At 46.2% G+C, this 57,671-nt stretch carries 51 protein-coding genes and 4 pseudogenes (2 of these 55 running past the window's edge); 48 read left to right on the top strand and 7 right to left on the bottom strand.

What is annotated here, in order from left to right; translation table 11 throughout:
* The 4 genes and pseudogenes from KZ483_RS14645 to KZ483_RS14630 form a co-directional block, all read left to right on the top strand.
* On the top strand, positions 1-153 hold the 3' end of the coding sequence (locus KZ483_RS14645) for a carbohydrate ABC transporter permease (protein ID WP_220348088.1). 669 nt of this gene lie to the left of the window's left edge; the window shows 153 of its 822 coding nt (coding positions 670-822); the start codon falls outside the window, past its left edge; its stop codon occupies positions 151-153.
* A 39-nt stretch (positions 154-192) separates the two neighbouring features.
* On the top strand, positions 193-1,074 hold the full coding sequence (locus tag KZ483_RS14640; RefSeq protein WP_220348086.1) for a MurR/RpiR family transcriptional regulator: 882 nt from the start codon (positions 193-195) through the stop codon (positions 1,072-1,074).
* A gap of 243 nt (positions 1,075-1,317) precedes the next feature.
* Entirely contained in the window at positions 1,318-3,609 is a 2,292-nt protein-coding gene (locus KZ483_RS14635; protein ID WP_258881740.1) for a glycoside hydrolase family 127 protein, read from the top strand.
* 87 nt (positions 3,610-3,696) lie between these two features.
* Positions 3,697-3,794: pseudogene (locus KZ483_RS14630) on the top strand (ABC transporter permease); the annotation flags it as partial.
* A 464-nt stretch (positions 3,795-4,258) separates the two neighbouring features.
* Here KZ483_RS14630 and KZ483_RS14625 read toward each other — a convergent pair.
* Positions 4,259-4,846, bottom strand: a complete 588-nt coding sequence (locus tag KZ483_RS14625) for a kinase (protein WP_220353457.1) — start codon at positions 4,844-4,846, stop codon at positions 4,259-4,261.
* A gap of 401 nt (positions 4,847-5,247) precedes the next feature.
* Here KZ483_RS14625 and KZ483_RS14620 point away from each other — a divergent pair, with 401 nt between their 5' ends.
* From KZ483_RS14620 to KZ483_RS14575, 9 genes and pseudogenes are all read left to right on the top strand, one after another.
* Entirely contained in the window at positions 5,248-5,430 is a 183-nt protein-coding gene (locus KZ483_RS14620; protein ID WP_220348082.1) for a helix-turn-helix domain-containing protein, read from the top strand.
* A 19-nt stretch (positions 5,431-5,449) separates the two neighbouring features.
* Positions 5,450-6,031, top strand: a complete 582-nt coding sequence (locus KZ483_RS14615) for a DUF5317 domain-containing protein (RefSeq protein ID WP_220348080.1) — start codon at positions 5,450-5,452, stop codon at positions 6,029-6,031.
* A gap of 265 nt (positions 6,032-6,296) precedes the next feature.
* Positions 6,297-8,117: a bifunctional diguanylate cyclase/phosphohydrolase gene (locus tag KZ483_RS14610; RefSeq protein WP_220348078.1), complete on the top strand. Its 1,821-nt coding sequence runs from the start codon at positions 6,297-6,299 to the stop codon at positions 8,115-8,117.
* Positions 8,118-8,262: 145 nt separating this feature from the next.
* A complete protein-coding gene (locus KZ483_RS14605; RefSeq protein ID WP_220348077.1) occupies positions 8,263-9,006 on the top strand; it encodes a coiled-coil domain-containing protein in 744 nt (247 codons plus the stop codon).
* Between the two features lie 395 nt (positions 9,007-9,401).
* A complete protein-coding gene (locus KZ483_RS14600; protein ID WP_220353456.1) occupies positions 9,402-9,920 on the top strand; it encodes a GNAT family N-acetyltransferase in 519 nt (172 codons plus the stop codon).
* 276 nt (positions 9,921-10,196) lie between these two features.
* Positions 10,197-10,547, top strand: coding sequence for a DUF4269 domain-containing protein (locus tag KZ483_RS14595; RefSeq protein ID WP_258881256.1), 351 nt, complete (start codon positions 10,197-10,199; stop codon positions 10,545-10,547).
* 183 nt (positions 10,548-10,730) lie between these two features.
* Positions 10,731-11,333 (top strand): annotated as a pseudogene (locus KZ483_RS14590) (SDR family oxidoreductase).
* A gap of 5 nt (positions 11,334-11,338) precedes the next feature.
* Complete coding sequence (locus KZ483_RS14580) at positions 11,339-11,512, top strand: hypothetical protein (protein WP_220348070.1); 174 nt, start codon at positions 11,339-11,341, stop codon at positions 11,510-11,512.
* A 269-nt stretch (positions 11,513-11,781) separates the two neighbouring features.
* Positions 11,782-12,939 carry a sulfite reductase subunit alpha gene (locus KZ483_RS14575; protein ID WP_258881255.1) on the top strand — a complete coding sequence of 386 codons (1,158 nt, stop codon included), beginning with the start codon at positions 11,782-11,784 and terminating at the stop codon, positions 12,937-12,939.
* 303 nt (positions 12,940-13,242) lie between these two features.
* Here KZ483_RS14575 and KZ483_RS14570 read toward each other — a convergent pair whose 3' ends face one another.
* Both KZ483_RS14570 and KZ483_RS14565 read right to left on the bottom strand, forming a co-directional pair.
* Positions 13,243-13,944 (bottom strand): nucleotidyltransferase domain-containing protein, encoded by a 702-nt coding sequence (locus KZ483_RS14570; protein ID WP_220348067.1) that lies wholly within the window; start codon positions 13,942-13,944, stop codon positions 13,243-13,245.
* A 340-nt stretch (positions 13,945-14,284) separates the two neighbouring features.
* Positions 14,285-15,958 carry a M20/M25/M40 family metallo-hydrolase gene (locus KZ483_RS14565; protein ID WP_220348066.1) on the bottom strand — a complete coding sequence of 558 codons (1,674 nt, stop codon included), beginning with the start codon at positions 15,956-15,958 and terminating at the stop codon, positions 14,285-14,287.
* A gap of 119 nt (positions 15,959-16,077) precedes the next feature.
* On the opposite strand from KZ483_RS14565, the gene KZ483_RS14560 reads away from it, so the two are divergent.
* From KZ483_RS14560 to KZ483_RS14505, 11 genes and pseudogenes are all read left to right on the top strand, one after another.
* Positions 16,078-16,614, top strand: coding sequence for a GNAT family N-acetyltransferase (locus tag KZ483_RS14560; protein WP_220348064.1), 537 nt, complete (start codon positions 16,078-16,080; stop codon positions 16,612-16,614).
* Positions 16,615-16,701: 87 nt separating this feature from the next.
* A complete protein-coding gene (locus KZ483_RS14555) occupies positions 16,702-17,112 on the top strand; it encodes a TerB family tellurite resistance protein (RefSeq protein ID WP_220348061.1) in 411 nt (136 codons plus the stop codon).
* Between the two features lie 439 nt (positions 17,113-17,551).
* Positions 17,552-23,257: a rhamnogalacturonan lyase family protein gene (locus KZ483_RS28920; protein WP_309568575.1), complete on the top strand. Its 5,706-nt coding sequence runs from the start codon at positions 17,552-17,554 to the stop codon at positions 23,255-23,257.
* Between the two features lie 300 nt (positions 23,258-23,557).
* Positions 23,558-24,814, top strand: a complete 1,257-nt coding sequence (locus tag KZ483_RS14545; protein WP_220348059.1) for a GDSL-type esterase/lipase family protein — start codon at positions 23,558-23,560, stop codon at positions 24,812-24,814.
* Between the two features lie 1,404 nt (positions 24,815-26,218).
* Entirely contained in the window at positions 26,219-26,773 is a 555-nt protein-coding gene (locus tag KZ483_RS14535) for an RNA polymerase sigma factor (protein WP_220348054.1), read from the top strand.
* The gene (locus KZ483_RS14530; protein ID WP_220348053.1) at positions 26,757-27,401 is read left to right on the top strand and encodes a hypothetical protein; all 645 of its coding nucleotides are present in this window, start codon (positions 26,757-26,759) and stop codon (positions 27,399-27,401) included. Before KZ483_RS14535 ends, KZ483_RS14530 begins: the two co-directional genes overlap by 17 nt.
* 232 nt (positions 27,402-27,633) lie before the next feature.
* Positions 27,634-28,242: pseudogene (locus tag KZ483_RS14525) on the top strand (RNA polymerase sigma factor); the annotation flags it as partial.
* Positions 28,243-28,474: 232 nt separating this feature from the next.
* On the top strand, positions 28,475-28,852 hold the full coding sequence (locus tag KZ483_RS14520) for a YciI family protein (RefSeq protein ID WP_220348048.1): 378 nt from the start codon (positions 28,475-28,477) through the stop codon (positions 28,850-28,852).
* Between the two features lie 186 nt (positions 28,853-29,038).
* Complete coding sequence (locus KZ483_RS14515) at positions 29,039-29,518, top strand: AAA family ATPase (protein ID WP_220348046.1); 480 nt, start codon at positions 29,039-29,041, stop codon at positions 29,516-29,518.
* Between the two features lie 340 nt (positions 29,519-29,858).
* Positions 29,859-30,164, top strand: coding sequence for an AraC family ligand binding domain-containing protein (locus KZ483_RS28575; RefSeq protein ID WP_258881254.1), 306 nt, complete (start codon positions 29,859-29,861; stop codon positions 30,162-30,164).
* A gap of 146 nt (positions 30,165-30,310) precedes the next feature.
* Positions 30,311-30,781, top strand: a complete 471-nt coding sequence (locus tag KZ483_RS14505; protein ID WP_220348043.1) for an NUDIX domain-containing protein — start codon at positions 30,311-30,313, stop codon at positions 30,779-30,781.
* A gap of 208 nt (positions 30,782-30,989) precedes the next feature.
* On the opposite strand, the gene KZ483_RS14500 is transcribed toward KZ483_RS14505, so the two are convergent.
* On the bottom strand, positions 30,990-32,123 hold the full coding sequence (locus KZ483_RS14500; protein ID WP_220348041.1) for a hypothetical protein: 1,134 nt from the start codon (positions 32,121-32,123) through the stop codon (positions 30,990-30,992).
* Positions 32,124-32,600: 477 nt separating this feature from the next.
* On the opposite strand from KZ483_RS14500, the gene KZ483_RS14495 reads away from it, so the two are divergent.
* From KZ483_RS14495 to KZ483_RS28555, 10 genes are all read left to right on the top strand, one after another.
* On the top strand, positions 32,601-34,217 hold the full coding sequence (locus KZ483_RS14495) for a hypothetical protein (protein ID WP_220348038.1): 1,617 nt from the start codon (positions 32,601-32,603) through the stop codon (positions 34,215-34,217).
* Between the two features lie 264 nt (positions 34,218-34,481).
* Complete coding sequence (locus KZ483_RS14490) at positions 34,482-35,354, top strand: LysR family transcriptional regulator (RefSeq protein ID WP_220353452.1); 873 nt, start codon at positions 34,482-34,484, stop codon at positions 35,352-35,354.
* A gap of 154 nt (positions 35,355-35,508) precedes the next feature.
* A complete protein-coding gene (locus tag KZ483_RS14485; protein WP_220348035.1) occupies positions 35,509-36,432 on the top strand; it encodes an AEC family transporter in 924 nt (307 codons plus the stop codon).
* A 46-nt stretch (positions 36,433-36,478) separates the two neighbouring features.
* On the top strand, positions 36,479-37,030 hold the full coding sequence (locus KZ483_RS14480) for a hypothetical protein (protein ID WP_220348033.1): 552 nt from the start codon (positions 36,479-36,481) through the stop codon (positions 37,028-37,030).
* Positions 37,031-37,092: 62 nt separating this feature from the next.
* On the top strand, positions 37,093-37,578 hold the full coding sequence (locus KZ483_RS14475; RefSeq protein WP_258881253.1) for an NUDIX hydrolase: 486 nt from the start codon (positions 37,093-37,095) through the stop codon (positions 37,576-37,578).
* 248 nt (positions 37,579-37,826) lie between these two features.
* Complete coding sequence (locus KZ483_RS14470) at positions 37,827-38,426, top strand: TetR/AcrR family transcriptional regulator (protein WP_258881252.1); 600 nt, start codon at positions 37,827-37,829, stop codon at positions 38,424-38,426.
* Between the two features lie 22 nt (positions 38,427-38,448).
* Positions 38,449-38,598, top strand: coding sequence for a hypothetical protein (locus KZ483_RS28570; protein WP_258881251.1), 150 nt, complete (start codon positions 38,449-38,451; stop codon positions 38,596-38,598).
* A gap of 125 nt (positions 38,599-38,723) precedes the next feature.
* Positions 38,724-39,308 carry a phosphotransferase gene (locus tag KZ483_RS28560; protein ID WP_397376201.1) on the top strand — a complete coding sequence of 195 codons (585 nt, stop codon included), beginning with the start codon at positions 38,724-38,726 and terminating at the stop codon, positions 39,306-39,308.
* Between the two features lie 285 nt (positions 39,309-39,593).
* Positions 39,594-39,833 (top strand): hypothetical protein, encoded by a 240-nt coding sequence (locus tag KZ483_RS14460; RefSeq protein ID WP_220348030.1) that lies wholly within the window; start codon positions 39,594-39,596, stop codon positions 39,831-39,833.
* Position 39,834: 1 nt separating this feature from the next.
* Positions 39,835-39,963, top strand: coding sequence for a hypothetical protein (locus KZ483_RS28555; RefSeq protein ID WP_258881248.1), 129 nt, complete (start codon positions 39,835-39,837; stop codon positions 39,961-39,963).
* A gap of 13 nt (positions 39,964-39,976) precedes the next feature.
* Here the strand turns inward: KZ483_RS28555 and KZ483_RS14455 are convergent, their stop codons facing one another.
* The 3 genes and pseudogenes from KZ483_RS14455 to KZ483_RS14450 form a co-directional block, all read right to left on the bottom strand.
* A complete protein-coding gene (locus KZ483_RS14455; protein ID WP_220348027.1) occupies positions 39,977-40,618 on the bottom strand; it encodes an HAD family hydrolase in 642 nt (213 codons plus the stop codon).
* A 235-nt stretch (positions 40,619-40,853) separates the two neighbouring features.
* Positions 40,854-40,919: pseudogene (locus tag KZ483_RS29130) on the bottom strand (hypothetical protein); the annotation flags it as partial.
* Positions 40,891-41,700 (bottom strand): AraC family transcriptional regulator, encoded by an 810-nt coding sequence (locus KZ483_RS14450; RefSeq protein WP_397376115.1) that lies wholly within the window; start codon positions 41,698-41,700, stop codon positions 40,891-40,893. The pseudogene KZ483_RS29130 and the gene KZ483_RS14450, both read right to left, overlap by 29 nt.
* 202 nt (positions 41,701-41,902) lie before the next feature.
* Here KZ483_RS14450 and KZ483_RS14445 point away from each other — a divergent pair, with 202 nt between their 5' ends.
* From KZ483_RS14445 to KZ483_RS14380, 14 genes are all read left to right on the top strand, one after another.
* Positions 41,903-43,261, top strand: a complete 1,359-nt coding sequence (locus KZ483_RS14445; protein WP_258881246.1) for a family 4 glycosyl hydrolase — start codon at positions 41,903-41,905, stop codon at positions 43,259-43,261.
* Positions 43,262-43,972: 711 nt separating this feature from the next.
* Complete coding sequence (locus KZ483_RS14440; protein WP_220348026.1) at positions 43,973-45,547, top strand: extracellular solute-binding protein; 1,575 nt, start codon at positions 43,973-43,975, stop codon at positions 45,545-45,547.
* A gap of 336 nt (positions 45,548-45,883) precedes the next feature.
* Positions 45,884-46,105: a hypothetical protein gene (locus KZ483_RS14435; protein WP_220348024.1), complete on the top strand. Its 222-nt coding sequence runs from the start codon at positions 45,884-45,886 to the stop codon at positions 46,103-46,105.
* A gap of 48 nt (positions 46,106-46,153) precedes the next feature.
* Positions 46,154-47,101: a hypothetical protein gene (locus KZ483_RS14430; protein WP_220348022.1), complete on the top strand. Its 948-nt coding sequence runs from the start codon at positions 46,154-46,156 to the stop codon at positions 47,099-47,101.
* 94 nt (positions 47,102-47,195) lie between these two features.
* Complete coding sequence (locus KZ483_RS14425; protein ID WP_220348020.1) at positions 47,196-47,831, top strand: stalk domain-containing protein; 636 nt, start codon at positions 47,196-47,198, stop codon at positions 47,829-47,831.
* A 551-nt stretch (positions 47,832-48,382) separates the two neighbouring features.
* Positions 48,383-49,387: an SRPBCC domain-containing protein gene (locus KZ483_RS14420; protein ID WP_220348018.1), complete on the top strand. Its 1,005-nt coding sequence runs from the start codon at positions 48,383-48,385 to the stop codon at positions 49,385-49,387.
* Positions 49,374-49,682: an ArsR/SmtB family transcription factor gene (locus KZ483_RS14415; protein ID WP_220348017.1), complete on the top strand. Its 309-nt coding sequence runs from the start codon at positions 49,374-49,376 to the stop codon at positions 49,680-49,682. The genes KZ483_RS14420 and KZ483_RS14415 overlap by 14 nt, the downstream gene beginning before the upstream one ends.
* 1,234 nt (positions 49,683-50,916) lie before the next feature.
* On the top strand, positions 50,917-51,459 hold the full coding sequence (gene amaP, locus KZ483_RS14410; RefSeq protein ID WP_220348015.1) for an alkaline shock response membrane anchor protein AmaP: 543 nt from the start codon (positions 50,917-50,919) through the stop codon (positions 51,457-51,459).
* Positions 51,460-51,465: 6 nt separating this feature from the next.
* The gene (locus KZ483_RS14405; protein ID WP_258881245.1) at positions 51,466-51,681 is read left to right on the top strand and encodes a DUF2273 domain-containing protein; all 216 of its coding nucleotides are present in this window, start codon (positions 51,466-51,468) and stop codon (positions 51,679-51,681) included.
* 38 nt (positions 51,682-51,719) lie between these two features.
* The gene (locus tag KZ483_RS14400; RefSeq protein WP_220348014.1) at positions 51,720-52,160 is read left to right on the top strand and encodes an Asp23/Gls24 family envelope stress response protein; all 441 of its coding nucleotides are present in this window, start codon (positions 51,720-51,722) and stop codon (positions 52,158-52,160) included.
* Positions 52,161-52,338: 178 nt separating this feature from the next.
* The gene (locus tag KZ483_RS14395) at positions 52,339-53,019 is read left to right on the top strand and encodes a protein kinase family protein (RefSeq protein WP_220348012.1); all 681 of its coding nucleotides are present in this window, start codon (positions 52,339-52,341) and stop codon (positions 53,017-53,019) included.
* A 670-nt stretch (positions 53,020-53,689) separates the two neighbouring features.
* Positions 53,690-53,962 carry a hypothetical protein gene (locus KZ483_RS14390; RefSeq protein WP_220348010.1) on the top strand — a complete coding sequence of 91 codons (273 nt, stop codon included), beginning with the start codon at positions 53,690-53,692 and terminating at the stop codon, positions 53,960-53,962.
* Between the two features lie 861 nt (positions 53,963-54,823).
* On the top strand, positions 54,824-56,860 hold the full coding sequence (locus KZ483_RS14385) for a molybdopterin oxidoreductase family protein (RefSeq protein ID WP_220348009.1): 2,037 nt from the start codon (positions 54,824-54,826) through the stop codon (positions 56,858-56,860).
* Between the two features lie 691 nt (positions 56,861-57,551).
* Positions 57,552-57,671, top strand: the 5' end (the start) of a protein-coding gene (locus KZ483_RS14380; RefSeq protein ID WP_397376114.1) for a GNAT family N-acetyltransferase. 1,419 nt of this gene lie beyond the right edge of the window; only the first 120 of its 1,539 coding nucleotides appear in the window; it begins with the start codon at positions 57,552-57,554; its stop codon lies off the right edge, out of view.

Genomic DNA, 57,671 nt, shown 5'->3' with positions numbered 1-57,671 from the left:
ACCGCTGCGTTACAATATTTGCAAGGTGAACTCAGCTATAACTTTCCTTACATTGCGGCCGGTACGGTTATTTCTGTAATCCCTATCATTATCGTGTTTTTACTGCTTCAAAAACAATTCATTAACGGCATGGTCGGCGCGGTAAAAGGATAAGTGGAGTAGTATAGCGATCGGAGGCAATCGATAAAGTGCATGGAGAAGGGAAGAAAGAAGTTGAAAAAATATACAATCACGGCAAGCCCGTTGGTGATGATTTCAAGCATATATAATTCTTTGACCAAGGCGGAACAGAAAGTAGCGGATGTCGTGCTGTCCAAGACTGAGGAGACCGTGTACGCTTCTGTCACCGATTTGGCCGAAATGGCCTATGTGGGGGAAACCTCCGTTATCCGCTTTTGCAGAAAACTGGGCTTTCGGGGATATCAGGAATTTAAGCTGACTTTGGCGCAAGATCTCGTGGGTCCTACGGATAATATTCACGGCCGGATAGAAGAAATGGATGATACTCACACCATTTCGAGAAAAATCACCTCTTACAACTGCAAGGCACTGGCAGATACCCGGGATCTTCTTGATGAATTCCAATTGCACCGGGCTGCAGAAGCCCTAATTGCAGGAAGAAAAATCCATTTCTTCGGAGTAGGGTCATCGGGAAACACCGCGGCCGATGCAAAATACCGTTTTATGCGTTTGGGCTTCAATGTCGATTATGCTTCGGATTCTCATATTATCGCAATGAATTGCGCTTTAGTCTCGCCGGAAGATGTTGTTGTTGGGATCTCGACCTCCGGGAGCACCAAGGATCTGGTCGATGCCATCCGAATTGCGAAAGAATACGGAGCCTTTGTCATCTGCATCACTAACCATGCGAGAGCGCCAATTACGCATTACGCAGACGCCATTCTGTTAGCATCCTCCAGAGAAACACCGCTACAGGGAGGGGCCTTCTCATCCAAGCTGGCTCAAATACACGTACTGGACATTCTCTCCACCCTTGTTGTTCTTAGAAAAAAGGAACAGACAGCTGTTTCCCTTGAAAAAACCGCCAAATCCGTTGTAAAAAAAATGTATTGAAATCATAGGGATTTAGCTGCAATGAAGGTTGCGACTTACCGCTGGATGAAAGTTTTGAGGGTACCGGCCTATAACAGGGTACCTCTCATCAAAGAATGGAAGAATAGGTCGCTGCAAAGTATCTATGCATGTGTGAAATATTATAAGAAATAGTTTGGTTCATTCATAGAAAGCCGCTATTTATAATGATAAAGTGGTAGTGTCAAATAATCAAATCGTATATATTGGAGCGATGACAACGTGATGAGAACGACACTACTCGATGGAATATTTCAACAATCGCAACAAACAGGAAAAGGCTATTTGCTAAACATTGACGTTGACCGTCTGGTTGCGCCCTGCTATGAGGCGGCATCCCTCCAGCCCAAGAGGGCGCGTTACGGCGGCTGGGAATCGACGCCAATCGCAGGGCATTCCGTCGGCCACTGGCTGTCGGCTGCCGCGGCGATGTATGCCGTTACAGGAGACGAAGCGCTACTGCAGAAGCTGAACTATGCGGTTGACGAGCTGGCATTCGTGCAATCACACGATCCGTACGGGTATGTCAGCGGATTTGCGCGCGACTGCTTCGACCGCGTTTTCTTCGGCGACGGCGAATTTGAAGTGCACAACTTCGGCCTCGGCGGATCATGGGTGCCTTGGTACAGCATTCATAAGATTTATGCGGGCCTTATCGATGTATACAAGCTGACCGGCAGCGAGAAGGCGCTGCAAGTCGTCGTGAAGCTTGCCGATTGGGCAAAGAAAGGCAGCGACCGTCTGACGGACGAGCAGTTCCAGCGCATGCTGATCTGCGAGCATGGCGGCATGAACGAGGCGATGGCCGATCTTTATTTGATTACGGGCAATCGGGATTACCTGGAGCTTGCTATCCGCTTCTGCCATCAAGTGATTCTGGAGCCGCTCTCCCGAGGCGTAGACGAGCTTGAAGGAAAGCATGCAAATACTCAAATTCCGAAAGTGATAGGCGCAGCCAAGATTTTTGAGATTACGGGCGAAGAGAAGTATCGGAAGATGGCCGAATTTTTCTGGCAGGAAGTAACGCGCAACCGTTCCTACATCATCGGCGGCAACAGCATTTTCGAGCATTTCAGGGGAAAACATTCCGAGAAGCTGGGCGTCGAGACGGCGGAAACGTGCAACACTTACAATATGCTGAAGCTGACTGCGCATCTGTTCCGTTGGTCGCCGGATGCCGAATATATGGACTTCTACGAACGCGCTTTGTACAACCATATTCTGGCTTCGCAGGACCCGGACTCCGGTGCCAAAATGTATTTCGTATCGACGGAACCGGGCCACTTCAAAGTGTACGGCACGCACGACCAGTCGTTCTGGTGCTGCACCGGCACGGGGATGGAGAATCCGGCGCTTTATCAGCGCGATATTTACCATACCGACAGCGATGGCGTCTACGTGAACTTGTTCATCGGTTCGAGAGCGGTCATTAAGGAACACAATGTCGTCATTCGGCAGGAAACGGAATTTCCGAAGACGGATAAGGCGAGAATCGTGCTGGAGGAAGCGCAGGACGCTCGGTTCAAGCTTCGCATTCGCATTCCGTATTGGGCTGCCGGTACGGTGACGGCTGTCGTGGGAACGGAAACTTACTCGAGCTCGGAACAAGGGTATTTGGAGATCGAACGGCTTTGGAATGCCGGCGATATGATTGAAGTGACGCTGCCGATGGATTTGCACGTCTACCGGGCGAAGGATGACGACATGAAAGTCGGCTTCATGTACGGTCCTGTCGTGCTCGCGGGCGCGCTCGGAAGAGGACAGTTCCCTGAATGCGATATCGTGGACAATCATCTCAAGCTGCACCATCATCCGCTCATTAACGTTCCGATCCTGGTGACGGATGAGCCGGATGTGAAGCAATGGATCAAGCCGGCAGAGGGCTCGGCTTTAACGTTCGTCACCGATGCTGTGGGCGAACCTGGCGGCCAGCGCGTAACGCTCATACCGTTCTACGAATTGCATCATCAGCGCTATACGATTTATTGGACGATGATGAACAAGGAACAGTACGAGAACTACGTCGACCATGAGAAAGCGGAGCGGGAACGGCTTCATGCCATTACGATCGACGTCGTCAGCCCGCATGAGCAGCAATCCGAGGTCGAGCATGGTATTCAGTCGCAGGAGTCGAGATCCGGCTATTCCGTCCGCGCTCAGCAAGGCTATCGGGTAGCGGAAAATGGCGGTTATTTCAGCTATCGGATGGCAGTCGCGCCTGACAGGGCGATGGTCCTGCAAGTCACCTACTTTGGCAGCGACGGCGCTTATCATAACGAGCGCGGACGGAACGAGCGCGAATTCGACATTCTCGTCAATGGCAGCGCCATTGCTCGCCAGAAGCTTGAAGCGGCGCACCCGGAACAGCTTTTCGACGTGCTCTACAATATTCCAAGCGAGCTGATCAGCGGCAGCGAACACACAGAAGTGAAGTTCGTTTCGGCTAATGGAGGCGTGGTTGGCGGCGTCTTCGGAATCCGCATGGTCGACCGGCTTAAAATGGAGCAGTGGGAGTAGAAAGATTAACTCAACGCTACGAATTTGTACATTTGCTAATTCATGAACGAACATCCAAATCGGGTGTTCGTTTTTTTTGTTGGCAGGCCGGTGGGCAATGATATTTGGATCGCTCTTGCGTGGTGTGTTGGGATTCTGCTTGCAGCGTATTTTTTGCGATGAGGGTGTATAAAAAGCGGGTGTGAAATAGGACACCGCCGTTCGCGACGCGTTCGTTCTGGATTACGTCGAGGAACATTAAGAGAAGCGGCTGCGGGAGGCATAGATCGGGAGTGACCCGAAGAACGAGCGTGAGCGCCGCGCCTGGGATCGTGCTCGTCAAGATTTTGAACGTCCGCCAGATGCTAGGCAGGAAAGTACATGAAACAAATGGAATAAATATACAACCTTACCGTATTAGGAGGTCGTGAAATGGCGTTTCCGACACATATTGTATCGGCAGGCGGAAATGTAGAAGGTGGGAATGGAAATATCCTAAGCGGTATGACTCTGTGACTGATGTTCCTACGAAGGTCATATTTGAATTCGTGTGCAAAGCTGTGGTGGAGAGTTAGCTACTTCTGATGAAACGACCGAGTGCAGGTGGGTTCCAAAGGAAATTGTTCTTGATTTGATTACTTTACCCGCAATCCGCATGCGTTATGACAGGTTAAAGCCCTGTACTAATAACTAAATTGGCTTTAGCTAAAGGATTTACCGTTTCCATGTAGTAATCTTCCGCTTTCCAGTACCTATTGTTGAATTTTTGGATGTCCTTACGAGTACTTTCTGCTTCACGAGAGAAGCGCATATTTTTAGGGCAATCGAGATAAATTATGTAATCAAAAAATTCTCGCCACTCTTGTCGTTGAAGGAAAACACCCTCTATCAAAACAATACACTCATCTGGTATTAAAGCGGTTCTCGTAACTTGCTCATCGAGTTCGCTGTTATAAAAAAGCAGTTGTAATTCATTTTGCTTGCGTATTTTAGCAAATAAATAATCCCGCAAATAGTGAATGTCCCATTGTAAAGTATAGTACTCGTACCATTCTTCATGACCAGTAGCATATCTTTTCTTACGATTTACGATATGATCATCTATGTGGATCGTAATAAAGTTTAGCTGTAGCTGTTTTAGCCTTTTTCGTAGATCATCAGTAAAAGTTGTCTTCCCAGAACGACTTAAACCATCTATTCCCAAAATGAGTCTCTCTTCTTTTTTTGAATTTATGATCTTATTCATGACCGTGTCCATTTGACTGTTTTCTTCTTCAAGAGAAGAGTCCAAAACCACCATCTCCTTACCCCAACATTTCCAATTATAGCAATTGGATTGAGCTGTGGCTATTAAACTATCCTGCCAGTTCGTATTATGAGGTCACCAGGGTATGTTATTTTTTACCAAAGGGAATTCGGAATCGAACAAGCACAACCAAATAGCTTTGAACTACAGCAATTCGAGGGGCGAACGAGTTGTTTGAAAACATGAAGCGGGAAGCAGGGGCGTTAAGGTGAAGCAAGATAGCGCTTACGACTACCAAAAAAGAAATTGTTGACGTCCGGTGTCGGACAAGCTATTATGGAGTCAAAGGATGAAATATTCTAAGAGATTTTGATGAAACCTACCGCCTCTCTTTTCTAAAAAGGGGGGGAAGCATGAATCCGCTCGATAAAATAATGTCGACCGAAGAGGCGTCCAAACTTTGGGGGGTGCATCAAGACCATGTAAAAAGGTTGTGCCGCGAAGGAAAGGTAATCTGCCGGAAATTCGGCAAGACTTACATCCTGGTGAGGAACCAGCCGAAGCCTGGCGCAAACAGGGCGGTTAATTCCGGCTAATGAGAAGGGAACTGCTTAGATGGTCTATGATGGAATCGTTATCGGTCTAATTGTCGGATTCATTCGTGCAGGATGGCGCAGCGGCTTGACGGCACTTTCGCAAATAAGCATAAAAGGAGGCATACTGTTTCCGATCTTGCTCGGGATACAATTGATTATCGTGCTGATCGGGGATCGTATTCCTTACATAAAGTCATTCAGCGGTTATATGTTCATGGCGGTTTACGCCGCCGGGCTCTATGTACTCTGGCTAAACCGCAAGGAGAAAGGGTTCTGGTGGATCTTCGCCGGTGTTGGACTCAACTTCCTCGTCATGCTTGTGAACGGCGGACGGATGCCGGTATCGATCGACGCCGCTTCCGTGCTCGGTCACCATTACGTCGAGATGCTTCAGAACGGAACGACCGACTCCAAGCATGCGGCATTAACTGCAGCGACAAGATTACCTTTTCTCGGGGACATTATTCCACTATCCGCTCCATATCCTAGGACCCAGGTAATCAGCGTAGGGGATGTCATCATGAACTTCGGAATTTTCGTCTATCTGCAGTCTGTGATGATGGCTTTCAGAACAAATTCATCCGTTGTTAATGCAAAATAATATAAATATTAAATTTTATAAAGGAGAATGATTAAAATGAAAAAAGTTGAAGGAATTAAAATTACCCGTATTTTGGTAAATGCTGTGATCGTCGCTTCCGTTATTGTTGCTCTCACTTCCGGTTTTAGATACATTTAGGATGCCATCACCTGAATCAGTAGGACTTTGTTCTTACATATGAATCTAAAATCGTGTATGATAAGGGGGAACAGGTTATCCTGTTCCCCGTTTTTTATTTGCACGTGTCGGAGGGTCTGAGGAAACAATGAGGCTCACTCAAAAACTTGCTGGCTTTCGTCAGCCCGGTAACTTGTATTTGTTATTGAAATCCTTTGCGGGGATGCTCCTCTTTGCGGCAACGGGCAACTTGTCCATAAATTCTTATTCAATGACACAATGGGTTATTATTTATTCGATGGTTGGAGCCGTACTCCTTTTAAGCCATTTTATTTTTGCTCTATCCCCGGAAGGGAACGGACAGTCAATGGATTCTTCCGTCTATTTGGCTGCACTGTTTCTATACGGAGGGGGTGTTGCCTTATTTGTTTTGTTACTCAGTTCAGTAGTTTTCATGATTTATGCCCGGAATACAAAGTGGTGGAAACACATCCTTAATTTTTCTATGTATACTTTTATGATAAACGGAGCAGGGTTAACATTTCACCTTTTAGGTGGAGAAACTGGTCCTTTCAATATTAATTACATGTATGCGTATTTAGTAGCTTTAGCTGCATATTTTACGTTGAATGTCATCTTGTTTGGTTGTTATTATCTAATTCTTTATAAAGGATCAGTATTTAAGTTCTTAAAGAATATCATGAGAGATATTCTCTTCGCTTATCTGAGTACGTTACTTTTATCTGTCGTTCTTGTCATCCTTATGGCTCAGAATGGTTCATTGGGTTTGTTTCTGTTCTTGGCTATCGGTATACTGCTGTCCCATGCCTTTCAACAATTATTTAAAATGTATAATTCAGTAAGTGAGAAAGCAAATACGGACCAGCGCACCGGTTTATACAGCCACAGCTGTTTTGAGGAAAAGCTGGATGAAGCTATAAAGGTTGCAAAAAAGCAGGAATCCCCTTTATCCCTTGCGATGATAGATTTAGACGACTTCAAAAAATATAACGACACGTTTGGGCATCTTCAGGGAGACCGGCTTCTCGGTTTTTTCGGAGAGCTTGTCAAGTCGGAGTGTGAGTCGAAAAATTTCATTGCCGCGCGCTTTGGCGGTGAAGAATTTGCGATCATTATGCCCGGATTTACGCAGGAGCAATCGAAGGCTTTTATTGACGGACTTCGAAAGAAAATCAACGACAGCCCTTTCGACGGCGTGGAAATATTTCCGCATGGCTGTTTGTCATATTCTGCAGGTATCATTGAACTTAGAAAGGAGATGCATGATAAGTCTCAGCTAATCGATTGGGCAGACCGTGCGGTATACGCGGCGAAATCGAAAGGCAAAAATATGGTCCTGATCTACGGGGAAGAGAGCCGATTGCCTCAACGCCTTGAAGACGACATTAAAGAACTGGAACAACAGCTTAAAATCTTTTTGTCCAAAGACGTGTACACCTTCAAACATTCGAAAAGAGTATATTCCTATGCGGTTGATATGGCTGATGTGTTGAAGCTTAATGATGCGAATCGACGCCTGCTGGTGCTGGGGGCATTGATACACGATATTGGAAAGCTCGAAATTCCAAGGGATATCTTGAACAAGAAAAGCAAGCTAACGAGCGAGGAATGGGAAATTGTCAAAAAGCACGTGTTGTGGGGTAAAGAGATTGTGCTTGTGAACGGTAAATACAAAGATCTCGTACCGCTTGTCGAGCTGCATCACGAACGTTACGACGGGAAAGGTTATCCGTACGGCTACAAAGGAGAAGAAATTCCGCTTCTGGCCCGCATGCTTTGTATAATTGACTCCTTCGATGCGATGACGACGGAACGCCCTTATCAGGCAACGAAATCGTTTGCCGATGCCTTGCAGGAAATCAGAAACTGTGCCGGCTCCCAATTCGATCCTGAGCTCGCCGCCCAGTTTATCCGTTATATGGAAAATAAGATGGCTCCAACCGGATGAGCTTCGCCTAATGCCGTGAAGTCCCGCCGATTTAATGCTACCGAACAGTAGCACTCCATTGCATCGAATCATGGATTTGCCTCGCCACTGTTCCGGCAATGTAGAATTTGAGGTGATTTGACCTCTGTATATTAAGGAGAAACACATGCGTCGACTGACTTTGTTCGTTCTGCCTGTCCTGATCGTTTTGGTGTCCACCCCGGTTCTTGTCTATGCCGGTTCGGAGCTGTCCGATGTGGAGCACGAGCTGCAGGAAGTTCAACAGGAAAAGAAAGCATCGCAGCATAAAATATCGGATTCCATGAATCAAATCAATGTGATTCAAAAGGATGTCCTAGCTGCGAACGCTAAATTAGATGATCTAAATAATCACATCAACGATGTGACCAATCAGACACAGTCGCTTCAATCCAACATTCAGAAAGAAGAAGCCGATTTGACACAGACCGCTCAGGACTTACAAGATGCGGATTCTCGTGTAAAACAGCGGGACCAAATGTTGATGAATAAATTGCAGGTTATCTATAAGGACGGTAATGTCAGTTTCTTGGATGTCTTGATGCATTCCACCAGTTTCTCAGATTTTCTCAACCGCTGGCAGTATTTGGACCAAATCATTGGCTTCGATAAAGAGATGTTGGAGCGCAATAAAGAAGATAAAAAGCTTATTGCGGGGAAGGAAACGTTGTTGCAGCAGGAGCTGGCGGAAGTCAAACAGAACTATGAAACCATCCAACAGCAGCAGAAGACGCTGCTTGCCAATAAAGCTAAAGAAACTGTAACAATCGCGAGCAATTCGCAGAAAGAGCAGGATCTGAATTTTGCACCCAGATATCTGACGGCCCGGCGAATTCTGACCGATGAGCAGTACAATGCTATTATACAATGATCTATTTTTCATTTATTTTTATAATACAGAGGAGACCGCTTTGGAGTATTTTGCAATCGTGAGCGCAACAAGCTAAGATTCTGTATTGGGAGCAATAGCGGCTTCTAGATTTGCTCAAAGGACAAGAACATATATGCATAGATACCGCGTAAATCGCGGTTTTTCTTATTTTATGGATATAAGTTCTTGTCCACAGTCGAGGACAAGAACCTATATCCATGGCCGGAATTGTGAGGACATCCGGCTCTCCAACAGTCCAATAGCTCGTCAGCATTAAGGAATTGTCATTTCGGGCAGAATAGTTCACCTTCTTAATGACACATCGAGGAATTGGTGCTAAAATTAATCGGAACATATGTTCTTTTTTGGATATGAACACAAGATGATTCGATTCCATAGGAAATCGAATTAACGTACGGATTGAGCCATGGGCAGATGCCGACCTTGCTCTACTTTACCGCCTGAATGCACCGGAGATGCTAGAACACCTGGGAGGTCCGGAGAGCGAGGAACAGATCATCGCACGCCACAATCGGTACCTTGAGATCGGCAGGAAGGGGACTGGTCGTATGTTCAGCATCGTCCTGCTCCCTGAACTCGAAGCGGTCGGTAACATTGGGTACTGGGAACGCATCTGGCAGGATGAGACAATATACGAGATCGGCTGGGGCGTCTTGCCACTCTTCCAGGGCAGAGGCATAGCGGCTGCAGCTACCGCAGCTGCCCTCGTAAGTGCCAGCACAGAGCAAAAACACAGGTACATTCATGCATTCCCGTCCGTCGACAATCCTGCGTCAAACGCAATTTGCAGGAAGCTCGACTTCTTGTTCATTGGCGAGTGCGCCTTCGAGTACCCACCGGGGTACATCATGCGATGCAATAGCTGGTGCATGGATCTCACCAAGACAACGTGAACGGGGAATTTATAGGATAGTCATAGCCGTCTGAAGGATAAGTGAGAATTCGCTGAATGGCTAAGCTAACAGGGCACGATAGTGGAATGAAGCAGATTGCATCGGCAGTCTGCTTTAATCATTGAATTAACTGGCAGAATTCTTTAATAAATACGACTGAAATGCTATCTTAAACGGATGATAGGAACTAACACGTCAGGAGGGAGTTTTATCTTAAATACCATATCATATTTGCAATCAGGGAACGAAATTCAGCGTCGTGCCTACAATATAATCATGGCATTAAACATCCTCAATGACCTGGCTGAATATAATCCTACCCTATGTGGGACAAACCCAATCTCGATTGACATTCAGGGTTCCGATCTAGACATTATTATGGAAGTTAATAACTTCGAACCTTTTAAGGATAAAGTTAAGTCTTTGTATGGAAATCTAGAAGGGTTTATTTTGACGGAGTTAACCGTCAGAAATACTCCAACAATCACATCAAACTTTCGGTTTGGAGGGTTCGAGTTCGAACTGTTTGCCCAGCCCAATGCAGTTGAAAAACAAAATGCATTTATGCACATGATTATTGGAGGGGGATTGAATCTGATGCATTATTGGAGAAGCTTTTATTATTAATGGATTGAAACGAATGAAGTAAGACATGCTCGATGAGATTCTTTAGTTTTGGCAATAAGCTTGCATAATACTTTGCATGGGATTTGGGTATTTGCAAGAACCTTACGATCTTTGGAAATCTTGTTGCACAATAAAGCATACAAAGCCACTATATAAATCACTTATAGAGAAAGGATTAATTTTATGAAAATGGATTCCAACACAATTCTTATAACGGGTGGAACATCAGGGATTGGATTCGAGCTTGCTGCTCAGCTCGTTCAGCTTGGGAACACCGTAATTATTACCGGGCGGGATCAGTCCAAGCTGGATCTAGCAAAAAAGAAACTTCCATACGTTTACACATTTCAGTGTGATGTAAGCGATCCAAAGGCCATTTCCGACCTTTTTGAAAATGTAACCAGTCAATTTCCAGAACTGAATTTTCTGATCAATAACGCTGGGATTATGCGTAAATTGAACTTTCATACCAAAGAGGTTGATTTAGACGATATCAGTAGCGAGATTGAAATTAACCTCAGCGGTTCGATCCGTATGGTGAACCAATTCTTATCGCATTTAAAGGCGAAGAAATCCTCTGCGATTATGAATGTCTCATCCGCACTAGCATTTGTTCCTTATCCGGTATTGCCGGTATAATGTGCGACGAAAGCCGGTATTCATTCTTTTACACAATCATTGCGAATTCAGCTAAAAAATACTAATATTAAAGTGTTTGAATTGGCGCCTCCAACTATTCAGACCCCTATAATTAAAGCTCTTGATGGTATGAGATCAAAGGCGTAAAGCCAATGAATGCCGGTAAGATGGTTAGGTACGCAATCAAGGGTTTGGAAAAGGATCGCTTTGAGATCCTGCCGGGCCAGAGCAGTGCGCTAAAGCTCATGAGTCGTGTTGCACCTCAGTTTATGTTAAATCAGATGAGCAAAACCGTTAATAAATTGCTCGCTCAAACCAAGAGTTAACTTTAGCGGGCGAAATGACAACAAGGGATTCCAGTTCCTGCTTTGGCTTCTGCTACAGCGCATTATGACAGCTATCGAACGGAAAGGCTGCCGGCCAATTAAGCTGCAGGCGCAAAGGGATTATTTTGGGGCACATACGTTCGGGCGGGACCAGAGATTATTTGATCAATCCGTTGGATAAGATGATGGGAGGCAAGGTTCCGGAGGTGCATAATACATCAAGAAACTTTTCTAGCCCTGTGTTATCCAAGTATTTTGGGAGGAAGAATATGCTAATTACAGAAAATCAGACGGCAACAACATTCTCAAGGAAAAATCCATTTCACGCGAAGGTTCTTAAAAATGTAAATTTAAATGGCGCTGACTCCAATAAAGAAACAAGACATCTCGAGTTATCGTTAAAAGAATCAAGCCTTTCCTACGTCCCAGGAGATGCTCTTGGTATTATCCCCAAGAATGATCCGGAACTGGTGGCTTCTCTGCTTGAGGAAATGAAATGGGACGAAGAAACGTTAGTAACAATTAATAAGGAAGGCGATACACTTCGGTTAAAAGAAGCGCTGACAACCTACTTTGAAATTACACTGCTATCGAAAAAGATTTTACAGCAAGCGGTAGAATTTACCGAGAATGAAGAGTTGAACAAGCTTTTATTAAATGAAAATGCAAACCAACTGAAAGAATATATCTACGGGCGTGACTTGATTGATATGCTGCGCGATTTCGGGCCATGGAACGCTTCTGCCCAAGAGATGGTGTCTCTATTAAGAAAATTGACGCCGCGTCTCTATTCAATTGCAAGCAGCATTGCCGCTAATCCCGAGGAAGTGCATCTAACCATCGGTGCTGTGCGCTTCACGGCTCACGGACGTGAACGTAAAGGCGTTTGTTCGGTTTTAGTTGCCGAACGTCTTCAAGAAGGAGACACGCTTCCCGTATTTATTCAACCTAATAAACACTTCCATTTGCCGGCGTCTCAAGATACAGATATTATTATGGTTGGTCCGGGGACAGGCATTGCACCATTCCGATCCTTTATCCAGGAACGTGCGGTAACTAAAGCAACGGGCAGAGCATGGCTATTTTTTGGAGACCAGCATGCGGCATCGGATTTTCTTTATCAGAACGAGTTGGAACAGTATAAAAAAGATGGGGTCTTGACAAGAATAGAATCTGCGTTCTCCCGTGATAGGGCACAAAAAGTTTATGTGCAGCATAAAATGCTTGAAAACAGCAAGGAATTGTTTGAATGGCTGGAAAACGGAGCTTGCTTCTATGTTTGCGGAGATAAGCAATATATGGCGAAAGATGTCCACAACGCGCTTATCGAAGTTATTGAAAAAGAAGGTGCGATGAGCCGCGAAGCAGCGGAAGCTTATCTCAATGATATACAAGCTCAAGGACGTTATCAACGAGATGTGTATTAAAATGAATAGGTGTTACCGGCAACACGCAAAAAGAGTGGCATTCTTTCCACATTAAACATGCCCTGTCAGAGGACAAGAACCTATATGCATTAGATACCGCGTAAATCGCGGTTTTCTTATTTTATGGATATAAGTTCTTGTCCAAAGTCGAGGACAAGAACTTATATCCTTAACCGAAATGGACAAGAACCTATCTCTTCTCCGTTGTATGAATCAGGACAGAAGAAATTTTTTAAGTGTGAGCTTCGCTGGTACTACCACATGCCCATGGCTAATATGAAACGATACCCAAACTGGAAAAAATTATTTGTTGAAAATTTGATTGTTAATATGCTGCCACGTCGTATTCCATGCGTTAATTAATTTGATAGGATCGATTTTCTCCTGTGGGTTGATAAAAGCATCAATAACAATTGGAATATGTGGTTGTATTTCTGGTGGGAAAGTATAGTTTTGAATTTGTAACAAGGGGACATATGCTGCAACCCCGTTGTAAACAAGCAACATTGCCATTGATTGTAGAATCCGTTTCGATACTAAGCGCGTGCCTTTTGCATCAAGGAATGTCAGAGCATCTGTGTCTTTTCCTTCCTCACTCAATATTGATAATATGGCTATTGCAATTTCTTGACATTTTGGGGGTGATGGAAGAAAACTTGTAGGGTGTTCACCGTACAAAACCTGCGAGTCAAACCAACTTGAATAGAGCCAATATGCTCTCGTGTTCGAATCCATATGTTCCAGTCGATCATCAGCAATCCGCTGTATAACCAATGCATCGCCACCTGGCATGTTCCTAATCGTGGCTTCTACTCGGTTTTTTATAAGAGTATCTTCTTGAGTTGGTGTGTCAAACGCAAGAACAAGATCCATATCTGATATACCCCAAATGGCATCCCCTCTTGCAATTGAACCCTTTACATAGATTGATTTCAGCCTAGAACCAAGATGCTCAGAAAACTGTTTAACAACGTATTCCATAATGGGCTCATACCGAATATCCATTGCTGCACCCCCATTGGATTGATTGCGTTGTTATGATAACGGTAATTTCAAAACAAAAACAGCCTTATTTAAACCGGAAAAAAGTGGTAAAATATTAAGTGGGAACAACCTATTGAGGAAGACAAATCTTGATACTTCTTTAACAGAAATCAGGCGCTCCATTTTATTGGCGCTGCACATTTACCGATTATTAGACCTGTCGAAACGGCAGGTTTTTTTTGTGTAGAAAAATAAAGAACTTAACAGATATTGGGGGAAATTTTTTTCTATATGTCAAAAGAACTTAACAGAAGCCCATTAAAGTTATTAAGGCGTATCCTCGGCCTCTGTTTTCTTAGCATCAGAGATCATCGCTCCCCAAAGGCGCCAGCAGCCGCCGAATCACCAGATTTGTCAAATTAGGGACGATGGACAGGGAATAGGTGATTTCCATCCGTTCGTACTTTTTGTGTGCGTCATGTCCGTAAGGACCGATGTTGATGACCGGCACATCGAGGTCGCGGATATCCTGATAATCCACATGAAGCTTGCTCTTCCAGGCAGGGTTGTTGGCCGTTTCAGTTTGGATCGCTTCCTCATCATCGCTGAGGCTGACAAAGCTCATGTCTGAGATGTAAGGGAAAAACGGCTTAACCTGAATCGGATGCTCATACTGATGCCGAATCTCGGCAACCGCTCCGTCTACGGCCTCGATCAGCCGTTGTTCCTTTCGATTCTTTCCGGTCAATTCCACGCGCGGGGAGTAAAGCGAAGCGAAAAACAGGATCATCGCCGGACTTTTATCCTTCATCCACTTCCACGCTTCTTCCACGACCCTTGCCGCGTACATCCGCAAATCCAGTGAACGATCGAGCAGCAGAAGCTGCTGTTTGAATTGTGCCATGTGCTGGGCAAAATGCTGCCCGTGTTCGCTAAGAAGAAGCTTGTTCATTTCTTCGTAGGTGAATACCCTGGTTCGCCAAGGAATGCCGCTTGGAGGCTCTCCACTCAGCCGGCAGTATTCGCGGTACCGCTGCCCGAAAGCCGACAATGCGTTGTCGAAGGCGATTTCCGCTTGGCGCTTTAATTTCTCCAGCACTTCTTTCGGCGTCCAGGTATAAACGAGCATGTTGTAGTAGACATAAGCGCTGAGAGCCGTCTGCACACTGTAGGCCGGCTTGAAATCCGTTTGCTTGAGCGATACCGGCGGCACGGTGATCTCACCTTGAGCCGAGTTGCAAAGCTCCGGGTTATAACTGAGCTGTCTGGTCAATTCGGCGGCAAGAAAGTTCGGATCCAGCCCTTCGAAGCAGGCGCCGACATGGGTTTCCGCTCCCGTAATGTAGAAGGCGGGCAGCAGTTTGCCGACCGTGCCTTTGTATATGTAACGGTTCGGATCCCCGGGGTACCGGGGCGCCACAAAATCCGCATTGATAGCCGCAATATAGTCGAACTGATGTTGATCTTTCCACGCCTTGAGCTGCTTGAGCGCAGACAAAATGCCGTGCGAACGGTCTTCTTCATCGCATTCCGCAAGGAATACCAAATTGCCTGTCAATTCTTCGGGATGCTCGGCGTAGTGCTTAAGCAGGTAGAAATGTCCGGCAATACCGCTTTTCATATCGAGCGCTCCGCGGCCGAAGAGCCAATCCTCCGATTCCACATGCTTTCGGATTTCTTCGGGGAGTTCTTCCTGCAGCATCGCTTCCCGCAGCTGGTCAGGCTCGCATGCCACAGACTCAAGCTGGTTGTAATCGTCAATTCCGACCGTATCGATATGGCCCATGAGGATAACGGTTCTGCCGCTTGCTTCTTTGGTTCCTTTCACAAAAGCCATTACATTGTATCGTTCGACCTCGTCATCGATCGTGGAAGCGTTCGTTAGAAACGACGGGTTTTGTTGAAAATACGGCAGCGACGCGATCAGGGAATAGAGCGTCTGGGCGATTTCTTTCTCGCCGCTTGTATTGACGATGCTTTTGATCCGGACCAGCATTTTCGTATAAAATAAAACGTCATCCCGGCACTGCAGCATGGCACATGCGCTCCTTTTCCATCGTTCACTGTGATTTCTGGGGGCTCCGACATAATTGTACACCATTTGGGGAAAAATTAACCAATACAGCGTTCGCGCAAGCAGGAGGGTACCGATAAATGGATTGGTATGAAAAGCTGAATGATTATTTTCCCGAGCACGAAATGAAAGACCCCAACCAGTTAAAGGACTTGATCGAAGAGAAAGACGTATACCATATCGAAGAGACCGACGATTACATCATCCTCTATGCCGATTTTCCAACCTTTCTGTTCATCGATTATTTGCTGGTCATCTCCAATTCACGGGGCAAAGGAATGGGAACGAAAGTGCTCGATCGGTTGAAGAAGCGGGGGAAAATGATCCTTCTCGAAGCCGAGCCCAGCGATCCGGATAACGAAGATACGCGGAGAAGACTGGCGTTTTACGAAAAGAACGGGTTCAGGAAAGCCGACCAAATCCGGTACGTGCGCGAAGACGATGAGGGCAGACCATTTTCGATGTACATCCTGTACTGGGCGCCGACGGAAATACCTCAGGAAACGATTATGGGGAAAATGGAGAAAGCTTGCGAAGAAATTCACAACTTCCGGGCGAAAAAATACTACGGGAGGCTTCTTGCGGATCCGGACAAAGTATTAAACTGGAAACAATAATAAAATTCATTCGTATATGTAGGAGAAACCTCTCTTGGCGTCGAACATAAGGGCGGTTATTATTTTGAAACAGGGGAGCTGGCGGCTTTGTTTTTGCATTTTCTGCAGTCGAAGGAACATAAACTTAAATTTTTGAAGCTGGCAAATTTCGTGGCAAGCACCGACGGATTCGTTAATTGGAAAGAACGCGGGTATATTCGCTCCTTTGTAAACGAAATGGATTTGCAGGAGACGGATATGTTGTACAGTCCGAAGAGCGACCTGTCGGAAATTATCGGAGATCTGAAGGACCAGCAGGTGAAGAATATCTTTTTCGCCGAAATCCTTCTACTGATATTTGTCGACGGCGATTACAACGACGATGAGAAACAGATCGTTAAGGACATCAAGCAGCTGTTCGGTTTCTCGGATGCGACCTATGAGACTTTCCGAAACTGGGTCATCCGAATGGATAAGCTTAAAATCGAGGGGATGAGTCTTATTCTGGACCCTTCATAATTGGGAAAGACGCTCATGCAGAGGCCGCGGTAACCGCGGCCTTCGCTGCGTTTCTGAAGCCGGGTCACGGCCTGCAACGCTTGGTCTTGTCAATCGATGTCGGGGGACAAGAACATATATGCTTAAGAATCCGCGTAAATGGTAGTATCCCTTCATAGTTGACAGTGTTATAAAGTGGAAGGGCAAACCGGATAAAATAAGAGAGTTCTGGTTGAATCATCCTAAACTTGCTGCATCAGAACTACTTTTGAATCAAAGAGAAGCAGTAATAATTGCATCAAGACTAAATATCTAGATGTTGGTCTGTTTTGTGAACAAAAAAAACGGTTTATTACATAGGTTTTTCCCTGACTCATTCTTATAATCTAAAATGTAAGCACTTTCATAGAAAGGAGACTACGTTTTTCATCACTCAAATAAGAGGAGGAGGTTATCGCTTATGTATTCGGTAATCGTTCGCAAATGGGTTGCCGCTCTGCTAATCTTCGCGATGATGTTTATCAGCATACCCCCGGTAGGCGCAATGGATGTCGCCATAGCCCCCGAAACCGGCGAACCGGTCATAAAACAATTCGACTTCGGCACACCGGCGAGTCCCGTTTCGGAAGGATTCAATCAAGTTCACGACCAGCTGCTGTACTCGCAAACACTCGGGTACGGTCTGGACAGGACGATAGCTTCCAGAGACCGCGGAGATGCGGCAACGTCTGAGGACGACATGGAGGCCGACTTTGTGCTGGGGATGGGCTTTACGTTCATGGCGGATATTCCAAACGGTGAATACGACGTTACGGTATATTCCGGCGACCGTTTGGTCGGAACGTCTACGACGAAGACGACGATTTCCCTAGAGGGCCGGGAGGCGGGAACGATCTCCGCCCGGCAGGCGACCGCCAGCGCTACGTACCGCACGGTTGTTCAAGACGGTCAGTTGACCGTATACGTGACCGGCGCCGGCGTAGGCGGATATTTGAACGGACTGATCGTCCGGGAGGCTGTGCCGACGCCTCCAGCCGCTCCGGCGACGCTCTCGGTTTTGTCGGCATCGCGGGAGGGCGTCGTTTTGCAATGGTCGAGTGTGACGGATGCGGTTTACTACAATCTGTATCGCTCGATCGGTGAAACCGGGACATATTTTAAGCTTGCGCAAACCCCAGATGTCAACTATACGGATACGGCTGTCCTGGCGGGGAGCAGCTACACGTATTATGTAACAGCATTGAATGCGGGCGGCATGGAGTCTGCTCCGAGTCCATCCGCAACGGCGACCGTAACGCTGGTGGCCATCCCGCCGAAAGCGCCGACGAATCTGGAGGTAACTTCCGTTACGTCGCGATCGGTGGAGCTGCGGTGGACGGCATCCGAGGACGCCGACGGGTATGCGGTATTTCGGTCGGCTTCGTTAGACGGGCCGTTCGCGGAGATTGGCGCCGCTCAGGCCACTTCATATTCGGACCAAACGGACACGTCTTCCGTCTGGTACTATCAGGTGAAGTCTACGAACGAGGCGGGATATTCCGAGGGATCGAATATTGCCCAAAGCGCTGTCTATAAGCCCCCTACACCGTTGCCCGACGCGATGCCGGTCCGGATGGATTTCGGGCCTGGGGCGCTGCAGGACGGATATATCCGGGTCAGTTCCGATACGGAATACGGGCCGGACTGGAAATACGGTTTTGTCGATCCGTCGAAGGTAGGATCGGTTGACAGGGGGACGGACGACGCGCTTCGCTCGGACTTCGTTACACCAGGGGGCACTTCACTTCTGATTGATTTGCCCGCAGGCGATTATTCGGTAACGGTCATTGCCGGGGACGCGCTGGAAGCGACAGATGTCGGCATTGTGGCGGAATCGATTCAAAAGGTGCAGACCACGGCCGTACCTGCAGGACAGTATATAGAGCGCTCGTTCGATATCGCGTTGGTGGACGGCCAATTGAACTTGTCCTTTACTGGGGCCGCTCCGAAGCTGAACGCGCTTGTCATCGCAAAGCTGCCGGCCAGGACGACGGGCGTAAAGCCGACGGCCTATATTGCCGGGGACTCCACCGTTCAGACGTATGACCCTTACTGGCGGCCGCAAGCCGGTTGGGGGCAAATGATTCAGCGCTTCTTCACAACCGACGTCATGTTCGATAATCGGGCGATCGGCGGCAGAAGCTCCAAGTCGTTCATTTTCGAAGGGCGATTGGACAATATTTTGCGGGTGATCCGGCCAGGCGACTACTTCCTGATTCAGTTCGGCCATAACGACGCAACGATCAGCATACCCGAACGGTACGCTTCGCCTGCCGATTATAAGGAATATTTGCGGACGTACGTCAACGGGACGCGTCAGCGCGGAGCGACGCCGATTCTGGTCACTCCGGTGGGACGCCGCAGCTACAATAGCGAAACCGGCAAATTCAACGTGAGCTTCCCCGAGTACGTGGCGAAGATGAAGGAGTTGGCCGCGGAACTTGACGTGGCGTTGGTCGATCTGAGCTCACTTAGCGTCGCATACTATGATTCGATCGGACCCGAAGGCACGCTCTCTGTATTCATGCATGTGCCGGCGGGCATGTATCAGGCGTTCCCGAACGGCGCCGCAGACAATACGCACTTCCAGGAGTACGGCGCGATTCAGCTCGCGCGTCTATTATCGGGCGGAATTAGGCAGCTTGATCTGCCGCTTGCCGCCTATGTGACCGACATCGAGCCGCCGGCGGAAGTACCGGCCAAACCGACAGGGCTTATCGCGAGCAACGTCAGCAATGCGGGAGCCACGCTGACTTGGGACGAGACAGCCGGAGCCGACATTTACAAAATATACCGAAAGCTAGCGACGGATAACGACTATGCAATTGTCGCCACCTCCACCGTACCTTTTGCCAACATCGGCGGCATGGAGGAAGGACGCACTTACCTGGCCCGTGTTGTTGCGGTCAACGGAAGGGGCGAATCGGAGCCGTCTGATGCAGTGACGATCGGGACGAAACGAGCATTGTATAAATACGATATCGGTCCCGCTGGATCCCCGGTCGCTGCAGGCTATACCGAAGTCAATCTGTCCACGGTGTATACGCCGCAGAAGGGATACGGCATTGCGGATTCAACCAACATGATCGGCCGCGACCGCGGCACCGGCAACGACCTGATACGCGACTGGCTCGGCTACTTTAATGCCCGCTGGGAGTTCAAGGTCGATCTGCCGAACGGACTGTATGCGTCGAAGGTGTATGTCGGCGATATGATCGGCAGTGCCCGGACGGACGTTGCCGTCGAAGGGAAAAGCTACGGAACCGTCACCTCGCCGAGCAAAAGCTACACAGAGCGGGTCATCTCGCCAATCTCCGTCAAGGACGGGCAGATGAACTTCGTCTTCAGCGGCTCGACAGGCATCGTGAACGGGCTGGAGATTACGCCGATCATGCTGGCTCCGTCCGAATTGAAAATAGACCGGCTCGAGCTGGATTCCATTTCTCCATCCGTGGCGATATCGTGGAAGGCTGTCGACGATGCGGTTCTATACAACGTATACCGCCAAGAGGAGGGCAAGTCCGGGGACCAAATGATCGGAAGCGTGAACACGAATGCCTATACCGATACGACGGTCGATGTAGGCATCCGGTATACATTTACGGTGACTGCTGTCGACAAGACAGGAACGGAAACCGTTCCTTCGATGCCGCTCGATGTGTCGATGATCGATCCGAACGTTCCGGTTCCTCCTGTACCGACGCAGCTTACGCTCGGAGCCGTCAACAAAAACGACATAACCTTTAGTTGGAATGCGTCGGAAGGGGCGGGCTCGTACAACGTCTATCGCACCAAAAAGGAAAACGGAGTTTATGAATGGATTGGCCGGACGCGGCAGACGTCGTTTACCGACACCGGCGTTTTGACGACGATCCCGTACTATTATAGGGTTGCCGCCGTCAGCGCGGGCGGCGTCTCCGGGCAGTCCGAAACGATGGTCACGCCTGCCGTAACCGTGTTGAAGCGGCAGATGGAGAATATCGACCGCGCTCTTGTTGCGGTCAAGACCGACGAACGCATCTACATCAGTTGGCGAATGCTCGGTACAGATCCGGACGATATCTCCTTCAACCTGTACCGCGACGGAGTGAAAATCAACGGGACTCCGATCGTTGGCAGCACGAACTATGTGGATGCGGAAGGGGCGATTGGTTCGCATTACGAGGTTCGTCCCGTCATCGATGGGGTTGAGCAGCCAAGAGGAGAGCGTGCTTCTGTGTGGAACAACGCTTACTTAGACGTCCCGCTGCAGAAGCCCGAGGGCGGCGTAACGCCGATCGGCGATCCCTACACGTACAGCGCCAATGACGCCAGCACGGCGGATCTGGACGGCGATGGAAAGTACGAACTGATCGTGAAATGGGATCCGTCCAATTCGCACGATAATTCCCATTCCGGATACACGGGCAATGTGTATCTCGATGCCTATAAGCTCGATGGCACGCATCTGTGGCGCATCGACATGGGGCGCAATATCCGTGCCGGCGCGCATTACACCCAGTTTATGGCATACGATCTCGACGGCGACGGCAAAGCGGAAATTGCGGCAAAAACTGCCGATGGAACGGTGGACGGCGCAGGACAAGTCATTGGGGATGCCAATGCGGACTTCCGCTATTCAAACGGATATATTTTGGCGGGTCCAGAATATTTGACAATTTTTAACGGGGAATCCGGAAAAGCGCTCGTTACGACCGACTATGATCCGCCGCGAGGCAATGTAGCGGATTGGGGCGACGGATACGGCAATAGGGCAGACCGCTTTCTCGCCGGCGTGGCTTATCTGGACGGCGAACGGCCCAGTCTGATTATGGCTCGCGGTTATTACACCCGAACGGTTGTCGTCGCTTACAACTACCGTGACAGCAAGCTTTCGAAGCTGTGGCGTTTCGATACGAACGATGACGGGTATGAACAGTTCGTCGGCGAGGGGAACCATCAGCTGAGCGTAGCGGATGTCGATTTTGACGGCAAGGACGAGATCATCTATGGCGCGATGACGATCGACGACGACGGCAAGCCGCTTTACAAAACCGGACTCGGTCATGGCGACGCGCTTCATGTGAGCGATTTCGCTCCGAACCGGCCTGGGCTAGAAGTGTTCGATGTCCATGAACATTATCCGAGCCCGGCCGGCATCGAATTCCGAGACGCCGAAACGGGAGAGAAGCTCTGGGGAATCCCGACGAATTATGACGTCGGTCGGGGGATGGCCGCCGATATCGACCCCCGCTATCCCGGCGCGGAGATGTGGGCTGTCGGCTCATCAAACTGGGACGCTACGACCGGGGGTGTGTATTCGGTAGACGGGACGAAAATTTCCGATAACATCCCGTCCGTCAATTTCGGCATATGGTGGGATGGCGACCTGCTCCGTGAATTGCTGGACCATAGCTTTAACCAGAGTGCCGGTGTCGGAGTCGGCAAAATCGACAAATGGGATTATGAGAACAGCAAGCTTGTCCGGATGATGACGGCAACCGGAACGTTTTCGAATAATTACACGAAAGGCACGCCCAACCTTCAGGCCGATCTGTTCGGAGATTGGCGGGAAGAAGTGGTATGGAGGACGGAGGACAGCAGTGCGCTGCGCATCTATACGACGACGGATGTGACGGGGTACCGGTTCAGGACGCTGATGCACGACCCGCAGTACCGCCTCGCCGTCGCCTGGCAAAATGTCGGCTATAATCAGCCGCCGCATCCGAGCTTCTACCTGGGCGACGGAATGAAGACGCAACCGAAGCCGAATATTTATCTCGTACCCGCTTCGCAGATGGAAATAAGTGCAGAGGCGGATGTGAAGCCAGATACTTTGAAGCTGTCCGCCAGCAGCAACGAAAATGCCGTTACGGCTTATATCGAGCTTCCGGGGAACGGGCAGCTTGTCGACGTGGCTACCGTCCAATTGCATCTGAACGGCAAGTCGATCAGCGCGCAATCGGAGCCGAGTACCCTGGGCGATTACGACGCGGACGGCATACCGGATACCATGGTCAAGTTCGAGGGCCAGAAGGTTCGGAAAGCACTCGCCGGACAATCCGGCAATGTGACAATGACCGTAACCGGCTTAACGAAGGACGGTCGATTCTTCAGTGCGCGGGATACTGTAGCCGTGACTCCGTGAACCGCTTCGCGTTTGGGTACGAACCAACCCGGGTGGATTGATTCGCCGAGCTTTATAGCCGTGATTAAATCGGAGCATCGGGCGGAAATTATTACTTGAAAAAAGAAAGGAATTTGAAAAAAGCTGAAAGTATCTATCTACGCCTGTAATCAATATTCAGCTCAATTCAATAGTGGAGGAGCTTGCAGCGATGCGGCTCTTCTTTCCTTATTGAAGTAACTGAGCATGGTTTAAGAGCATGTGCGGGCTTTAATCGGCCCCATTAAAACTCATCAAAAGAAAAAGAAAGGAATGAATTTAGTGCAACGAAATTTTGGTATTTTACTGACTCTGATTCTCGCCTTGACATCGCTTGCTGCTCTACCGGCCACAGCCGCGACGAACACGTCAAGCCAATGCACGAAGCAGGCATGGGTCGGAACCTGGATGGCCAGTCCGATCCAAACGGTAACCGGATTTGCCGACCTTACCTATCGCACCACATTTAATACTCATATCAGCGGCGAATTGGTGCGAGTGCGCTTGTCGAATGTTTTCGGTCAACAACCCTTGACGATTGATGATGTGTACGTAGGGCGTCAATTGGAATTGGCCGCAGTCGTTCCCGGTACCAATAAGCCAGTAACCTTTAACGGGAAAAGGAACGTAACGATACCGGCGGGAGCCGAGTTATGGAGTGATCCCGTGGCGCTGTCGGTGCCGGCACTCTCCCGGGTTTCGGTGAGCATTTACGCCGCTACAGCTACAGGTAGGGTAACCGCTCATTCATCTCTTTACGGGGATAGCGACGTAGGGTATTTGTCCGTCTCTGGCAACCATGCCGCTGAGGAAGACGGAAGCTCATTCATTAAACCGAATACCGATTGGATGATTGTTAACGGCTTGGATGTCCTTACCGACGGCCCGGCCGGTACAGTGGTCGCACTTGGGGATTCTATCACCGACGGCTTCTTCTCTACACAGAATCAAGATAAGGCTTGGCCGGATTTTTTAGCAAAAAGGCTGAACGACGCCGAGATCCCTATATCTGTTTTAAATGCGGGCATTACAGGAAACATGTTGGTCTTGAATGATCCTAAAAATCGTGGGCCAAGAGGACTTGACCGCCTGGAACGCGATGTGTTCTCACAAACTGGGGTTACAGACTTGATCGTGCTCGAGGGGATTAATGACCTCGCCGCAGGAGCTACTGTCGAGCAGTTGATTAAGGGTTATCGTCAAGTGATCGATTTGGCGCATAAGCATGGTATCCGCGTCCACGGAGGCTTGCTTACGCCTTCCGGCGACGAGACAAGACCGAGCGTATTCAGAACTCATAGTACGCCAGAGGTGCAAGAGAAACGACACCAAATCAATGAATGGATCAAAAATTCAGGTGAGTTTGACAGTATTATTGACTTTGAAAGCGCTGTTGCTGATCCCTTGTTCCCTGAGTGGTGGAAACCCGGCACCAGTTATGACAACCTTCATGGCAACGACTTAGGATACCAATTGATGGCTGAGGCTGTACCGCTCTCAAGCTTTGCAGGCCCACGTTGTCTTAATATATCTCGCTAGTTTTATCATTGAAAAATGGATGTATTTGGTGTATGACACCAAATACAAATGTGCAGCGACACAAAACTGCTTAAATAAAATAAGCAATCATTATATCTTTAGCTGCTAATTAAGCAGACTTGTGTCGTTTTTGAACGATACCTGTCTGCTTAATTAATGACCATGCGACACAACTATGCTTGAATAAAAGCATAATTAGTTTCAGGTCGCCTAATATCAAGTGTACCAGCGGGTCAAGAAATACGAGCAGGTATATTACATTCACTTTTACAATAACGAGCGATGAGAAATTAAACGGCCTTAGTCCCATGGAATTTAAGACTAAGGCCGCTATGACGGAATGCAATTCAGTGAACCGGTGGTCTTCTCAGCTAACGGATCAGTTTAACTAAACGTCAAACAAATTGTACCGTTTTCGCGACTGGTTAACCAGAAAGTAAAAAACTCGCCTAAAAGTTAGGTGAGCTTTCTTTTAAGAGTTGTTCTGTTGTTGAGGGGTCTTAACGATATAATCTCGCTAATTCTTATGGCTATTGGTCTCTGTCCTGAAATGATAACAAGCACGTCTTTGCCGACAATTCTTAAAACTCCGTCGAATTCTGCTGAACCGGCTTCGTCGACGGCGAGTGCGGTTGTGGAAATGAATACCCGTCTTCCTAATAATCTTTGTACTCTTTGCCGGAAGGTTAACATCTAAAAACCCCTTTTCTTATCGTTTACCTAAGGTTCTCGAATTTCTTGTTCTCGAACTAGGTGTGACCAAATCAACGATCTCATCGTTTATAATAATGATGCGTCTTCTATCATCCGTAATAAAACAAATGAAATCTTTTCCTGCTTCGCGAATCATACCTTGGAATCTAGCAGGTTCAGGAGATCCGTTTAAGCCGCGGGGCGAGCCTGTTGTAAAAATGACAACACGTCTACCAATAAACATCCTGGCGAAGTTTTTGAAAGTAAAATTCACAAATAATTTCCCCTTCCTGAAGATAGCAGCAATGCTGGACGTGAAGGTTCATTTGAATATTTTTCTTTCCGCTATCAGGTACTACAGAATATGTGAATAACGATAAAAGGAAACGGCGGGACGAAGTACTTGTGCGAATAAGTGCCAAAGGATAAGTCATGTCGATTTGGGATTTAATGGCAGTTAGAAAACATGTCTCCGCTAACGGAGAACTATAGTTAAATGCCGAAAGGGCTGCCGCGCGGCAGCCCCTCGCTTAACCAACTGGCAGTAATGCACAATGATGTGCTGAGGAATTCAAAGAGAAAATTTATAAATTTGTTCAATTAACAGGAAACTATATAGCTTAATGACAAGGCTGCCAGCTCGATTGGCAGCCTTGATATACTATTGATTGATTCTATCCCAACCATTCCCATGTTATTTTTTTAAGTTCAATGAAACATTTCCCCATGATTCAAAATGTTATGAGTAGAGGAGGGGAGCAATGGGAAAGCAACGAGATGGGTAAGAATGAATACTTAGCAATCTTGGTGAACAAATACGCCGACATGGTGCTGCGATTGGCACTAACCCACCTCGGAAACCTAGCGGATGCGCAGGATGTGTGTCAAGAGGTCTATATCAAGCTATTTAAGCACCACCGTCCCTTCAACGATGCCGAGCACGAGAAGGCTTGGATCATTCGAGTGACGATAAATAAGTGCAAAGACGTGATCAGAAGTCCGTGGAAGAAATGGTTCTCTACTGTTGACGATATACCACTGCCTATTGAGCATATCGAGAGTATGGAGGTAGTGTCCTCTGTTCTTGAGATCCCTCGGAAATACCGAATGGTCATTCATCTCTACTATTATGAAGGCTACAAAACAGCAGAGATTGCCGAGCTTCTGAATCGTAAAGAGGGCACGATTCGGACGCAACTGAAACGAGCAAAAGAGCTTCTGAAGGCAAAATTAATGGGAGGCTTGGACGATGACGTTGAGATCTAAGTATGTGAAAGGGATGAATGGAATAAAGCTGGACGATGAGCTCAAACAAAACATAATCAGCAAGATTGGTTCTGGTTCCAGTGTTACTCAAATAAGAGTTCGCTCATTTCGTTATAAAGTCGCAATGATTTCCGCTGCCTGTGTGATTGTATTCCTCCTTATCATTGGAGGACCACTTATTTTTCATAATGGTGGTCAAACCAATAGCGGTCCATCTACATTGTTTAATGGATTCGTTATCACTGCTTATGCGGCAGACGGTACCCCCCAAGTGGTAAAACCAGATGTAGATTTCCCGCTCGGTCAATACTCAATGTTTATGAGCAGTGTGCCAGGATTTCCTATAACAATTGTTTCTAAGGATGCAGACCAGATTAGCTTGCGAACATCAGAAGGGGAGTTGTTATTATGGAATCCGTCGGATTCAAAGGTGAGATACCAGGGGAAAGAAGCGATTGTTAAGTCAGGTGATACGATCTACTGGTCTCCTCTTGTAGATGGACAAGTGGCAACTGAGAGTATGCTTGAGATAACCGCCTATAAGGATAAGAAGAAACTCGGCAGCAACGTGATCGAGATCAAATCGGAAGACCACGTGACGTATAAAGGAAGGGTCACCAATGATTGAGAAGGGTTATTGTGAGTAATAAGACAGGCAATTAATGATTTAGATTGCCGATAAGCATTAAGCTCCCTCGGTACGATTTAATTTTCTCACGAATGCTCGCTTATTCGCAGGATTTCGCCCCTTTTATGAGGGTTGAAAGTTTGGGAGAGCGACCCCGTTAAATGACATTGGCAACATGAAGGTGTACGGAAATAGAGGGGGAGGTTGTCGCCCCAGACATTTCCAGATATAGGAGGCGCTGCGGCTTGGACGGATATTGGCTGAGTTCGCGCCTGACGAGCCGCAAGTCCATGGACTCGTGGCGCTGATGGAAATTCAATCGTCCAGATTCAGGGCACGGGTTAACCCGAGTGGAGAACCGATTCTGCTCATGGATCAGAACCGGGCGTTATGGGATCATCTGCTCATTCGCAGGGGGCTGACTGCAATCGAACGGGCCGAGCGTCTCGACAGGGCGTACGGCCCTTATCTAATTCAAGCCTCGATTGCAGCGTGTCATGCCCGTGCCCGTACGGTTTCGGAAACGGACTGGGTCTGGATTTCGGCGCTTTACGACGCTCTCTCCCAGCTTGCATCATCACCCGTCGTCGAACTGAATCGTGCTGTCGCGCTCTCAATGGCGTTCGGTCCAGAAGTGGGGCTAGAAGTCGTCGATATGTTAATCCAAGAACCATCCTTGAAAAACTACCACCTATTGCCAAGCATTCGAGGGGACTTTCTCATGAAACTGGGCCGCAAGCAAGAAGCATGTTTAGAATTCAATCGTGCTGCAGCTCTAGCGCGTAATGAAAAGGAACGCAAGTACCTTTTGAAGCGCGCTTCCGATTGCAACTTAGAATAAGACAAGAAACGAGAGAAGAATCTCAAACAATTCAAGAGGTTACGAAGTTTATCGAGAAATTCAAAAGAGCCGTGGCAAGCCAGCCTATGCCATGAATTACACGATCAAATTTATACGTAACGATCTCATTTTAAATTTTTGATCAATGTGTCGATTTTGAAGATACCGGTTCGTTGTATTTATATAGAGGTCAATTAGGGGATTGGCCTTTAAAAAAAAGGAGGAACTTTTTATGCTGTTTATGTTGATTGTCAAAGCCTCGAAGAATTCGGAAGGGGCAAATCTCCCGGACCCAGAGCTCATTGAAGCCATGACGAAGTACAATGAGGAATTAGTTAAGGCAGGCGTGCGGGTTGCGGCAAAAGGACTTCATCCAAGTTCAAATGGGATTCGTATTTCATATCCAAAACCAGGGGAAAAGCCGGTAGTTATGGATGGCCCATTTACGGAAACGAAAGAATTGATTGCCGGGTTCATTCTGATTGATGTGAAGTCGAGGGAAGAAGCAATCGAGTGGGCCATGCGGATGCCAGACCCGCAAGGACATGGGGAAGGTCAGATTGAATTGCGTCAAGTATTTGAGGCGCCGGAGTTGTCGGGGGAGCAATAAGAAGTGGGAAATGATTGAACTAACGGATACGAGAGTGAAACGATGGAACCGATCCATCGTTTTTTTATGTGCTGAGCGCGGATGGCTCAACAAACGGGAGTTTGGTTATAATTGTTTACTACCCTCCATATCGTTTGTGAGATGCTATAATTGTAAAATATAAGTAGATAGGTGGGGGTACAACTAATGGAAAATAAATTGCCTTTATTTATCGTAACAGGCGCAAGTGGGTCAGGAAAAACATATGTCGTTCAAGAATTACGCAGAATAATGCCAGATTCTGATGTTTTTGACCCTGATAATATTGTTGAGTTTATCGGACATGATTGGGAGAAAATGCGGAATATTTGGCTTCGAGTTGCACGAAATATCGCTCAAAGTGGACGCATGACTATTATATGCGGGTCAATGATGCCTTGGGATATTGAAAAATGTGTGGATTTCCCTTATTTTAAGCATGTATATTACATAAACCTACACTGTAATGAAGAAACTCGTGAGAAACGCTTACTTGAAAGAAATTGGTCTGAGGAAATGATTCAGGACCACAAAAACTTTGCTAAGGCATTGCTTGATATTGCCGATAAGAACTTTAACCCACCTATGACTACTATTGATACAACGGATACTGATGTAACCTTAGTTGCATCTCAAATAAAAGAGTAGATTCTCCGATACGTTTGAACTAACCGATAACGTGAGCGCAATAAACAAAATGCAGGTTAGCGTGACGACAGAGGATGGGAATAGAGGGAAAATTGAGGTGGGTTTCGAATACTAATAGGACTTAACCAAATTGAATGAAGGTGCTCTCAATGAATTCCCTTATTGAAGAATCAGTAATAAAACTTGCAGAGAAATTTCAGTTGCCAGAACGTATCGTGAACATTGAAGATCTGCCTTGGGTTCTGTTCACTGATAATCACTCTTGCTATTTCAAACCTTTACGCTTTGAGCTAAACACCGGACATGGATTTACTTATTTAAGATTAAGAGTAACCAGGTTTTGGGAAGACACAGACACACCGGCGGATCGGTATTGGGCTATAATATTCAGGGCAAATGGAGATATGAAGGGCGCGAATGGGTTGCTGTTCCGGGAACCTTTATATTTAAACCACCAGGCGACATTCATACCCTTATTACAGAAGACGAAGAAGTAGTAACTCTTTTGATATTGGGTGGCTCTCTTCAATATTTTGATGAGAACCATCAAATTATTGGACAAGACGATATTTATACGTTCCTGAATAAATATAGAGTTTATTGCGAATATCATGGGATTGAAACGAGAGATGACCTTATTTATTAAGCCTTAGGTACGTATGATTTGTTGACGGATACTATTGCGGAATGAGTAGACCGCTGCGGCTGTCTGTTAACTCATTTTTGTAACAGAGCAGAATACCGTAATAAAGCTCTCGATCCATTACGGCTTAGAGATGGGGGAAAATGAGATTGGCAATCGTAACTGATAAGAAAGGCAATATCCTTTTGGACATTATTGAGATGAAAGAAGAAGAGATCGACAACGTCAATCTAGACGCACCATTAACTCACTCATTAATTGTGGTCAAGTTTCAAGAGAGTTATCTCTTGATGCTAAACAAATGGAGAAAAAGCTGGGAGTTGCCTGGCGGTGTCATTGAACAAGGGGAAACGGCTAGAGAATGTGTGATAAGAGAACTTTTTGAAGAAACCAATCAAACGGTCGATACTGTCGAGTTCAGGGGTCTAATGAAATTCGATCTACAGCCAAGTTTTCACGGTCCAAAAAGAATGGAATATGGAGCATTATTCTTTTGTGAAGTAGAAAAGCTCGTTGATTTTATTGAAAATGATGAAGCGGATCAAATCATTTTATGGGACGGCTTCTCGGATATTGGATATATTGAGGAGATTGACAAAAAATTAATCGAGCTTGTCTGAAATAACAGAAACTCAATTCCGCTAACGGACACGATAGTTGAAATAACAGAAATTAGCAGGCCAAGACTATGTTGTTCTAGTTTTGGACTGCTTTTTGTGATGCTCCCACAAGAATACATTAAATACATGTAAGCAATGTGCAGAGGGGTTTTCACACGCTCGTTTAGATAATCATGTTTATGTGATCGTAACTAGAAGGGAAATGAATTTATCGATATAGGAGGTCAATGTCATTAGCCAGCATGATCGATTCCTCCGCAAGATCAAGCAGATGGACCGCAACCATGCACCGTTCTTTCAATTTATCCGTTATGTCGTCAGTTTCGTTCAGGCTAGCTAACTGCTCCAACAGTTTAGGAACCATCATTCCGCGTCGAATGCCGGCAGACGCGACAAAACCAAATCTGGCTAATCGACGATCACCGTCCCATCCGGCGCTGTGCAACCCTTTGCAATACCGTGCCGCAATTTCATCCGCGAATGACTTTTTGTTGGGTAAAGCACCCAGATTCGCATTGAGACTCAAGCCGTAATAACGTCCAAGCTCTTCCCCAACGCCTGCAAGGCCGCAGTTGGACCAATCAATCATCATCAGACTGCCGTCTGCTGCGGGAAAAAGATTCGGCTTCCATGCGTCGTTGTGGGTGAATACCTTCGGCAGTTTTTGAAGACCTGTCAACATCAATTCCCTATTCCAACGAAACGATCGATATCGTTCAAACGTGCCGGCTGGCATAACTTCCTTTACGCGTGGATTATTCCACGCGTCTTCAACTGCTGCGAGACCGCTGTCGTATTTGTCGCACTCGCGGACCCAGGATATGAGAAACCCGCGACACAACCAGGGTTCCGACGGTAGAGAGTGATCAGTCAGGTAAGCGCCATTAAATCGGCCCAGCAGCTCAGATATATCCCCGTATCTCTGAAGGTCCCATGGTTCATCGAAGCGTACGGTCAGTTCTTCCAACCAAATCCGCCATGTTCCATCATCGACTTGTTCCACGCCGTAACACCTTGGCGCCCGCACCGGCTCCGGTAGCGTCTCGAGCAGCCTGGATTGATAGAGGAGAGGCTCGCGTTTCCAGTAGCAGTAATGGTTGGTATCATCCGTTTCTGGTGCCGGAACGATAACTTTGATTATGAACGACCAGTCCATAGACTTTATACCGATGATAGCTTTCCCCGCGACACGATACAGTCCGTCGGTCACTATATTAGAGGCTTTCCAATCCAACCTAGTATAAGACCATTCGCCCAGCTTTAGTTCTTCAACGTTGAATTTATTAACGAGATGATGTATCAACTGCTTATCCGAGATTATCATTCCTTGCCCGTCTAGCATTGTTTCTCCCCCCAAACCAATTGCATAGTACTTATCGCTAAATTAAATGCTATATGAGTACAAAAACATGGTAACATTTCTGTAGATGTAATGGAAATTGCATCCTGACGCTTGTAAATGCGGCAGCTCGTTACGCCCTGACGGAGAAGATAGATAAATATCCTGCACCACAACGCTGCCGCGGGACCGACCGGCAGCCTCTCTACGCTAACGGCAGCATTTCTATTATGAAGAAATATGAGATTTGAGAGAAAAAAAAACGTAACTTTAGTTTATTTGAGAAATGCTGAACCGTACCATAAGTAACGGCAAGTTTTTTTGATGGGGAAAGGAGAATTTGATTGTGTGGCATGAAATTTGGTGTAGTTACTTTTTTTACTGGATTATCAGACACTCTCCACAAACAATACCTGGAGGATATTACAGTATTGATCCAGAAAATATAGGTATTAAATTTTCTCGGGGAGTCATGAGGATATGAGTACTACGTTTGCCAACCTGCAAATTAGATATAATTCTGTTCATGAAATAGAAAAAGTTTTATCCGGCAGTATTGTAAAATGTTTGTCAGATGGATGGACTACCATCACGAGTGAGCACTTCCAAGTCGGAGACATTGAAAAAGTTGCAAAGAAATTATCAAAAGCCATCACCCCAAGTGTCATGTCCATTGAATATGTCGATGATGACATTCTAAAGATGTCTATTTACAGAAACGGAAGAACGCTCACAAGCCATATCAGCGGCGGTGATGGACATGGTCTAACCAACAAACTTGGCAAACCTGAAGTGTTTATAGAACAGTTGGGGTTTGATTCAGGCGAGGCTAAGTATTTGAAAGCCATTCTTGTTTGTGAGGATTTGGGTAAGAAAATTGAATTACTTCAACATTTTCTGGGTGTTACAATTTGGATTGATCATAAGATGCTATGCGATGATTCTGTAACGGATTTCCGCCGTAAACGTGATCTTTCAATAATTGAACAATATATAAAAGAGATAAGAAAGAAAAGTCGGATTAAAAATCAAACAGAAGCCATTCTCCTTCAGGAATTTGGGGGCGCCCTGATTGATGTTATAGGAGATCATAAATATCTCATCGGCATACCTCCATACGATAGAAGTATGGAATGCTACAAGGATGAGGAGATATATACTTTTATTCCAAGTGGTTCTTTGGAACCTATGCTTAATGTTAACTCCTTCCAACACCGAAATCGTGATGGTTCTTTAAGGGCAGCACACGGTTTTATCTATTACATGAGTTTTATCAGGGGACAATATTATCTGTTTGATTATAAGGGCCGAAAAATCTTCGAAACTTCCATGGGTGGAACTTATATTTCTCCGATCCATGTGTTAGAGGGTGGTGGCTTTCTCACTTTCGACGATTACGAGAAAACGCTACGGGAATATAACTCGAGTTTTGAGATGAGATCTGAGATCCCGTGCGGTGGTTTTCCTTTCTTTAGTAATAATGCGATATATGTGTGCAGAAGGGACCGGTCAGGCCAATCTGCGGAGCTCGTCAAATTAAATCGCAGCGGGCATGTTGAAGCATCTTTCCGTTATGATTATGACGGTTATCATGATCCTTCCGGAAACTTTTTATTTGATGAGACCGGAAGAGTCTTCTTTTATTATAATGCAACCACTCCCGGCAAACCGCTTACGAAGATGTTCGTTTTGACTGAACAGATGGAGATCATCAAAGAGTTGCATATGGAAGGTTGGATTACTTCTGCAGCCTTAGATTCCAAAAACCATCGAATATTTAGTAACCTATCAGATATGGAACTTATCGTGATTGATACGAATTCATTCCTCATTGTTTCCCGAAGAAAGTGGGAGGAAGACTCTATTTTGTTGACCGTGGATTCGTGTGGAAGAGCTGTTGTACTCACGGGTTTGAGCAGTATTGGATTACTTGACGCGCAATTGAATGACATCTCACGCCATCGGTTGAAGGGACAGGTGCTGTCTGAATTTACAAATGAGAGAGGGAACCTCTGCCTTCTTACAGGAATCGGAGGAGAACACGATGAAGGTGGAGCAAGCAGTATGAAAATAAGAGTGTATGAAATATGTGACTAGATTAAACACCTCCTTCCGTAACGGAGAACGAGAACAGAAAGGCTGCACCCCTTTTTAGGTAGACGGGTTTAATAAAAAAACCGTTCAGTAGTGGGCGCTGACCATGGATCAGGTGTTTGGAATCCTCAGGTTCTTGATATCACCGAAAAGTTTTTATCTGCCCATTTAAAACGGCCGCAAGCATAAGAGTTATAATCAAAGAAAAAGTTACGCTAAACCGAGTGCGATAGCTCCATGTACGAATCGATGAGCGGGGTAAATGAAATGGATTATCAGGATTGGCTGATCATTAAGGTGCTTTTTGAGAAGAAAAATATTACGAAGGCTGCCCAAAGCTTATATATTTCACAGCCAGCCTTGACGAGACGAATTCAACAGATGGAGCAGGAATTTAAAGTGACGATTATCCATCGCGGGACAAGAGGCGTCGATTTTACACCTCAAGGCGAATATTTGGCTAAAAGCGCCGATGAGGCACTGGAGCATCTTCGTCATATTAAAGAAGCGACGACCAATATCGGTCAAGAGGTTAGGGGAACGCTGCGTTTAGGGGTTTCGAACTATATTTCCAAACACAAGCTGCCGCGCCTGCTGAAGCTATTCCGTGAGTTATACCCTCTTGTGGAATACAAAGTGGTAACGGGTTGGAGCCGCGAGGTGTTCGATCTCATCTACAACCAGGAGATTCATATCGGCATCGTGCGCGGGGATTACCAGTGGCCGGACGCGAAGCTGTTTCTTTTCGAAGAAAATATTTGCGTTGCCTCGCGGGAGCGAATCGAGCTCGAGCAGCTGCCTTTCATGCCCCGGATCGAATACCAGATGGACCCGCTCATGAAAGGGATCATCGACAATTGGTGGAGTGGAACGTTCTCACGACCTCCGCTGATCGGCATGGAAGTGGACAAAGGGGATACCTGCACGGAAATGGTTATCAATGGGCTGGGCTACGGCATCCTCTCAAGTGCGCTGGTTGAGAACGTAGACGGCCTGCATAGAATCGTCGTAAACGATCGTCAGGAGCAGCCTATCGTCAGACAGACGTGGATGCTGTACCACGAGCATGCGCTCGAACTAAATGTGATCAAGTGTTTCGTGAAGTTCGTGGAGACGCTGGATTTTCAAAAGGACCTTTAAAAACGCGGGCAGCCGCGTTTTTTGCTATGCATTTTTTTGATAGCAAGCGATAAGGCATTGGTATTTTTCATTCATGGGATTCCGTTCTATGCTGAACATGCCCGAAAAGGATCGGAAGACCATTTCTGCTGACAGCCTGTAGAGGAGCTTGCTTATGAACGTACTATACCTCATTATTTGGCAAGTTATTTTTCCCGTTTTTTCCCTTATTGTCGCCGGCGCGTTACTGCACCGCATTTTTCACTTCGATATGAATACGTTATCGAAATTGACGACTTATTTTCTTATGCCGGCAGTTAGCTTCACAAACATCTTCGAAAGTAAAATCGGCGGGCAATCGCTGTTTATCATCCTCGGTTTCTTGCTCGTTCAAAACCTCGCTTTAATGGTAATGTCGTCAGGCGTCGCGAGAGCGGCCAACTTCGAAAGAAGTCTGTCCGCGACGTTTAAGAACAGCGTTGTGCTGAATAACTCGGGAAACTTCGGCCTCCCGGTCAGCCAGCTTGTCTTTCACAACAATCCGCTTGGAGCATCGGTCCAGGTCGTCGTCTCGATATTTCAGAATTTCGTTACCTATACCTACGGGCTGATGAATTCGGTATCCGTGCAGAGCAGCGGCTCCAAGGTGCTGTCGGAGTTTCTTAAACTGCCCACGTTGTATGCACTGGCGGCAGGCTTGCTGCTCAATTCGCTGTCCGTCCCTATCCCGGATACGATCTGGAATCCGATCAACAATGTTTCGAACGCTTTTATTGCCATCGCGCTTCTTACGCTTGGGGCGCAGAGCGCTCATCTGAAAATCAACCGGATTTCGCTACCGCTGCTGCTCAGCCTTATCGGCCGGTTAGTGATGTCCCCATGTCTTGCATATGTCATCATTTTATGCTTTAAATTGGAAGGGACGATCGCGCAGGCGTTGTTCATCGCAAGCTCGTTCCCAACATCAAGAAACAGCGCCTTGTTCGCGCTGGAGTATAACAATCACCCCGAGTACGCGGCACAATCGGTTTTGCTTTCGACGCTGCTTAGCAGCATTACCGTAACTATTGCGGTCTACTTGTCGAAGATAATATTTTGACGAAGTGGCCTACTATTTATATGTCTTACCAAATGAGGAGAGATTCATGATACGGAACGCCGATGCTGTACCGTTTGGTTACGAGCCGCCAGCAGAGCAGCGCAAAGGTACGCTGATTTATTATGATTCGTTCGAGCATACGACGGATGAGGAGCTGGACGCTGCGGCCTGGCAGATTGAGATTCTCTCGTTTGCGAAGCTCGTGTTGTATCCGCTGCATGAGGAAACGGTGCGGCGGATGACGAAGGAACCAGTCACCGCTAATTATAAACGCGAGGATCGGCTGCATAAATGGAAGCGCGAGCGCGTCAGATCGGATATCGTCATTGAAGGTTTTGAAGGAAAACGGAAAAGATATACGCCGATCGATTCCGCACTGCGGTATTTGACAGAGAAATACAAGTCGCCGTACTTCTTGTACATGACTCCCCAGACGGCGAACATGTTCGCTTCGTATTCATCCTTCGAGGAATGGATCGTCAAACTTCGGCTGCTGCTCTTTGCGGAGCCGCGAGAAGTGCATCCCCGGCTTGAGAAGTACCGGCATCGCTGGAAAACGGTCGGCGAGACGAAAGCGGAAAGAAATGAATCCGAGTGAGTGGAATAGAGACTTGTTAACGGGATCGATAGTTCCATGACGACCCAGCGACCGGCAAGATTATGGACCAAATGCCGAAAGGTGGAATAGCGATGGGGTACATACAAAACATACGAAAAAAAATTGGCCATGATAGGTTAATTGCTGTGGGAGCAGGTGTCTTCGTTTATAAAGATGGAAAAGTGCTTCTACAGAAACGAAAAGATAATTTGTGTTGGGCATTGCATGGTGGCATTGTTGAAATAGGTGAAGTAGTCGAAGACGCTGCAAAACGTGAGCTATTTGAGGAAACAGGCTTAGTTGCCAATAAACTTGAGCTTTTAGGGATTTTTTCAGGGGATGATAGGATGTACACATACCCCAACGGCGATGAAGTATATTTAATCGGAATCGTTTTTGTATGTTATGATTTTTCAGGGAAGTTATTGTCCGAAACCGACGAAACTTTAGAACTTAAATGGTTTGATATCGATAATTTGCCAAAAGAAATAAGCCCCCCAAACATAAAGCCCTTGGAAACATTTGTTAAATTTTTTAAACGCACTTAGCATGTATTTGTTACGCTATTGGGTACGATAGTGGAGGAGCTTGCTTTGCGGCAGCTTCTTTTTCGTTCGTTGAAATAACAGGCAGGATTGTTAAGGAGAGGTTTGTTTAAGTTTAAACATGCAAAAGGGATTTCGGACAATCCTCGGTCAGTCAGGACGTTTTTGACTTGTTGGTTAGTAGAAAATTCTGATCGTGTACTTCCGCTTGACACAAGTGTTCATCAATTATAACATTAGTTATATAACATATGTTATTATTTGTGGAGGAAGAAGAGATGCCGCCAAGAGCAGAGCTAACGAAAGAAAAAGTTTTAACCGCCGCGTTTGAGCTCGTTCGAAAGCAAGGATTTGAGGCTATAACCGCGAGAAACGTCGCTCAGGCGCTCAAATGCTCCACCCAGCCTATTTATAGCCTCTATGACAGCATTGAAGATCTGAAAACGAGCGTATACGACAAAGCAACCGAGTTTGCGCGCAATAGTATGATGGAGTATCAGGACAGCGCCAATTCTCCCGCTCTGAACATTACCATCGGTTTCCTGTACTTCGCACAGAATGAGAAGCAACTGTTTAGAACCTTATATCTTTCCGGATACAGAAAATACAATCCGCACACTGATCAATTTTTAGGAGAAGAATTAACCACCTTCTATATGCGTCACAGCAAGCGGCTTCATGACGTATCAGACCATCAACTCAAGCGCATTTTCTTAAAGTTAACGATCTATTTAATCGGCATTGGAACGCTTCTTAATTCCCAAACTTTGGAACTGGACATTAACGAAGCAATTGAAATGATACGAGAAATGTACGAGATGTTGCTGCAAAAAGAAGGTCTCACTTATTAAATCCGAAGAAGGAGAGAGCAACATGATCAATAAATTCGGCAACAAGATTGGGGAAGGCGGATGTGCGGAAGTATTTGAATGGGAGGACGAGAGCAAGATCGTCAAATTAGCAAAACCTAACACGAGCACCGCTGCCTTACAAGCAGAATTGCATCATTGTCGAATCGCCTAGGAGTGCGGACTCCCTGTTCCCCAGCCGTTTGAACTGGTGAACATAGAAGGTCGATCAGGTATTGTGTTCGAACGTATTTATGGCGAGTCGATCATGAAGCGTTTTGTTGACAGAGCAATAAAGCAATCCAAGCTGCAGCAACCACTAAATGTATTCGACGACTACGTCGACGCCCGAATTACGGCACGACTTTTTTATCAAATCCATACCCATTCGGTTCCGAATATGCCGAGCCAGAGGGAAAAATCAAGCATGACATTCGTCGTGCGCAATATTTGCCTGAGGCCGACAAAGTAGCAGTGATGGCCCAATTGGATCAATTGCCGATGAAGCAGCAGTTCTGTCATGGAGATCCGAACCCGGGCAACATACTGCTCCGGGATAACGATGCGGTCATAATTGACTGGAACAATGCTTCGACCGGGAATCCGGAAGCAGACTTGGCCGAATACATCATTATGATTCGATATGCGATATTGCCCCCGCATCTGCCATGTGAAGCGAGTGTCGTTCTTAATGCAACGCGGGAGGCAAGCATTCGCATCTTTATGGAGGAATACCAAAGGCTGTCCAGCATTGGTTATGCAGACATTGAGCCTTGGATTGCTCCTATTGCAGCACGCAAACTAGTCGCCGATGCAATATCCGAAGAGGAGAAAAATTTGCTCGTGAATGAGATTAGAAGAAGGCTCCATAGCAAGTGCAGCTAGTTAGCTGTTGCAAGAGTCCGTCGACTGGTTTTCATTTAGCTGATAAAGAGCTGTCTCTTTAAACCCACACTGGTCGCTCATACCACAGCGATCCCTCGCTCCTGAAGCTCACGAAATAGGCTGCTGCGGCCGATCTTGGTGATTTCACAAATTTCCTTAACCGTATAGCCGTTTGTTGCCGGTTTATAAAGAGGTCGATCGTGGTAGCCCTTCGCTCAACGTGCAGTATACAATAATACTGTCTCGACGATAATTTTATGTAAGGAAACAATGGAGGTCATAGAATTGGGTAAGCATGAAGATTTATTCAAAGATTTAAAACAGATTAGGGACACATGGGCAAATGTGGACTATCTCGGTCCGAGTGCTGTCATTCCAGAATGGTCAGATCTAAGGGGAGAATACGAAATCTTAGAGAATACAATAAAAAAGGAAAATGAAATTGAAGCCTTTAAGAAAATTATGCAAAACACCGTGACAGGTGTTTTACACTCGGTTTTTTGTTATGATCGATGGTGGAACTGAATTGGCCGATAAATTCAATATTGATCTTGTTGTTTTGGAAACGGGAGAATCGCTGAGGGAAGATATTGCTTTACATGAAGAATTCATGGGTTACCTACTTGATGCTGAAGACGATAATCTGCTGAACTAAATTGAATGCTCTCTCAGGTTACATTCAGGATAATGTCCTTTAGTTCAATCAGAGTCTTGATTCGATAGCTGGCCTGTGAGAAGTCATGTGTTTTTGTGAAGTCGTTATGGACAATAGCACAGTCGATACCAGCCGCCACGGCTGAGTTCAACCCTCTGTTTGAATCCTCTACAACCAGGGTCTCTTCTTTGGTAGCTCCGAAGCGCTTTAGGCCGGTCAAGTATGGTTCCGGGTGCGGCTTGGTGCGCTCGTAGTCTTCGCGAACAAGGACGAATTCCATGAATTGTCTAATCTGGCGCTTTTCATGAATAAGCTGAAAATCCGCACGTTTTGCAGTCGTCACGATGGCCATGCGGACGTACATTGACAGTTCGGCTAGAGTTTCAACTACGCCTTCAATCTCTATGGCTTTTGTTCTTAGATATTCCTGATAATAGACGTTGCGGACCTCACGCTGCTTGCTGATGGTCTGTTCATCAATACCTGCCGCCCTAGCTTGGGACCAAGTGCCCAATGACTGGGTCATGTCGCGGAGGTATTGATCTTTATCCAAGGTAAATCCAATGTCAGCCAGAGCGCGTTTTCCCGCTTTGTAATACCAGAATTCAGTATCAACCAGAACACCATCATGATCGAAGAGTATGTACTTTTTCATTGTTTCGTTCTCCTTTGTCAGCTGCGGCAACCATGCGTGCCATCACGCGCCGTTGATCACCCTAAGTAGACGGGCCACTGATATTCGCGTTGTCGGTGATGGCTTCCTCCAAACTGACTCCTCGGCAGATATGCGCAAAGATGGCACGACTCAGGCGCCATCCAATGTTGTTTGGACTTCTCATCCAAGAACTCTTTGATTGAGCACCCCTCCTTTTATGGATTTCTTATATGGATCACTCGAATCTGGACGGCAAAACGTTATAATATTTTTTAAATGCCTTGGAAAACGTGAATGGATCGGGATAACCGAGAAAGCCGGCGATTTGTTGAAACCGTATATTTTTTCTCATAGAGATAATCTCTCGCCCGGTTCATTTTGATTTGGTAAATGTATTGGACTGGAGTGATTCCTAAGGCCTTTTTGAAATAAGCGATAAAATATTTTTCCGATATGCCAACAAGCGCTGCAAGTTCGTTCATTTTTATAGATTGGTGCAGGTGGGCGTTAATGTATGTGAATACTGGCTGCAAAACGTCAAGATTTTTTTCGGATTTCCTTGTGATTCTCCCGTTCGTAAATGTTCCGATATATCGGCCTTGTCCATGGAGTTCAATTATTTTTGCAATAACGGCCGTCAGGCAAGCCTTCAAATACAAACGGTTTCCCGGCATGTTGTTTAGCTGATTCGATTGAAGGAAGGATTTGCCGAAAAGGGTGGCTTCCTCCCGGATCAGACCCTTCGGTATGATTCCCGAGAGATTAAAATCGCTCAGAATTCGCTGCTGCTCCCCGATTCCGAAATCGAAATGAATATAAATAAATCGACAACCTTCTTCGATGGTAGCTGCCATATAGGGAACCCCAGGGTAAAAAAAGACCACGTCTCCCGGAGTGGCCGTATGTTCGATTCCATCTACCGTGATTTTGGTCGTTCCGGATTGGATGAACCAAAGATCATAGTCGATATGCGCCTTGTGCTCGATCCAATTACCATCGTGAACCGGCTCCCAGAACGATTTCATGCGAAGCGTGATGAATTCCGACAACTCGTTGAGAATTCCCATGTCCGTCCGTTTCATATCCTCTGGCCTTCCTTTACTACAAGACATTATTTATACAACATCACTATATCATTAAAATGAATAACCATGAATGATCTTACTATTTGACATATATCCGAGACCATCTCATATTCTGCTTTCGGATCATTTCCCTATAATTAGGCTATAACCAGTTAAGGGGGACTCTATCGTGAGCGAATCACAAGTGCAGTAGCCGAAGGTGGTTGTCATTGGTGCAGGCAGTTTGTTCTTTGGGCGTCAGTCGATTTGGCAAATGGTTCACTCGAAATATTTAAACAACGGTATTCTTGCCTTAGTAGATACGGACGAAGAAAAACTATCCAAGATGATGCGGCTTGCTGAAATGGTTGCAAGGGAAAACAATGTGCCGCTTAAGGTGGAAGGTTCGACTGACCGGAGACAGGTCCTGAAAGGCGCGGATTTCGTCGTACTTAGTTTTGCTGAGGATACGGTGAAATACCGTGGCATCGATTGCGAAGTTTCCTTAAAATATGGAATTCGCATGTGTTCGGGAGACACCATCGGCCCGGGAGGGATTTTCAGGGCGATGAGAGAGCTGCCCGTCATTATGGAATGCGCCAAGGATATTGAAGAACTTTGTCCTGATGCTTGGGTAATCAATTATATTAATCCCTCAACGGTTCATGGGATCGCATTAAGCCGATATGCACCGAACCTAAAAACGTTCGCACTTTGCGACAGTCATCACATGCCGCACATCAAATCCTATTATGCAGTTCGCGCGGGGATCATTCAAGATAGAAGCGAGTTTACCGGGGAGATAGACCGGAAGTTTGATTTCCGAGTGGCCGGCGTCAATCACTTCACCTGGCTGCTTAAGGCGGAGTATGACGGAATGGACGTTATGGCCCCGATCGCCGAGGCATTAAGAAATTCGGCTGCTACGGAAAACAACGGCGGGGATACTGGTGCAAAAGCGCTTTATAACGATGCCATCACCTATGAGCTTTATGATATTTTCGGCTATGTCCCGACATGTACGGCCCATACCAAAGAATATGTACGGTACTGGCAGGGGCTAGGCAAGTCGAAGGACGCCATCCCGCCTTTAAAGATTTGGGAAACGGACGACAGGTATAAGCGTCACGAGGAGATGTGGAGCCAAGTGGACGACTTCATCACCGGGAATATTCCAACCGCCGATTACATGAAAACCTTCGGACCCGATCACGCAACGGATATTATAGAAAACATGGTCGGCAATTTGGGGAAACGCTTCTTCATCAATACACTCAATAACGGTGCGGTTACCAACATGAACGACGACTCGTTCCTTGAACTGTTATGCGAGGTAAGTATGGATGGAGTAAAGCCGCTGCACGTGGGTGAGATGCCGCGAGGAATCCGAGGGATGCAAGAGTTGGTACTGGATACGCATGAACTTACGGCTGAGGCTGTCGTGGAACGGAATTTCGGGAAACTGAGAAGAGCGATGATGACTGATCCGCTGGTGAATTCTATCCAAGATGCGGATATGATTATTAAAGAGTTGTTGGAGCAGGGAAGGGGGATTATCCCGAGATATTGGTACGAATAAACGTTCATAAAGAATAGGAATTTGGGAGAGCTGGATGAAAAACTAACCTTTTCATTGTTGTCATTCTCATATAAAAATGTTACGTTCCCGTCAGGAATGGGATCAAGTTCTTGTCATTTATGACTTCAAAAAAATGCAATAGACTGGTGTCGGGGGACAAGAACATATATGCATTAGATACCGCGTAAATCGCGGTTTTCTTATTTTATGGATATTTCCGTAGCCGGAATTGTGAGGACATCATGCTCTCGAACAGTCCAATAGCTCGTCAGCATTAAGGAATTGACATTAAGGTAAATGGTAGATTTATTCAACTAAACTCGCACGAAGGAACGACCGATTGAAAATATCTGTTTAAATTTAACAGTAGGATATTAACAATCCCGGGCTAAAGCTAGATGGGATAACCCGAATGTGATTGGTGCCCTAACTGAATGCCTTTATTGATTTTTTAAAGGGCACGATTTAACTAACGGACCGAGGGAGTTCAACACTTAAGGGCTGCCGCGCGGCAGCCTTTTCTCATTAACAGATCGACCTTGCTGGAAAACTATATAATCTGCATAATCATTTCTTTATATTTGTCTGGAAAACCGCATTGGATGCGGATTTACAAATCTAAAGATTATAGGCGTTACCTCTTTTCTTGTGTACGATTGGGTGGTGAGTCAAGCATCTCGCTATCCAAAGAAAATAGGAGGGCAATAACGAATGATGCAAACAAGTAACGTCCGTAAGAGAAGCTGGCAGTGGGTCGCGCTCGTAGGTTCAGTTGTATTGCTAGTGATGACCGCGGCTTGTTCGGGTGGCACCAAACCAGGGGAGTCGAGCGAGAACGCGAGTTCGAAGACGGATGAGAGCGGCCAATCTGCATCCGATGGACCTTTCGAACTGAGTATCATGACCGTGCTTCACACGCCGGAGCTTCCGGAGGATAAAGTTCTACGGTTAATCGAGCAAAAAACAAATACCAAATTGAAAATTAACTGGGTACCGAATGCCGCATATGAAGAAAAGGTACTTTCGTCGATGGCTACCAATACCTTGCCTCAAGCCGTATATGTAGGGAACGTGGCGATCTACAACAATTTCAAAAAAGCGCTCCGCGAGGGACAGTTCTGGGAAATCGGGCCTTACCTGCAGGAATACCCCTATTTACGCAACTTGGATCCGGCCGTACTGAAGAACAGCTCCGTTGACGGCAAAATTTACGGGGTTTATCAGGCGACGCCGTTATCCAGGCAGGGGGTTATTTACCGGAAGGATTGGGCGGACAAATTGGGTCTGAAAAGGCCGGAAACAATCGATGATCTTTACAATATGATGAAAGCGTTCACAGAACGAGATCCCGACGGCGACAAGCAGCAGGACACCATTGGTTTGGCGGACCGAAGCGACCTCGTGTACGGCGCATTTAAAACCGTCAGTTCGTACTTCGGCACGCCGAACAACTGGGGGGAGCAGGACGGGGAGCTTCGCCCGGAATTTATGTTTCCGGCTTACATGGAAACAATGAAATTTTTCAAAAAGCTGCAGTCCGAAGGTTTAATTAATCACGATTTCCCAGTTACGAGCAAGCCGGATCATGAGGCTTTGTTCAAGTCCGGTAAAGCCGGCATGTATATCGGCTGCATCTGCGCCGCCCCGGGGTATCAGCGGGACATGACCGAGTCGATGCCGGAAACTGTCCTGGATGTCGTCAACAGGATCAAAGGTCCGGAAGGAGAACCTGGCGTATGGTCCGTTCCGGGGTATGGGAATATGGTCTTATTCCCGAAATCGGCAGTGCGGAGCGAAGAGGAGCTCAAGAAAGTGTTGGCATTCTTCGATCAACTGTTAAATCCGGAAATTTATAATTTACTGAATTACGGGATCGAGGGAGAGCATTACGAGATCGTCGACGGACAAGCGAAAGTGTTTAAAAATCCGGAGAAAGCGGCGATCAACGATCGCGAGGTCCGCCCGCTCCTTAGTTTGAGAGTCGGCGGTCCGGAGACAGTCGATGGGTTGGTCGGTTACGCGGATACGGAGCTGGCTCAAAAAACTAACGATTCGATGTCTGACAATAACAACATTCTGATTAACGACCCTGCGGCGGCTTTCGACTCCCCGACGAGAGACCAGTCAGGCGTTCAACTCCAGCAGCTTATAACGGATGCTACTTACCGGTTTATGATGGGAGACTTGGACGAAGCGGGCTTTCAAGCTGCGATTGATAAATGGTTGAAAGACGGCGGCGGCAAAGTAATTGAGGAGATCAATGAGCAATATCGGGCAAAAAAATAAATGGTAATAGAAACGCGGAAGAGAGAGATTTCCTTCCGCGTTTCTATTACGTAATACAGACTGTCCGGTTAGACAGCTGTGCTAGCGTACTTGTCGGGTGACAAGAACTTGATCCTATTCCCGACGGAAATATTCTGTAATTATATTGAAGTGAGTCATTAATTCATTACTCAGTTAAAGATAATTCGTTCCATAGGAATTCTACGGAAGCGAAAGCGGAATAAGGACAGGACAGCAGCCGGCCAAGACGACCGGCTGCTTTTTTTACGTTCTGCTATCTGGATCAACCGGTCTTGCAAGACGTGAGCGTAAGCATGCCGGCCTTATGCTGAACGCATGGCTAAGCGACTAAAGGCAATGGGTAATCCTCGGTATTCAAAAGGTTTTGAACCACAGGAACATTATGATGCACTTTCTATACCGTATTCATTTTTGCTTGACAAGAACTTGATCCCATTCCCGACGGAAAGCGCTGGTATTGAAGATAATGAACGTATATCAAGCGACAGCGCAATAAGAAACGCTTGGGATATAGTTGGTACTAATTTTCCAAATTAAAGAAACCATATCCTCAGTTATCCCGTCTATGTACTTGAGGTGATGGAAATGCATATAAGACGAAGCTGGCTGCTGGCCGGTGCATCTACACTGATTTTAGCCGCCTTGTTCGGCTGTACAAAGTCAGAGAATTCGGCGTCACAGCCACCGTCAGCAGCGGTCAAGGAGCCTCCTGCTGAACCGGTGGCCATACCAGCCGAGAGCAAGGAAGAGTTGTTCTTGGGTGGCGTCTCCTACTATGACGGCTACGACCAGATGGACAGTTTGGAAGGCGGGGATACGCCAGCCTCTTTCAAGAAAGACCCGTCTCGGCCTTATGGGTTCTATATTCTTGAAACGATGAAGGAGGTCAAGCTTGAGGAAGTCACCTCGTGGGGGACGGAAGACCTACAGGCAGAACTGTCGCTTATGGACGCTGGCGATGTTTCGATTGAGACCAACTATATCAATCCGGCACTAGCCAAGTATAATGAATACGCCGGTACTCATATAGACGACGAAACCTATAATGATTACTTGGTCTTTACCGACCACGGCCGTCGTTTAGCCATCCGGCTTCGCTACCTGAAGGAGGAGTTAACAACAGCGCTACCCAACCTGCTCGCCTCCGCGAGGTCGCTCCGCTATGTTGCCGATCCAGCAGCATTCAAAACAGGTTTAGAGATCGAATTCCCAGAAGGCGAGAATGAAGAGGAAGCAGAGATTTACCGGCAGGTGAAGCGTAATCTCGAAGCGATCGTGGCCAAAGATAAATCAGCGTTCCGAGATACGTTGCAAACGCCGGATGCCGACTATCTGGACTTCTTTCTGAAGCAGGAAAAGCAATTTCGGTTCACTAAGCTCAGTTCCCAGATTTCCTATCCAAGAGATATCAAGCGAGCAGATGTGGAAATTGAGTATGAATACTTATCGGACGGCATAGTTCATTGGGCTAATTATACCGTTTATTTACTCCAAGATAAGGAAGGTCGCTGGTATATCGCGAATATTGACTAAGGGTCCTATCTGAAGTTTGATTTCAGAATAACCCGAAATGTGCTATAGGAATTTATTGTTTCTAGTGTATACCACTTGAAGCTGGAGGAATATAATGAAACGATTAACTAAGGCTTGTCTAATTAGTTTAAGCTGTGTTTTAACATTCAGTATTGGAGTTGCTTTTGCTGCAACCATCACTCCTAAAATCGTTGTGAACAGCAATCAAGTAAAAACCAGTACACCGCCTAAAATTATTGATGGCGCTGTCTATGTTCCTATTCGCGCAATCTCCGATGGATTTGGAACATCTATTAGCTGGGATAATAGAACCAAGACGGCCTATGTCAATTCCGATCCAAACTTTAAACAAGAGCCAAGCAGTGTTTCGTATGTGGCGAACAGGAACCTGGTTTACAGGTTTATCATGGCTTATGATGAAAGAGATAAAGCCTCCGCCATGAAACTGGTTTCCGATAATTTTAAGACGGATATTTATTTGGAATTTCCGGCTGGCATTTTAAATATGGGAAGCATTATCGATTTCAAGGCTATAGAGTCCGTAAACGATAAATTTACGGTACAAATTGTACAGCGGGTGACCGCGGAAGACGATTATAAAATTAAAGCAGAGAAATGGGCAGTTACTTTTAGTCAGGACCATAAGATCGAATCTATAAAAGTTGTTCCTAATTCAACGCAATATTTGGATCGTTATACCGTATTTCCTGGCGCAACTTGGGGAGAGTAAGCCAACGACATGCTTGCAGCCGAATCGTCGATTTCTACCCTGGTGGCCGGAGGAAATGCACCTAGAGATAAGCTGGGTAGATTTTCATTTCAACACCCCTTCTTGCTCAGTGATAAAATCGTACTGGTCATTCCGCTAACGGGAATGTAGATAGTGGAGGAGCTAGCATTCGCTGCAGCTCCTCTTTTGTTCGTTAAAATAACGGGATTATAGGGCAACATTACTTATCGATTTTCGTTGTAATATCCAATGGGGGACAACTATGAATAACAGAACATATTTGAAGAGGTTCATTGTTGGAGTCTCATGCGGTAGTTTTCAATCGGATTCTTATGAAAGCAACATGGATCAAGAAAGCAAAACACCGGCAGTAAAAATTTTTCTGATTGAGGCCACAAAGACGGGCTCAGGACAACCGTCCCATGTTCTCTTGTTGTACCGTACAACCATTGATAACTGCAAGTGCCACATTTATTTAATTACTTTACAGTTATATAACTTGATGGTAATATATAGTTGGTAAGGCTACTTTAAACAATAGGGGTGATAGCATGGACGGAAAGGTTTTGCAGATTAATGGAGACCGTGTAGTTAGTTTCGAACGTTATTTGAAGCATCCGGTGGATAAAGTGTGGAGGGCAATCACGAGCCCAGAGCAAATTGCAAAATGGTTAACCGCACAATCGGAAATGGAATTGATTGTGGATGGACAACTCGCATTTCGTTGGGAAAATGGAGATCTTGTAAAGGGCAAGTTCACCAAGATCGCTCCTCCGTACGAGCTGGAGTATACATGGTTGGAACAATCTTCAGGATCCTCAATGGTATGCTGGAGATTGAAAGAAGATGGAGAGGGATGTCTAATTCATCTGACACATACATTTTACGAAACCGCCATTGTACCCAATTTTCTGGCAGGCTGGCATGTACATCTTGATGTGTTGGGTGTCGTTCTTGATAAGCAGTTTACCCATTTCCCTTGGGAGCGCGTGAAGGAAGTTCGAGAGAAATATACTTCGATGAACACTCTAAGTATTCAACATCGTACTTTCATTAATGCTGCCTCGAACAAAGTTTATGAGGCGATTACAACGGGAGCAGGCTGGGATTCATGGTTCACACAAGGCACGACTGTGGATGCAAAACCGGGAGGGACGATTCATTTCCGATTTAAGGATTTTGGTCCCGATCACATTACGCTAGAAGATGGCGGAGCTGTTCTGGAAGCGATCCCTAATGAAAAGTTTGTCTACCAGTGGACGCCAGGCGAATCGACAACGACAATTTCCTTCCATTTGTCGGTATTGGGCGAAGGGACTTTGCTAACACTGGTGGAGACGGGATATAAGAAAACCGACATAGACTTGAAGGCATTTGGCGACTGTGCGGTCGGATGGGGGGAAGCATTGACTTTGCTAAAATACTACTTAGAGCATGGAATTACGTATGGAGTTGTTCCGAGACATCAATTGGAGAAGCCGATGGAGGAGCAATATTCGAAACGATCGGGCAATTTCAAATATAAAAACCACGGTGTAAATAATGAAAACAAATAATATATTCGAGGTCTTGGCTGAACCGCACAGACGGTCTATGCTTGATTTACTGCGTGTTCGAGAAAGGTCCGTCGGAGAGTTGGTTAACATCTTTCAATTAAGTCAACCGGGAGTCTCCAAACATCTTCGTGTATTAAAGGAAGCTGGACTGGTGGATGTAAAATCGGTGTCTCAAAAGAAAATATATTCTTTACGTCCCGAGCCTCTGCAAGTAATCGATACATGGCTTGAATCATACCGACACTTCTGGTCGAGTAAGCTTAACGATCTTGAAGCATTTCTTGATGATGAATAAAGACGACCGCTGCGGCTCGACACCGGCAAGGAGGAATTTACTTATAAGAGTCAAAAAGAAGAGACGTTGCATTTAACTGCCACTTAGGATTAATAACGATACGATAGTGATAAGCTATTCCTATGACTCTTTCGGAAATCCGACGACGACAGGAACGGCAACAACAGGCGATGGAAAGTCCCTGAAGAATGAGAACCCGTTACGATATGCCAGCTATGTGTTTGATGACGAGACCTATCTGTACTACCAGGTACTTAGAACGCATAGGTGTTGTGTAATACTAATATTACTGTAAATCACAGCTTGTTATAGTAGTCCACCTAAGGTAAAGGCAAACCAAGATAAAAAGAAATAGACCTCCCTCTCGGGAAGGTCTATTCCGAATGCTTGCCGCCGCGCCCTTAAAAGCGGCTGTGTACCCGAGGACGTAGATGGTGCAAAGATCTCCGTCCTTTTCTATTGTAATCATATCATTGTGAATTTAGACCTTGGTGATCGCCCTGCGGCGGTCGCAGTTCCGAAGGCACCACTTACGAAGGCAATTATGGGGTCGTTATATTAACCCTATAAATTGTGTCACAATAAATGTAAAAGTGGGCGGCGGACACCCTTAATGCGACAGTCTCCAATATTGAATTTTGAAAGGTAAGCCAGATCTTTCAACTGCTTTTCGCCTACCCATACCCCTTTTTGTGGTATATAAACATATTAAAGTTAATAAAAACAATCATTGACATGAAAATATTGTCATGGTACACTGTAAGTGACAAGAAATTATGGTCAATTGGATTGTATCAGGTTCAATTGCATATCGCGCCGTTGGAAGTAAAGTACTACTGCTTTATTTCTTTTTCATTTGGAAAGGTGATGATAAATGAAGTGTCAAACATGCAGCTATGAACACCTGGTAAACGAAGCAGGGCACGTTTTGGAAGGAATGAATCAGGGGCCGATACCTTTTTATAAGCTTGAAATTGATGTGTCTATGAAGGGAGAGGAATTATCCAATAAAAGCAGCACTCTTGGTTCCGATAACAAGCGCGGCCCCAGGCGCACTCTGTATTATTGCCCAAAATGCGGAATGGTATTAGCCCGTTATTCCGAGCTGACTTACCGTATTTCACTAGGCCCGCTTCACTAAGAAAGATTGAAAAAAGAAAGATAAGACTGGAAGAGCAGGTTGCAGGGCATGGAAAATGGGAGATATTATACTTGAAATTCAGGAGGTGAATCCATGAATATTATCATACGATTAGCCTCCTTATTTCTGGGTTTATTAACGGTTACTGTCTCGGCAATCGTTTTTTTTGAGACCCTGGAGATGAGAAGCTTGACCGGTTGGTTTAACCAACTCCGCGATGATCCAGCTTATCATGCGGTCATCTGGTGTATGAGCGGAGCGTTGTTGGTTTTCGGGCTTGCTGTCCTGGTAAAATCATTAACCGCTCGATCACCCGAGCCGGCTATACTACTGGATATGGGAAACGGGAGGATCGCCATATCCGAGAAAGCGATTCAGACACATATCATGAAAACGGTATTGTTAACCGATGGAGTTCGCTCTCCAGCCGTCCATACCCGGATCAATAACCGAAACTCCTTTATTGAAGCTGAGATAACGTTCTCTATATTCAATCAAGTCGACCTGCCGGGGTTGTGCCGCAAGATGCAAAGTGAAATCACAACTACAGTCGAAAACTTCACGGATACGCCTTTGAAAAACGTATGCATTACAGTCCGGGATCTGAGAACCCGGGACAGATTAAAGGTGGTATAAGAAGAGATGATTATGAAATCCTTGGACCTGTTAATGCCCTACCGAAGTCGGGTTATAGGAATCGTCATCGGTACGATTATCAGCATCTTGTTTCTTACCCTTGGTGCGGGACCGACCTTTTTAATTGTGCTTCTTATGTTAAGCGGATTTTTGGTCGGAAAGTGGATCGACCGAGGAATCAAGCTGAAGACCCTATTAAATTTTTTATTTCTTAAGAAATAGGATTCATAAAATCAAAACAAGATAGAGGAGAGATTAAATTGAAAACACAAGAGTTGCAGTTGCAATCTGACAACGTTGAAGAGTATGGATTGGGTCGAAATAAATTATCGTTTGAAGATCAGGTAATAAAAAAGATCGCAGGCATTGCTGTGGATGAAATCGAAGGAATTCTTTCGATGAGCGGAGGATTTATCGATGGCGTTTCGGAGCGTCTTGGCCGTTCTAATGTCACCAAAGGAATAACTGCCGAGGTAGGAGAAAAGCAGGTGATTTTGAATCTGAATGTGATTCTTGAATACGGAAAAAGCGCGCCGAAAGTTTTTGCGGATACCGTGAAGAAAATTCAAAATGTAATGAAAGACATGACCGGACTGGATGTAATTGAAGTGAATATGCATGTGCAGGATGTGATGACCATTACCGAGTTCACCAATCCCAAGAACGAAGACAGAGGGATTGAAGTACCAAAGGTCCTTTAAACTTCATTGGCTTACACTAATGCAAAGAGGGAGGGCCTGCTTACAGCAGGTCCTCTTTTGCAATATTATGCGTTTCGATAGGCTTGATCGGGATATTCAGATCATCTGGTTTTTGATAAAATTGAATCAAAACCCGGGATAGTGCACCGACAGCGATGAGGTCAAGGAGTAGATGGTAATGATTTCAGATTGGAAACAAGCTGAAGAAGCATTGAGAGACGTTGAGATCGTTGGTTATCAAAACAATAAGCCTGTTTCCGTCATCAGTTTTTCAGAAGAATTGCGTTGTATCGGTATCGGAACGGATGCCGCGGTCTTCTATTACCCGAACACCCCCAATTACGCATTTAAAGTGTATTCCGATCAGTCATTAGAAAAAAAGAAGATTGAGGCAGGTATATACGAAAGTTTAAATGGATCGCGGTATTTCCCCGAATGTTATGGATCCGGGCCAAACTATTTAGTTTTAAGCTACGAACAAGGAATTACCCTGTATGATTGTCTTCTGCAAGGTATTCATGTTCCGGAGCAAGTGATCCAAGACGTTGAGGATGCTCGTGAATTTGTCCGAAGTCTGGGATTGAACCCAAGGGATATTCATTTAAAAAACGTTCTCTTGCAAGAAGGAAGAGGTAAAGTTCTTGATGTATCGGAATATGACAAAGAGGGAAACGATAACCGATGGGAGCATTTGGTCTGGTCGTATAAACATTTTTATACTCTGATTAGGGGCGTACAGGTACCTATATGGATCTTGGAAACCATAACAAACTGGTATAACCGGATAGATACAGCAAACTTTGGCATTGAGGACTTCTCTAAACGAGTAAGTAGGCTTTTCTTTAGGGAACGCAAATGAACCTCTGGAGCAGGGACAATGCAAACGATCCGTTGGATATGGTGTTTCCCGTTCTGCATGGCAAACTTGGTGAGGACAATGTTCGGGTGACACGAACTTGGTTCCAATGAAGTCAGGTAAATCTGTCCCACGAGCAGAAACGTTCGATCCCCAGCTAACGCAATCTTACGACCAAAAAAAAAGAGGTCGACCAGAAGATCTGGTGACCTCATAATACGAACGGGCAGCATTCCTATTATGAAGAAGAGGCTTGACATGGGGATTTATCAGGTTTATTGACATTTGATACTATGTAATCTACATATACGAGAATGCACTAGAACCTCTTGTTTATCAGGGGGTTCTTTGGCTTGTGACACAATAAAAAAAAATATTACAATATAGGGGGATTTTTGAGAGAGTGTGTCTAATTCAGACTAGAAATATACATATATACCCGTCCAAAAGGAGACATAAAATTGAAACTATCAAGGGTAAAAATCAAAAACTTTCGCTCTTTTGGACAAGAAGAAGTTATCCAAATCGAGCTTTAATCGGAAGTAATAGTTGTGGAAAAACTACATTTTTAAACGCTATACTTAAAAATTATTGGCTGATACGATAAACGCTGGACGTATACTTACTACTTTCATTCCTATAAATTAGTAAATCAACCGAGAGGAGCATGGCGATGAATAAGTACAAATTTATTTCAAAAAAAGATTCGTACTTTATTTGTGAGTTAATCGCAAGAGCAATGATTGAAGAGTTCGGAATAACCGAAGAAGAAGCGGTCGGTAGAATGAATAAGCTATGGGGAAAATATAGTACGCCTATAGATGAAGATGAGGAATTTTTAAATCTTGAAACTCCCCGAGATTGGGCATATATTATTTATTATGGCGAGGACTCAGAGTGGTGGAATAAGAGTAAGTCAGTATTGACACCACGTCCATACCCATGATTTTAAGTAACGAGCTGAGGTTACTGTCCGTCGACACAAAAAATCCCAAACGGAGAATGTTGTATGTTTACAGAACGTTCTTAAAATAGGCTTTAATGCAATCCCGATCAAAAAAATTCCCGTTGACACAAAACAACCTCCAATCGTGTACGACCATTCTATCTGGGCAGTCCGAGATAGTGGAGCTGAAGTAAATGAGTAAGAGGGTGTTTTATGGTAATTGTTGCTATCGGAATCTCTCAAGTCATGTGACAGAGATTATTAGTTTATTCATTTGCGTTACCCGCTAACGGCAAGGGTTATGAAAGGAATGGGATAAAGTTCTTGTGGTGCAATTTCTAATTACAATTGGGGCTATTAAAATAAAAAAAGGCCGACAAATAATGAAAATGACTTGTCAACTGTCAGAGGACAAAACAAGAACATATATGCATTAGATACCGCGTAAATTGCGGTTTTCTTATTTTATGGATATAAGTTCTTGTCCAAAGTCGAGGACAAGAACCTATATTCTTAACCGAAATGGACAAGAACCTATGTCCATTGCCGGAATTGTGAGGACATCAGGCTCTTTAAGAGTCCAATAGCTCGTAAGCATTAAGGAATTGTCATTAAGCTAACTGGCATTCTTCAATAAATTTCAAACTTTGCTACAATTAGTTTTAGCGTAGTTCGCTGGAGGTGGACGCGTTGTGAGAGCAAGCAGCGGCACAATTTTGAAACAACTGCTTGATATAGATTATATTGATGCAAAGCTAAAGATGTTGTCTTAGACCATGCATCACATATGGTGTGCGGCTTTGCTGTTTTACCGCAACACCAGGCAGAAGTAAACTTAATACTTGGAGAGGAGATATCTCTATGCATGCAATAAACAAGCCGTCAGGCGTTTTTCGATCCGTATGCTCGCTCGACTGCCCCGACCAATGCGGGCTGCTCGTCCATAAAGTGGACGGGAGAATCGTCAAAGTCGAAGGCGATCCGAACCATCCTGTCACGCAAGGCGCGATCTGCAACAAGGTCCGCCATATGACGGAGCGGTTATACGATCCGAAACGGCTCCGCTATCCGCTGCGGCGCGTCGGGAGCAAGGGGGAGGGGCGTTTTGAACGGATTACCTGGGACGAGGCGATCGATACGATTACAGCTAACTGGAAACGGCTCATTGAGGCATACGGTCCCGAAAGCATCCTTCCGTACAGCTTCTACGGCAATATGGGACGCATCGGAACGGAAGGGATGGACAGGCGTTTCTTCAACCGGCTGGGCGCAAGCAAGCTGCTGTACACCATTTGCGATGCCGCCGGTGCGGAAGGATATAAGTTTACGATGGGCGGAAATTTCGGGACCGATCCCGAAGACACCGTCCATGCAAAGCTCATCATCATGTGGGGCGTGAATGCGGTCAGCACCAATATGCACCAGGTCATGCTCGCGGAGAAGGCGCGCAAGAATGGCGCCAAGATCGTCGCCATCGACGTGCACCGCAACCGAACCGGCAGGTGGGCGGACTGGTTTATCCCGATCGTCCCAGGAACCGACGCAGCCCTTGCCCTTGGCATCATGCACATCCTGTTTGCGGAGAACATGACGAATGAGGCGTTTCTGCAGGATTATACGGTCGGGCATGAAGAGCTCCGGCAGCATGTCCGGCAGTATGACCCGGATACCGTGTCCGCGATTACCGGAGTGCCTGTCCGGGATATTTACCGGCTTTCCCGCTTGTATGGCGAAACGACGCCGTCGTTTATCCGGATCGGCAACGGTCTGCAACATCACGACAACGGCGGTATGAACGTCCGGACAATTGCCTGTCTGCCGGCACTGACCGGACAGTGGCTGAAGAAAGGCGGCGGGGCGATTAAAGGCAACGGCGGCTATCTGCAGCATAATGCAGCCGCACTGCAGCGGCCGGATTTGCGGGAGAAACCGTCCCGTTCCATCAACATGAATGCGCTCGGAAGCACCCTGCTCGAACTGGATCCGCCGATCCGTTCGCTTTATGTATACAATTCCAACCCGGCGTTGGTGGCCCCGAATGTGAACAAGGTAAGGGAAGGGCTTGCCCGGGAAGACTTATTTACGGTCGTTCATGAGCTGTTTCTGACCGAAACGGCGCGATATGCTGATATCGTGCTGCCTGCAACCTCGTCGTTTGAAAATACGGATTTCTACAGGTCATATTGGCATCACTACATCCAGCTTCAGCAGCCGGTGGTCGCACCTTATGAAGAAAGCAAGCCGAACGTCGAGGTGTTCCGTCTGCTGGCTGCGGCGATGGGCTTCAAGGAGCAGGCGTTTCAGGATACGGACGAGGATCTGATCCGCCAGGCGTTGAACCATCCGACCAACCCGAATATCTCCGGTATCACATACGAAGCGCTGCAGGAAAAGCAGTATGTAAAAGCGGCGACCAAGCCGCTGTTTCCAGGAAAATTGCTGACACCGAGCGGTAAAATCGAATTGTATTCGAATTCGATGGAGAAAAGGGGATTTCCGCCTCTGCCTACCTACACCCCGCTTGCCGGAGACTGCGACCGTCAGTTCTTGTTTATTCCGACGGCGAATCATAACTTCCTCAATTCGACTTTCGCGCATAACGAGAAGCATGCTCGCATGGAAAAGCAGCCGAAGCTGTATATGAATGCGACTGATGCGACGGCGCTCGGTATCACGGACGGAGCTTTCGTCCGCGTATCAAACGAACGCGGCGAATGCGTGCTGGCAGTAGTGGTCGGCGAGGACGTTCTGCCTGGCGTTGTGGTCAGCCAAGGGCTGTGGGCCGATTCGCCAAACGGCAAAAACACGGTCAATGCGCTCACGCCGGACCGTTTGGCGGACATGGGCGGCGGCGCCGTCTTTTTCTCCGGCCGCGTCTGGGTGGAGAAAATCGGGTAGCCTTTCACCGTGTCAACGGCGTTCATTTCGAGCGGTATATTGCCGGGCCGGCCAGTTTGTTTGAGATTGCCGTATAATCAATCAATAAGCCGTTTCAATTTCGCCTAGAGTTCCATGCACAATGCCTCCTGTTCCACTTTCCAAGTGGTTAGGAGGCTTATTCGACTTTACATGAATGGATATAAGTTCTTGTCTTTAAAGGATATATGTTCTTGAATTGTCGGGTGACAAGAACTTGACCCCATTCCCGACGGAAATATTCTAAAACCCAGTAGTATGTCGGAGGACAAGAACATATACGCTTAAGAGTCCCCGTAAATCGCGGCTTTTTTATTTAAAGGATACATTCTTGTCCTTCGCTCGGGACAAGAACTTTGCTGATTTTGGACATATTCATAGCCGATGTCGAAAGAAAAGAACTGTCCGTTCCTTGTCGCAGCCGCAGAAATCGACCGACGATCCGCAATCGAATGGCTGAACCGCCGCCCTAGGCCGACTGACCACTGACAATCCGTATTACGGCGAAGCGTTCGAGCGTATAGCGGAGCTATCGCGTCAATCCGAAATCCGCCTGCGAACGGCGATTTCGCGGGTGGATTCCGTTTAACAAAACCGCTACATCCCGATACTAGGTACAAGAAACAATGTAGTATAATATAGTTAAACGCATTTACAAAGGGGCCTCATTTCTATGACAACCGATCAAATCTCGCAATTCGAAAAGAAAATCATCATCCGCAACATTGAACGCGAAGATTTCGATAAAATCATTGCGCTGCAAAATATTTGTTTTCCGAACATGGGTCCCTGG

The organism is Paenibacillus sp. sptzw28, from assembly GCF_019550795.1.
In the GTDB taxonomy this organism is placed as follows: Bacteria; Bacillota; Bacilli; order Paenibacillales; family Paenibacillaceae; genus Paenibacillus_Z.
This window is presented reverse-complemented; position numbering and strand designations above follow the sequence as displayed.

Excerpts from the sequence above, each read along its gene's own strand:
- KZ483_RS14640 (WP_220348086.1), top strand. The coding sequence starts at position 193 with ATGGAGAAGGGAAGAAAGAAGTTGAAAAAATATACAATCACGGCAAGC.
- KZ483_RS14635 (WP_258881740.1), top strand. The coding sequence starts at position 1,318 with ATGAGAACGACACTACTCGATGGAATATTTCAACAATCGCAACAAACA.
- KZ483_RS14625 (WP_220353457.1), bottom strand. The coding sequence starts at position 4,846 with ATGGACACGGTCATGAATAAGATCATAAATTCAAAAAAAGAAGAGAGA.
- KZ483_RS14620 (WP_220348082.1), top strand. The coding sequence starts at position 5,248 with ATGAATCCGCTCGATAAAATAATGTCGACCGAAGAGGCGTCCAAACTT.
- KZ483_RS14615 (WP_220348080.1), top strand. The coding sequence starts at position 5,450 with ATGGTCTATGATGGAATCGTTATCGGTCTAATTGTCGGATTCATTCGT.
- KZ483_RS14610 (WP_220348078.1), top strand. The coding sequence starts at position 6,297 with ATGAGGCTCACTCAAAAACTTGCTGGCTTTCGTCAGCCCGGTAACTTG.
- KZ483_RS14605 (WP_220348077.1), top strand. The coding sequence starts at position 8,263 with ATGCGTCGACTGACTTTGTTCGTTCTGCCTGTCCTGATCGTTTTGGTG.
- KZ483_RS14595 (WP_258881256.1), top strand. The coding sequence starts at position 10,197 with ATGGCATTAAACATCCTCAATGACCTGGCTGAATATAATCCTACCCTA.
- KZ483_RS14580 (WP_220348070.1), top strand. The coding sequence starts at position 11,339 with ATGAATGCCGGTAAGATGGTTAGGTACGCAATCAAGGGTTTGGAAAAG.
- KZ483_RS14575 (WP_258881255.1), top strand. The coding sequence starts at position 11,782 with ATGCTAATTACAGAAAATCAGACGGCAACAACATTCTCAAGGAAAAAT.
- KZ483_RS14570 (WP_220348067.1), bottom strand. The coding sequence starts at position 13,944 with ATGGATATTCGGTATGAGCCCATTATGGAATACGTTGTTAAACAGTTT.
- KZ483_RS14565 (WP_220348066.1), bottom strand. The coding sequence starts at position 15,958 with ATGCTGCAGTGCCGGGATGACGTTTTATTTTATACGAAAATGCTGGTC.
- KZ483_RS14560 (WP_220348064.1), top strand. The coding sequence starts at position 16,078 with ATGGATTGGTATGAAAAGCTGAATGATTATTTTCCCGAGCACGAAATG.
- KZ483_RS28920 (WP_309568575.1), top strand. The coding sequence starts at position 17,552 with ATGTATTCGGTAATCGTTCGCAAATGGGTTGCCGCTCTGCTAATCTTC.
- KZ483_RS14535 (WP_220348054.1), top strand. The coding sequence starts at position 26,219 with ATGAAACATTTCCCCATGATTCAAAATGTTATGAGTAGAGGAGGGGAG.
- KZ483_RS14530 (WP_220348053.1), top strand. The coding sequence starts at position 26,757 with ATGACGTTGAGATCTAAGTATGTGAAAGGGATGAATGGAATAAAGCTG.
- KZ483_RS14520 (WP_220348048.1), top strand. The coding sequence starts at position 28,475 with ATGCTGTTTATGTTGATTGTCAAAGCCTCGAAGAATTCGGAAGGGGCA.
- KZ483_RS14515 (WP_220348046.1), top strand. The coding sequence starts at position 29,039 with ATGGAAAATAAATTGCCTTTATTTATCGTAACAGGCGCAAGTGGGTCA.
- KZ483_RS14500 (WP_220348041.1), bottom strand. The coding sequence starts at position 32,123 with ATGCTAGACGGGCAAGGAATGATAATCTCGGATAAGCAGTTGATACAT.
- KZ483_RS14495 (WP_220348038.1), top strand. The coding sequence starts at position 32,601 with ATGAGTACTACGTTTGCCAACCTGCAAATTAGATATAATTCTGTTCAT.
- KZ483_RS14490 (WP_220353452.1), top strand. The coding sequence starts at position 34,482 with ATGGATTATCAGGATTGGCTGATCATTAAGGTGCTTTTTGAGAAGAAA.
- KZ483_RS14485 (WP_220348035.1), top strand. The coding sequence starts at position 35,509 with ATGAACGTACTATACCTCATTATTTGGCAAGTTATTTTTCCCGTTTTT.
- KZ483_RS14480 (WP_220348033.1), top strand. The coding sequence starts at position 36,479 with ATGATACGGAACGCCGATGCTGTACCGTTTGGTTACGAGCCGCCAGCA.
- KZ483_RS14475 (WP_258881253.1), top strand. The coding sequence starts at position 37,093 with ATGGACCAAATGCCGAAAGGTGGAATAGCGATGGGGTACATACAAAAC.
- KZ483_RS14470 (WP_258881252.1), top strand. The coding sequence starts at position 37,827 with ATGTTATTATTTGTGGAGGAAGAAGAGATGCCGCCAAGAGCAGAGCTA.
- KZ483_RS28570 (WP_258881251.1), top strand. The coding sequence starts at position 38,449 with ATGATCAATAAATTCGGCAACAAGATTGGGGAAGGCGGATGTGCGGAA.
- KZ483_RS14455 (WP_220348027.1), bottom strand. The coding sequence starts at position 40,618 with ATGAAAAAGTACATACTCTTCGATCATGATGGTGTTCTGGTTGATACT.
- KZ483_RS14450 (WP_397376115.1), bottom strand. The coding sequence starts at position 41,700 with ATGAAACGGACGGACATGGGAATTCTCAACGAGTTGTCGGAATTCATC.
- KZ483_RS14440 (WP_220348026.1), top strand. The coding sequence starts at position 43,973 with ATGATGCAAACAAGTAACGTCCGTAAGAGAAGCTGGCAGTGGGTCGCG.
- KZ483_RS14435 (WP_220348024.1), top strand. The coding sequence starts at position 45,884 with ATGGCTAAGCGACTAAAGGCAATGGGTAATCCTCGGTATTCAAAAGGT.
- KZ483_RS14430 (WP_220348022.1), top strand. The coding sequence starts at position 46,154 with ATGCATATAAGACGAAGCTGGCTGCTGGCCGGTGCATCTACACTGATT.
- KZ483_RS14425 (WP_220348020.1), top strand. The coding sequence starts at position 47,196 with ATGAAACGATTAACTAAGGCTTGTCTAATTAGTTTAAGCTGTGTTTTA.
- KZ483_RS14420 (WP_220348018.1), top strand. The coding sequence starts at position 48,383 with ATGGACGGAAAGGTTTTGCAGATTAATGGAGACCGTGTAGTTAGTTTC.
- KZ483_RS14415 (WP_220348017.1), top strand. The coding sequence starts at position 49,374 with ATGAAAACAAATAATATATTCGAGGTCTTGGCTGAACCGCACAGACGG.
- amaP (WP_220348015.1), top strand. The coding sequence starts at position 50,917 with ATGAATATTATCATACGATTAGCCTCCTTATTTCTGGGTTTATTAACG.
- KZ483_RS14405 (WP_258881245.1), top strand. The coding sequence starts at position 51,466 with ATGATTATGAAATCCTTGGACCTGTTAATGCCCTACCGAAGTCGGGTT.
- KZ483_RS14395 (WP_220348012.1), top strand. The coding sequence starts at position 52,339 with ATGATTTCAGATTGGAAACAAGCTGAAGAAGCATTGAGAGACGTTGAG.
- KZ483_RS14390 (WP_220348010.1), top strand. The coding sequence starts at position 53,690 with ATGAATAAGTACAAATTTATTTCAAAAAAAGATTCGTACTTTATTTGT.
- KZ483_RS14385 (WP_220348009.1), top strand. The coding sequence starts at position 54,824 with ATGCATGCAATAAACAAGCCGTCAGGCGTTTTTCGATCCGTATGCTCG.